56 protein-coding genes and 2 tRNA genes (1 of these 58 running past the window's edge) are annotated in these 57,671 nt (G+C 29.8%); 48 read left to right on the top strand and 10 right to left on the bottom strand.

The genetic code is table 11. From position 1 onward, the window contains the following. The 12 genes from T434_RS0104475 to T434_RS0104420 form a co-directional block, all read left to right on the top strand. Window positions 1-719: the 3' portion of a DHH family phosphoesterase gene (locus T434_RS0104475; protein ID WP_026400080.1), read on the top strand. 244 nt of this gene lie to the left of the window's left edge; 719 of the gene's 963 nt are visible here — the last part of the coding sequence; its start codon lies off the left edge, out of view; the stop codon is at window positions 717-719. Continuing rightward, a complete protein-coding gene (locus tag T434_RS0104470) occupies window positions 691-1,641 on the top strand; it encodes a DHH family phosphoesterase (protein ID WP_035358387.1) in 951 nt (316 codons plus the stop codon). The genes T434_RS0104475 and T434_RS0104470 overlap by 29 nt, the downstream gene beginning before the upstream one ends. A gap of 21 nt (window positions 1,642-1,662) precedes the next feature. Beyond that, entirely contained in the window at window positions 1,663-2,241 is a 579-nt protein-coding gene (locus tag T434_RS07700) for an MgtC/SapB family protein (protein ID WP_162150732.1), read from the top strand. Further along, the gene (mnmE, locus tag T434_RS0104460) at window positions 2,231-3,577 is read left to right on the top strand and encodes a tRNA uridine-5-carboxymethylaminomethyl(34) synthesis GTPase MnmE (RefSeq protein ID WP_026400077.1); all 1,347 of its coding nucleotides are present in this window, start codon (window positions 2,231-2,233) and stop codon (window positions 3,575-3,577) included. Before T434_RS07700 ends, mnmE begins: the two co-directional genes overlap by 11 nt. Window positions 3,578-3,635: 58 nt before the next feature. Next, window positions 3,636-5,306 (top strand): DNA polymerase III subunit gamma/tau, encoded by a 1,671-nt coding sequence (dnaX, locus tag T434_RS0104455; RefSeq protein ID WP_026400076.1) that lies wholly within the window; start codon window positions 3,636-3,638, stop codon window positions 5,304-5,306. Between the two features lie 6 nt (window positions 5,307-5,312). After that, window positions 5,313-5,603 carry a YbaB/EbfC family nucleoid-associated protein gene (locus T434_RS0104450; RefSeq protein ID WP_026400075.1) on the top strand — a complete coding sequence of 97 codons (291 nt, stop codon included), beginning with the start codon at window positions 5,313-5,315 and terminating at the stop codon, window positions 5,601-5,603. Continuing rightward, window positions 5,603-6,190, top strand: a complete 588-nt coding sequence (gene recR, locus T434_RS0104445) for a recombination mediator RecR (RefSeq protein ID WP_026400074.1) — start codon at window positions 5,603-5,605, stop codon at window positions 6,188-6,190. The genes T434_RS0104450 and recR overlap by 1 nt, the downstream gene beginning before the upstream one ends. Before the next feature lie 81 nt (window positions 6,191-6,271). Next, window positions 6,272-6,835 (top strand): DNA-directed RNA polymerase subunit delta, encoded by a 564-nt coding sequence (gene rpoE, locus T434_RS0104440; protein ID WP_026400073.1) that lies wholly within the window; start codon window positions 6,272-6,274, stop codon window positions 6,833-6,835. 127 nt (window positions 6,836-6,962) lie between these two features. Then, window positions 6,963-8,561 carry a CTP synthase gene (locus T434_RS0104435; protein WP_156934095.1) on the top strand — a complete coding sequence of 533 codons (1,599 nt, stop codon included), beginning with the start codon at window positions 6,963-6,965 and terminating at the stop codon, window positions 8,559-8,561. Between the two features lie 90 nt (window positions 8,562-8,651). Beyond that, window positions 8,652-9,515: a class II fructose-1,6-bisphosphate aldolase gene (gene fba / locus T434_RS0104430; protein ID WP_026400071.1), complete on the top strand. Its 864-nt coding sequence runs from the start codon at window positions 8,652-8,654 to the stop codon at window positions 9,513-9,515. 31 nt (window positions 9,516-9,546) lie between these two features. Next, window positions 9,547-10,098: a hypothetical protein gene (locus T434_RS0104425; protein ID WP_026400070.1), complete on the top strand. Its 552-nt coding sequence runs from the start codon at window positions 9,547-9,549 to the stop codon at window positions 10,096-10,098. Window positions 10,099-10,143: 45 nt separating this feature from the next. After that, complete coding sequence (locus T434_RS0104420) at window positions 10,144-10,620, top strand: hypothetical protein (RefSeq protein WP_026400069.1); 477 nt, start codon at window positions 10,144-10,146, stop codon at window positions 10,618-10,620. Between the two features lie 11 nt (window positions 10,621-10,631). On the opposite strand, the gene T434_RS07515 is transcribed toward T434_RS0104420, so the two are convergent. The 6 genes from T434_RS07515 to tilS are packed head-to-tail and all read right to left on the bottom strand — an operon-like array spanning window position 10,632 to window position 17,566. After that, window positions 10,632-12,026 carry an InlB B-repeat-containing protein gene (locus T434_RS07515; RefSeq protein WP_051614410.1) on the bottom strand — a complete coding sequence of 465 codons (1,395 nt, stop codon included), beginning with the start codon at window positions 12,024-12,026 and terminating at the stop codon, window positions 10,632-10,634. A 27-nt stretch (window positions 12,027-12,053) separates the two neighbouring features. Continuing rightward, window positions 12,054-13,538, bottom strand: a complete 1,485-nt coding sequence (gene lysS / locus T434_RS0104410) for a lysine--tRNA ligase (protein WP_026400068.1) — start codon at window positions 13,536-13,538, stop codon at window positions 12,054-12,056. Window positions 13,539-13,592: 54 nt separating this feature from the next. Further along, window positions 13,593-13,841: an RNA-binding S4 domain-containing protein gene (locus tag T434_RS07695; RefSeq protein WP_162150731.1), complete on the bottom strand. Its 249-nt coding sequence runs from the start codon at window positions 13,839-13,841 to the stop codon at window positions 13,593-13,595. After that, a complete protein-coding gene (ftsH, locus tag T434_RS0104405; protein ID WP_210997118.1) occupies window positions 13,831-15,792 on the bottom strand; it encodes an ATP-dependent zinc metalloprotease FtsH in 1,962 nt (653 codons plus the stop codon). The genes T434_RS07695 and ftsH overlap by 11 nt, the downstream gene beginning before the upstream one ends. A 15-nt stretch (window positions 15,793-15,807) precedes the next feature. Continuing rightward, window positions 15,808-16,347 carry a hypoxanthine phosphoribosyltransferase gene (hpt, locus tag T434_RS0104400; RefSeq protein ID WP_026400066.1) on the bottom strand — a complete coding sequence of 180 codons (540 nt, stop codon included), beginning with the start codon at window positions 16,345-16,347 and terminating at the stop codon, window positions 15,808-15,810. Beyond that, window positions 16,337-17,566 (bottom strand): tRNA lysidine(34) synthetase TilS, encoded by a 1,230-nt coding sequence (tilS, locus tag T434_RS0104395; protein ID WP_162150730.1) that lies wholly within the window; start codon window positions 17,564-17,566, stop codon window positions 16,337-16,339. The genes hpt and tilS overlap by 11 nt, the downstream gene beginning before the upstream one ends. A 62-nt stretch (window positions 17,567-17,628) precedes the next feature. On the opposite strand from tilS, the gene T434_RS0104390 reads away from it, so the two are divergent. After that, window positions 17,629-18,189 carry a Maf family protein gene (locus tag T434_RS0104390; protein ID WP_035358384.1) on the top strand — a complete coding sequence of 187 codons (561 nt, stop codon included), beginning with the start codon at window positions 17,629-17,631 and terminating at the stop codon, window positions 18,187-18,189. A gap of 13 nt (window positions 18,190-18,202) precedes the next feature. Here T434_RS0104390 and hslO read toward each other — a convergent pair whose 3' ends face one another. Next, window positions 18,203-19,090 (bottom strand): Hsp33 family molecular chaperone HslO, encoded by an 888-nt coding sequence (gene hslO / locus T434_RS0104385; protein ID WP_026400063.1) that lies wholly within the window; start codon window positions 19,088-19,090, stop codon window positions 18,203-18,205. 60 nt (window positions 19,091-19,150) lie between these two features. Here hslO and dusB point away from each other — a divergent pair, with 60 nt between their 5' ends. After that, entirely contained in the window at window positions 19,151-20,131 is a 981-nt protein-coding gene (gene dusB / locus T434_RS0104380) for a tRNA dihydrouridine synthase DusB (RefSeq protein WP_026400062.1), read from the top strand. Between the two features lie 28 nt (window positions 20,132-20,159). On the opposite strand, the gene hflX is transcribed toward dusB, so the two are convergent. Next, window positions 20,160-21,407, bottom strand: a complete 1,248-nt coding sequence (gene hflX / locus T434_RS06990; RefSeq protein WP_035358382.1) for a GTPase HflX — start codon at window positions 21,405-21,407, stop codon at window positions 20,160-20,162. Between the two features lie 135 nt (window positions 21,408-21,542). Here hflX and T434_RS0104370 point away from each other — a divergent pair, with 135 nt between their 5' ends. The 32 genes from T434_RS0104370 (at window position 21,543) to T434_RS0104220 (ending at window position 53,266) form a co-directional block, all read left to right on the top strand. Further along, complete coding sequence (locus T434_RS0104370) at window positions 21,543-22,295, top strand: diadenylate cyclase (protein WP_245588322.1); 753 nt, start codon at window positions 21,543-21,545, stop codon at window positions 22,293-22,295. A 13-nt stretch (window positions 22,296-22,308) separates the two neighbouring features. Then, on the top strand, window positions 22,309-22,488 hold the full coding sequence (locus T434_RS0104365) for a hypothetical protein (RefSeq protein WP_026400060.1): 180 nt from the start codon (window positions 22,309-22,311) through the stop codon (window positions 22,486-22,488). Between the two features lie 16 nt (window positions 22,489-22,504). Further along, the gene (locus T434_RS0104360) at window positions 22,505-24,088 is read left to right on the top strand and encodes a diguanylate cyclase domain-containing protein (RefSeq protein ID WP_026400059.1); all 1,584 of its coding nucleotides are present in this window, start codon (window positions 22,505-22,507) and stop codon (window positions 24,086-24,088) included. Next, window positions 24,088-24,603 (top strand): 5-formyltetrahydrofolate cyclo-ligase, encoded by a 516-nt coding sequence (locus T434_RS0104355; RefSeq protein ID WP_026400058.1) that lies wholly within the window; start codon window positions 24,088-24,090, stop codon window positions 24,601-24,603. Before T434_RS0104360 ends, T434_RS0104355 begins: the two co-directional genes overlap by 1 nt. A gap of 9 nt (window positions 24,604-24,612) precedes the next feature. Next, window positions 24,613-24,891 (top strand): YutD-like domain-containing protein, encoded by a 279-nt coding sequence (locus tag T434_RS06985; RefSeq protein WP_084301087.1) that lies wholly within the window; start codon window positions 24,613-24,615, stop codon window positions 24,889-24,891. A gap of 32 nt (window positions 24,892-24,923) precedes the next feature. Beyond that, a complete protein-coding gene (locus T434_RS0104345) occupies window positions 24,924-25,157 on the top strand; it encodes a NifU family protein (RefSeq protein ID WP_026400057.1) in 234 nt (77 codons plus the stop codon). Then, the gene (locus T434_RS0104340; protein ID WP_162150729.1) at window positions 25,158-25,622 is read left to right on the top strand and encodes a divergent PAP2 family protein; all 465 of its coding nucleotides are present in this window, start codon (window positions 25,158-25,160) and stop codon (window positions 25,620-25,622) included. After that, on the top strand, window positions 25,619-26,452 hold the full coding sequence (locus T434_RS0104335; protein WP_026400055.1) for a DegV family protein: 834 nt from the start codon (window positions 25,619-25,621) through the stop codon (window positions 26,450-26,452). The genes T434_RS0104340 and T434_RS0104335 overlap by 4 nt, the downstream gene beginning before the upstream one ends. A 27-nt stretch (window positions 26,453-26,479) precedes the next feature. Beyond that, window positions 26,480-27,085 carry a hypothetical protein gene (locus T434_RS0104330; protein ID WP_026400054.1) on the top strand — a complete coding sequence of 202 codons (606 nt, stop codon included), beginning with the start codon at window positions 26,480-26,482 and terminating at the stop codon, window positions 27,083-27,085. Between the two features lie 134 nt (window positions 27,086-27,219). Beyond that, window positions 27,220-27,576: a S1 RNA-binding domain-containing protein gene (locus tag T434_RS0104325; protein WP_035358379.1), complete on the top strand. Its 357-nt coding sequence runs from the start codon at window positions 27,220-27,222 to the stop codon at window positions 27,574-27,576. Next, entirely contained in the window at window positions 27,554-28,828 is a 1,275-nt protein-coding gene (locus T434_RS0104320; protein ID WP_162150728.1) for a glucose-6-phosphate isomerase, read from the top strand. The genes T434_RS0104325 and T434_RS0104320 overlap by 23 nt, the downstream gene beginning before the upstream one ends. After that, window positions 28,825-29,271, top strand: a complete 447-nt coding sequence (tsaE, locus tag T434_RS06980) for a tRNA (adenosine(37)-N6)-threonylcarbamoyltransferase complex ATPase subunit type 1 TsaE (protein WP_162150727.1) — start codon at window positions 28,825-28,827, stop codon at window positions 29,269-29,271. The genes T434_RS0104320 and tsaE overlap by 4 nt, the downstream gene beginning before the upstream one ends. Continuing rightward, entirely contained in the window at window positions 29,268-29,855 is a 588-nt protein-coding gene (gene tsaB, locus T434_RS07510) for a tRNA (adenosine(37)-N6)-threonylcarbamoyltransferase complex dimerization subunit type 1 TsaB (RefSeq protein WP_051614407.1), read from the top strand. The genes tsaE and tsaB overlap by 4 nt, the downstream gene beginning before the upstream one ends. Continuing rightward, window positions 29,836-30,264, top strand: a complete 429-nt coding sequence (gene rimI / locus T434_RS07505; RefSeq protein ID WP_051614405.1) for a ribosomal protein S18-alanine N-acetyltransferase — start codon at window positions 29,836-29,838, stop codon at window positions 30,262-30,264. Before tsaB ends, rimI begins: the two co-directional genes overlap by 20 nt. Before the next feature lies 1 nt (window position 30,265). Continuing rightward, window positions 30,266-31,273, top strand: coding sequence for a tRNA (adenosine(37)-N6)-threonylcarbamoyltransferase complex transferase subunit TsaD (gene tsaD / locus T434_RS0104300; RefSeq protein WP_026400051.1), 1,008 nt, complete (start codon window positions 30,266-30,268; stop codon window positions 31,271-31,273). A gap of 56 nt (window positions 31,274-31,329) precedes the next feature. Continuing rightward, window positions 31,330-32,985 (top strand): hypothetical protein, encoded by a 1,656-nt coding sequence (locus tag T434_RS0104295; RefSeq protein WP_026400050.1) that lies wholly within the window; start codon window positions 31,330-31,332, stop codon window positions 32,983-32,985. Between the two features lie 103 nt (window positions 32,986-33,088). Further along, window positions 33,089-34,888: a glycosyltransferase gene (locus T434_RS07500; protein WP_051614403.1), complete on the top strand. Its 1,800-nt coding sequence runs from the start codon at window positions 33,089-33,091 to the stop codon at window positions 34,886-34,888. An 11-nt stretch (window positions 34,889-34,899) separates the two neighbouring features. Next, window positions 34,900-36,525, top strand: a complete 1,626-nt coding sequence (locus T434_RS0104285; protein WP_026400049.1) for a glutamine--tRNA ligase/YqeY domain fusion protein — start codon at window positions 34,900-34,902, stop codon at window positions 36,523-36,525. Window positions 36,526-36,533: 8 nt separating this feature from the next. Then, a complete protein-coding gene (locus tag T434_RS0104280) occupies window positions 36,534-38,615 on the top strand; it encodes an ATP-dependent helicase (protein ID WP_026400048.1) in 2,082 nt (693 codons plus the stop codon). Between the two features lie 44 nt (window positions 38,616-38,659). After that, window positions 38,660-39,826: an ATP-dependent helicase gene (locus T434_RS0104275; RefSeq protein WP_026400047.1), complete on the top strand. Its 1,167-nt coding sequence runs from the start codon at window positions 38,660-38,662 to the stop codon at window positions 39,824-39,826. A gap of 78 nt (window positions 39,827-39,904) precedes the next feature. Continuing rightward, window positions 39,905-41,884, top strand: a complete 1,980-nt coding sequence (gene ligA, locus T434_RS0104270) for an NAD-dependent DNA ligase LigA (protein WP_162150726.1) — start codon at window positions 39,905-39,907, stop codon at window positions 41,882-41,884. Further along, on the top strand, window positions 41,877-44,690 hold the full coding sequence (gene uvrA / locus T434_RS0104265) for an excinuclease ABC subunit UvrA (RefSeq protein ID WP_026400045.1): 2,814 nt from the start codon (window positions 41,877-41,879) through the stop codon (window positions 44,688-44,690). Before ligA ends, uvrA begins: the two co-directional genes overlap by 8 nt. A 13-nt stretch (window positions 44,691-44,703) precedes the next feature. Next, window positions 44,704-45,201, top strand: a complete 498-nt coding sequence (locus T434_RS0104260; protein ID WP_026400044.1) for a hypothetical protein — start codon at window positions 44,704-44,706, stop codon at window positions 45,199-45,201. A gap of 2 nt (window positions 45,202-45,203) precedes the next feature. Beyond that, on the top strand, window positions 45,204-46,154 hold the full coding sequence (gene hprK, locus T434_RS0104255) for an HPr(Ser) kinase/phosphatase (protein WP_035358375.1): 951 nt from the start codon (window positions 45,204-45,206) through the stop codon (window positions 46,152-46,154). After that, window positions 46,144-47,796 (top strand): prolipoprotein diacylglyceryl transferase, encoded by a 1,653-nt coding sequence (lgt, locus tag T434_RS07495; protein ID WP_162150725.1) that lies wholly within the window; start codon window positions 46,144-46,146, stop codon window positions 47,794-47,796. The genes hprK and lgt overlap by 11 nt, the downstream gene beginning before the upstream one ends. A gap of 11 nt (window positions 47,797-47,807) precedes the next feature. After that, a complete protein-coding gene (gene trxB, locus T434_RS07925) occupies window positions 47,808-48,707 on the top strand; it encodes a thioredoxin-disulfide reductase (protein WP_035358393.1) in 900 nt (299 codons plus the stop codon). 9 nt (window positions 48,708-48,716) lie between these two features. After that, window positions 48,717-49,643 carry a DNA-binding protein WhiA gene (gene whiA, locus T434_RS07920; protein ID WP_162150724.1) on the top strand — a complete coding sequence of 309 codons (927 nt, stop codon included), beginning with the start codon at window positions 48,717-48,719 and terminating at the stop codon, window positions 49,641-49,643. Continuing rightward, on the top strand, window positions 49,640-49,990 hold the full coding sequence (acpS, locus tag T434_RS0104240) for a holo-ACP synthase (RefSeq protein ID WP_035358373.1): 351 nt from the start codon (window positions 49,640-49,642) through the stop codon (window positions 49,988-49,990). Before whiA ends, acpS begins: the two co-directional genes overlap by 4 nt. Window positions 49,991-50,072: 82 nt before the next feature. After that, a complete protein-coding gene (locus tag T434_RS0104235) occupies window positions 50,073-50,804 on the top strand; it encodes a hypothetical protein (protein ID WP_026400041.1) in 732 nt (243 codons plus the stop codon). Between the two features lie 50 nt (window positions 50,805-50,854). After that, complete coding sequence (locus T434_RS0104230; protein WP_162150723.1) at window positions 50,855-53,035, top strand: Tex family protein; 2,181 nt, start codon at window positions 50,855-50,857, stop codon at window positions 53,033-53,035. Window positions 53,036-53,095: 60 nt separating this feature from the next. Then, window positions 53,096-53,186, top strand: a tRNA-Ser gene (locus T434_RS0104225). A gap of 4 nt (window positions 53,187-53,190) precedes the next feature. Further along, window positions 53,191-53,266, top strand: a tRNA-Glu gene (locus tag T434_RS0104220). Window positions 53,267-53,888: 622 nt separating this feature from the next. On the opposite strand, the gene T434_RS06950 is transcribed toward T434_RS0104220, so the two are convergent. Then, a complete protein-coding gene (locus T434_RS06950) occupies window positions 53,889-54,410 on the bottom strand; it encodes an IS110 family transposase (protein ID WP_026400039.1) in 522 nt (173 codons plus the stop codon). Window positions 54,411-54,691: 281 nt separating this feature from the next. Here T434_RS06950 and T434_RS0104210 point away from each other — a divergent pair, with 281 nt between their 5' ends. Both T434_RS0104210 and T434_RS0104205 read left to right on the top strand, forming a co-directional pair. After that, complete coding sequence (locus T434_RS0104210) at window positions 54,692-55,513, top strand: hypothetical protein (RefSeq protein ID WP_026400038.1); 822 nt, start codon at window positions 54,692-54,694, stop codon at window positions 55,511-55,513. A gap of 158 nt (window positions 55,514-55,671) precedes the next feature. Next, a complete protein-coding gene (locus tag T434_RS0104205) occupies window positions 55,672-55,926 on the top strand; it encodes a hypothetical protein (protein ID WP_026400037.1) in 255 nt (84 codons plus the stop codon). A 300-nt stretch (window positions 55,927-56,226) separates the two neighbouring features. On the opposite strand, the gene T434_RS06945 is transcribed toward T434_RS0104205, so the two are convergent. After that, window positions 56,227-57,519, bottom strand: coding sequence for an ISL3 family transposase (locus T434_RS06945; protein WP_051614399.1), 1,293 nt, complete (start codon window positions 57,517-57,519; stop codon window positions 56,227-56,229). Window positions 57,520-57,671: the final 152 nt, after the last annotated feature.

Below are 57,671 nucleotides of genomic sequence, written 5' to 3'. Positions count from 1 at the left end.
TGGATTATTTAGTGTCTGATGAAAGATATAAGTTAGCTGAATCACTTATTATCTTTGATCACCATTTAAACGAAACAAACTTAACACCTAATCTTTTTTATCATCAAACAAATCGTATTTCTTGTAGTGAGATGGTTGCAGAGTTTGCTATTAAGAATGGACTAAAGATTAATTTAAATGCTGCAAAATACATGTTTGCAGGTATTATTGGTGATTCAGGAAGATTTCAATATATTAATCACGAGACAGGACCTCATGCGTTATATATTTCAAGTGAACTGATGAAACATCCAATTGATATTAAAGAGTTGTATAATTTTCTTTATTTAGAACCACTTGAAAGAAGATTAGTTAAGAATAAATTTGCTGATTTTAATTTAAGTCCAAATAATGTTGCTTATCGTTTTAACACAAATGAAATGATTAAAGCTTCTGGATTAGAGTTTGCATCTGTTTCAAGAGGTATGGTTAATGGTATGGCAGGTATCAAAGAAGTACCAATTTGGGCAAATTTTTCTGAAAACGATGAAGGTAAAGTTATTGCTGAATTAAGAAGCCGTGACATACCAATTGTAGATATCGCTAAAAAATATGGCGGTGGTGGACACTTACTTGCATGTGGTGCAACACTTAAAAGTTTTGATGAAGCGAAAAAAATGATAGAGGATTTGGATGAAAGGATCGTTGAACATGGAAAAAATACTAAAGACAATTTATAAAAAAATTAAGCAATATAACAAAATTATCATTTATGGGCATAAAAGACCTGATGGAGATTGTTATGGTGCTCAATTTGGTTTAAAAAATATTATTCAAAATGCATTTCCTGAAAAAGAAGTATATGTAACAGGAGAAATCTCTGAATTTGTATCATTTGTTGGTAGACCTGATATTGTTGTACCAACTGATGAAAAAGACGATAGTTTCTATCAAGATGCATTAAGTATTGTTGTAGATACTGCAACTCAAGATAGAGTATCAAATCAAAAATATACATTAGGATTAGAAGTTATAAAAATTGATCATCATATTCCTGTTGACCAATATGGTGATTATCAATGGGTTGATACAAATTTCCCATCATGTGCACAAATGATTGCATATTTTTCTCGTCAATTTAAAAAATTTAAGGTAACAAAACCAGGAGCAGTTGCTATGTACACAGGTATCTTAACCGATACTGGTCGTTTCAAATATCGCGGTGTTACTGAATTGACACATCAAATTGCGGGATTTTTATTAACTCGTGGTGCTGATGTTGAAGAAATTGATCAACACTTATCTATTGAAACACTTGATATGATTCGTTTTAAAGGGTATATTTACCAAAACCTTAAAACAACCGATAAAGGCTTTGTATATTTCATTATTAATGAAGCATTAAGAAATGAATTCAATTTATCATATGAAGAAGCAAGTTCTACAGTAAACCTTTTAGGTGGTATCCAAGGTTTTCCTGTTTGGGCATTAATTATTGAAGATAAAAACGATATTCGTGTTCGCCTTCGTTCAAATGGTCCTGATATTGATGGCGTTGCAAATAAATTCCAAGGCGGAGGACATAAAAAAGCCGCTGGTGCAACACTTAAAAATTGGGATGAGTTAAATGATTTAATTGAAGAAGTACATAAATTAATTTAAAAATATAGAGGGGGATGAGCTATGATTTTAATTGAAATACCTGATAATCATAATTTAATAGAATCTATTTTAAACTGGGATGAATGGTTATATATGATTATTATTCCAGGAATTATAACATTTTTAATTACATTTATTGTTGGTTTAGAACGTCAAAATGTTGGTAAAGCTGCAGGTATTTCGGCACATGTTTTAGTTGGTCTATCAAGTATGATGATTGCAGTTATTCAACGTTTTATGTTTTTCCAACAATTTGGTGTAGGTATTGCAGATCCTGAAGGACAAAGAATTATTGCTCAAGTTGTATCTGGTGTAGGTTTTATTGGTGCTGGTGTTATCATGAAAGACCGCGGAAACGTTATACGAGGTATTACAACTGCAGCAACACTTTGGTTTTCTGCTGTACTTGGTTTAATTTTAGGATCTGGTTATGTATATGAAGGTTTAGCATTTGGACTATTTGTTGTAATATTTATTACACTACGTGATTTAAAACGTGGATTTAATCCATTAAAACCAAGAGTTAAGCAAGTTAGAAAAATTGAAAGTGTAACCAATGAAGAAAATAATAAAGAAAAAGTGAAGAATAATGATTTTTGATACAATTGCTGCAATCGCAACCCCAATAGGTACAGGTGGAATCTCAGTGATTCGAGTATCCGGAAGCGAAGCAATCGAAAAAGTGAATCAAATTTTCAAAGGAAAAAATCTTTTAAAAGCTAAGACACATACCGCTTCATATGGCCATATATTAAATGAAGATGGTTCATATTTAGATGAAGTTGTTGTAACACTTTTTAAAGGACCTAAAAGTTTTACTGCAGAGGATGTTGTTGAAATTTCAACACATGGTGGTATGCTTATTACACAAAAGGTTTTAGAAAGGGTGCTTGATCAAGGTATCCGTTTAGCAGAACCTGGTGAGTTTACAAAACGAGCATATTTAAACGGTCGTATTGATTTGGTCCAAGCAGAAGCTGTAATGGATATCATTCACGCAAGTAACGATAACGCGATTAAGGTTGCAAATAAGGCGTTAAGTAAAACAACTTCAGCCATGGTTGAAGCTCTGAAACAAAAGATTTTAACATTAATTGCTCAAATTGAAGTTAATATTGATTATCCTGAATATGATGATGCAGTTGTGATGAGTAAAGAAATTATTTATCCCGTTGTTATAGAATTAATCGATGAGATGAATGATATTCTTAAACACTCTCAAAAAACACGTATTATCAGAGAAGGTGTTAAAACTGTTATTGTTGGTAGACCTAATGTTGGAAAAAGCTCTTTATTAAATACATTGCTTGATGAAGAACGAGCGATTGTTTCTGACATTGAAGGTACGACACGTGATACGATTGATGCTTTTGTCAATTTAGGTGGTATTACGTTACATTTAATTGATACTGCGGGTATTAGAAAAACTGTTGATAAAATTGAACAAATTGGTGTTGAAAGAAGTTTAAAAGCTTTAGAAGAAGCAGAGTTAGTTTTACTTGTATTAGATTTATCTCAAAACTTAAAAGATGAAGATAAAGAGTTACTCGAAAAAACAAAAGATTATCCAAGAGTAATCATTGGAAATAAAAAAGATTTAGATAAAAAATTAGAAATCCAAACCGAAGTTGAAATTTCAACACTTCAAAAAGAAGGATTCAAAATTTTAGAAAATGCAATATTAAAAACGCTTGATATGCATGAACTTACAGAAAAGGATTTCAATTATTTATCAAACGTAAGACACATTCAAAAATTAAAAGAAGCTAAAAATTCATTAGAAAGTGTGATTGATGCAATTCATCAAGAGATGCCTGTGGATTTATATGCAGTTGATTTAACGAACGCATTTTACAGATTAGGTGATATTGTTGGTGATACACACTATGGTGATTTATTAAATGAGCTATTTTCTAAGTTTTGTCTGGGTAAGTAAAAGGAGATATCACTTTGTGATATAATAGTGTAGGGAATAAAAATTAGGGAGGAAAATTATGAGTTATGTGGCACTTTATCGTACATACCGACCAAAAACTTTTAGTGAAGTTTATGGCCAGAAAGTTATTGTACAAACGCTTCAAAATGCGTTAGAAAACGAAAAGTTTGCTCACGCTTATGTATTTTCTGGCCCTAGAGGAACAGGAAAGACATCAATAGCTAAGATTGTTGCAAAAACGTTAAACTGTCGTAAAGCTCCAATCAAAGAGGCTTGTGGCGAATGTGATATTTGTAAAGGTATAGATCGCGGTGACGTACCAGACATAATTGAAATTGATGCTGCAAGTAATAATGGTGTTGATGAAATTCGTGATTTAAGAGAAAAAGTGAAATATGCGCCAAGTGTTGGTAAATATAAGGTTTATATTATCGATGAAGTGCATATGCTTACACAAGCAGCTTTTAATGCATTGCTTAAAACATTAGAAGAACCACCTAAGTATGTTGTCTTTATATTGGCAACAACAGAAGTACATAAAATTCCTGCAACGATTTTATCGCGTTGCCAAAGATTTGATTTCAAAAATATTGACTTAGAAGATATTAAAAGTAATATTAAACGTATCGCAGAAAAAGAAAATTTAGACATAGATGATCAAGCAATCCACGCAATTGCAACAACTGCAGAAGGCGGTATGCGTGATGCATTAAGTCTTTTAGACCAAACGTTATCATTTGCTAATGGTAAAATCACAGAAGATGACGTTTATAAAATATCAGGTGGTTTATCTAGACGATTTATTATTGATTTATTAAATTTAATTATTGAAAGAAAACCTCAAAAAACATTAGAACTTATTCATGAAGTTTTAAAAGAAGGTAAAGACATACAGCGCATGGTTGCTGATATGATTTATGCTTTAAGAGATATATTATTAGATAAAGTAACTCAAGGTAAAAATTTTGAATCTGTTCAAATTAAAATACCATATATATATGCATATTTAAATATTTTAAATGAACTACAAAATGATTTAAAATATACTACATCAAAACGAGCATATTTAGAATTAGCACTAATTAAAATGATGAATCATGAATCAATTGAAAAAATTGATATGAATCTAAAAATAGAAAATCTTGAGCATAAATTAGAATCTTTAGAAAAAAATATAGTTCAAGGAAAATTCATAGAAACAAAACAACAAGAAAAAGAAGAATTTAAACCGTCTGGTAAGGCGTTAGTTACTGTAAAAGAAGTTGTTGATATTCTAAATAATGGTAATAAAGAGAAAAAAGCTTTACTAAAATCAGGGTGGTCAAATCTTAAAGATTATGATATACCCAACTTAAAAGCTGTTGCAACCTTACTACATGAAGGTAGTTTAGAGGCTACAACAGATACAAAAATGTTATTAGTTTATGATGACATATTAACCGCTAAGACTATGTTAAAAGAAGAAACAAAAGCTAAAGTCTTACAAATTTTGAATCGTAAACAAGAACTTATTAAAGATTATACAGTTGTTCTTAAACCGGACTGGTTATTAATCAAAAGTGAATATATTGAACAACTTAATGGAAATATATCAAAACCAAAATTAAAAGAACGAGATCTTCATTTATATGAAACAAAAGAAGAGGAAACCGTTGTTAACGAAGAAGATCCGTTAGTTTCATTTGCAGAAGAATACTTTGGAAAAAATATTGTAAAAGTAGAGGAGTAATGACGTATGAATCCAAATATGTTAAATAAAATTAAAAAGATGCAACAACAAATTCAAGCAGCTCAAGAAGAGTTAGAAGCAACAGAATTTATTGGTAAAGCATCAGGTGTTACAGTAATTGTACAAGGCACTCGCCAAGTTATTGATGTTAAAATCGATCCGGCTTTATTAGATGAAATTGAATTATTACAAGATTCAATTTTATTAGCGGTTAATGATGCATTAGCTCAAATCGATAAAAAACAAGAAGAAACCATGGGACAATTCTCAGCCGGTTTAGGTGGATTTGGTTTCTAATGTACCCAAAAATCATTTTAGATTTAATTGAAAATCTAAAGAAGCTACCGGGTATTGGTGAAAAAACTGCAGAACGACTAGCATTAAACTTAACATCTTGGGATAATGATGATTTAATGTTATTTGGTAGTAACCTTTTGAGTCTAAAACAACAAATAAAATATTGTAAAAACTGTGGATTATTAACAGATAAAGATACATGTGATATTTGTCAAAACAAACAACGCAATCAAGAATTATTGATGATTGTTGAAGATTCAAAAGATGTATATGCAATTGAAAAAACCAATACATATCAGGGACTATATCATATCCTAGGTGGACTTATTGATTTTTCAAGAGGGATAGAACCTAAAGATTTAAATATTGATACATTAGAAAATAGACTCAATATGGTACATGAGATAGTTATTGCAACTAATGGTACTGTTGAAGGTGAATTAACAGCTCAATATTTAAAATCTATATTAAAAGATAAAAATATATCAATTACCCGTCTTGCATATGGACTTCCGGTTGGTACAGAATTAAAGTATGCTGACCAATTAACCTTAATTAAGGCAGTGGAAAATAGACAAAAGTATTAAAAAACACATTTAATGCATAAAAGTGTTGCATTTAAAGATACTTTCGTATACAATAAAGACGGTTTTTTAGGAGGGTATAAAATGACTGGTGTAAATTTAAATGATAAGTCCTTACTAGACATTGCTGAAGATATACTTCGCGAAAGCAATGGTCCAGTCTCCATTTACGATTTAATCGAGAAAACTGCAATTATCAAAGGGTTAGATCCTCAAAATGCTGAAGATATGACAAATATCTATATGGACATCACTTTAAGCGGAAGATTCGTTTATATTGGTGAAGATAAATGGGCACTCAAAGAGGGTAATTTAGAATATTGGGATAAAGATGGATTTGAGTTTTATACCCAAGAAGGTGAAGACGGATTTGATGATGTAGAAGAAGATTTCTCAGACTTTAGCTTTGATGATATTGAAGATCTTGATGAAGAATTAGAAGACGAAGAATTAGAAGATGAAGAATTAGAAGATCTAGATGAAGAAGAAATCGAAGAAAAAGCTTATGTAGATGTTGGCTTAGATCTAGATTCAACTGATGAAGATGATGATGTTGATAATATCGATCTTGATCTTGATGACGATGATTATGATGAAGACGATTACAACGCAATCATGGATGATTACGAAGATATGTATGATGCATAAGAGGGTTTTTCCCTCTTTTTCTCATTTTGTTGAAAGTATATAATACATTTGATAAAATAAAAGAGGGCACACCTAAAAGTCTCCTTGCAAAGGGAGACTTTATTATTTAATGAAAAGGAGTTTTTATATGGCAACAAAGTTTATTTTTGTTACTGGTGGTGTTGTATCTAGTTTAGGTAAAGGTATCTCAGCATCAGCCATAGGAACAATTTTAAAAAGTCGAGGACTTAAAGTATTTATTCAAAAATTCGACCCATATATCAATGTTGATCCAGGGACAATGAGTCCATTTCAACACGGAGAAGTTTTTGTCACTGATGATGGTGCAGAAACTGACCTTGATTTAGGGCACTATGAAAGATTTATTGACATTAATCTTTCTAAGGATTCATCTATAACAACAGGTAAAATTTATCAAAGTGTGCTCAATAAAGAACGTCGTGGTGAATATAAAGGAAGAACTGTTCAAGTCATTCCACATATTACAGATGAAATTAAACAAAAGTTAGTTGATGCTGCAAAAAGTTCGAAAGCGGATGTCATCATTACTGAAATTGGTGGAACTGTTGGTGATATTGAGTCACTTCCATATTTAGAAGCGATTCGTCAAGCACGTCGTGATTTTGGATATAACAATACACTTTATATTCATAATACATTAGTTCCATATATGCGTGCATCAACTGAAATTAAAACAAAACCAACTCAACACTCTGTTAAAGAGTTAAGAAGTTTAGGTATTCAACCCGATCTCATCATATTAAGAAGTGAGGTTAAAATTACAGATGAAGTTAAAGAGAAAATCGCTTTGTTTTGCGATGTTCCAAAAGAAGGAGTCTTTGAATCCATCGATGTGGACATTTTATATCGAGCAATTTTAAATTTAAGAGATCAGAAAATTGATGATTATATTCTTAAACACTTCGGTATTGAAAACTTAAAAGAAGCAGACGTTACTGATTGGGAAAAATTAGTAAATAAAATTGCTAATCTTAAAAATAAAATTAAAATTGGTTTAGTTGGTAAATATGTTTCTCTACACGATGCTTATTTATCTGTTGCAGAAGCTTTAAGACACGCAGGATACTATCATGAAGTTAAAATTGATATTGAATGGATTAATGCTGAAAAAGTAACCATAGAAAATCAAGATAAATTATTTAAAGATTTAGATGGTATTATTGTCCCGGGTGGTTTTGGCGAAAGAGCGACCCAAGGAAAAATGCTTGCTATAAAATATGCAAGAGAACATAATGTTCCATTTTTAGGTATATGTTATGGTATGCAATTAGCATTAATTGAATATGGTAAAAATGTATTAGGTTTAGATGCTGATAGCGAAGAAATTAATCCTAATGCTAAAGATTTAGTCATTAAGTTACACCAAACAGAATCAAACCTTGGTGGGACATTAAGATTAGGATTAAGTCCACTTAAAATTCATAAAAAATCAAAAGCTTATGAAGCTTACAATGAGGAAATTATTAAAGAACGTCATCGTCATCGTTATGCATTTAATTTAGAATATTTAGATATATTTAATAAGAGTGAATTAATGATTTCTGGTATAAACGAAAAAGAAGGATTAGTGGAAATTATTGAACATAGAAATCATCCTTGGTTTGTGGCGGTTCAATATCATCCTGAATTTTTATCAAGACCATTAAGAGCACACCCATTATTTAGAGATTTTATTGGTGCATCTATTAAAAATCACAAAATATAAACAAATACATCGATTTATTTGTATAAAAATCAAAATAGATATATAATATCTATTGGCTGAATTCATTAAAAAAAGTGAGGAGAAAAAAATATGTTAGTTTCTGCTAAAGAAATGTTACAAAAAGCAAGAGCTGAAGGTTATGCTGTTGCACAAATCAATATTAATAACCTTGAATGGATTAAAGCAGTTTTATCAACTGTTCAAGAATTAAAATCACCAGTAATTTTAGGGGTATCTGAAGGTGCTGCTAAATACATGGGTGGTTATGAAAACGTTATGGCTATGGTTTCTACTTTAGACAAAGCTATGAACATTACTGTTCCAGTTGCTGTTCATTTAGACCATGGTACATATGAAGGTGCATTCCGTGCTATCCGTGCTGGATTCACATCAGTTATGTTTGATGGTTCACACTTCCCATTCGATGAAAACTTAAAGAAAACTAAGGAAGTTGTTGCAGTAGCACACGCATGTGGCGTATCAGTTGAAGCTGAAGTAGGTTCAATTGGTGGAGAAGAAGATGGTGTTGTAGGTTTAGGTGAAGTTGCAGATCCTGAACAATGCCGCATCATTGCCGAAACTGGTGTAGATCTATTTGCTGCAGGTATTGGTAATATCCATGGTAAATATCCAGCAAACTGGCCAGGATTAAGATTTGATGTATTAAAAACTGTTGCTGAAGTTACAAACGGAATTCCTCTAGTATTACATGGTGGTACTGGTATTCCTGCTGACCAAATTAAGAAAGCTATTTCTTTAGGTATTGCAAAAATTAACGTAAATACTGAATTACAATTAGCATTTGCTGCAGCTACTAGAAAATACATCGAAGAAGGTAAAGACTTACAAAGCAAAGGTTATGACCCAAGAAAACTTCTTGAACCAGGCTATAAAGCTATGAAAGAAGTTATTAAAGAAAAATTAGAAATGTTTGGATCAGTTAATAAAGCTTAATTATTCCAAACTCGAAAGCGAGGGAAGTTTAATGATAGATGAACTTATCTACCACGAATATGCTGGTTGGAAACTTGAATATAACGAATTACTTGAAAATCTAAAGGCATTAAATTCACCCCTCTACTCACGTGTTGAAACAATTTTAAATGTGTTGGATTTTCTATATGATAAATTAATTGATGATCCGGCATATTCTGAAGAAGAAGACCAAATCTTTGAAACAGGATTTCAATACGTATATGATCAAATTAAACAAATTGACACACTTTTAAAGGATATCTATAAAGGAGATGTCAAAGCACTTAATGATAATTCAAAAGAAATTAATTTATTATTAAATACAGTTGATTTTGAAAATGAATTATTAAGTGCTGAGAATGTGGACCCAAAAAGTTTACAATTCTTTTTAGATTTTGAACAAGAAATATTAGCTAAATTATCTTCTGGCGAACCGATTGAAGATTCGTATTATGAAAAGTTGGATATTGAAAGCCAATTAATATTTAAAAAACACAAATTAGACTTTTATCCACTTGAAACAATCTTTTTAGAAATCGCAGATGAATTAGGTATTATATAATAGGAATGAAGCAATTCATTCCTTTTTTTAAATTAGAGGTGAACTATGAACTATAAAGAAGTTTTAAAACAAAGATTAAAATCAGAATTAAGATATATGTTTCTTTTATTATCGGTTTCTTTAGTAACGATAGGGTTTTTAATTTTTGATATGATTATGAATAAAGAAGATATAGGTATGATGATTTTTGAAATAGTTGTTATACTATTTGCAGCCTTAATTTTGGCATATTCGGTTTACTTTATAACTTTCCTCATATTTGATTTGAAAGCCTTTAAAAAGGATAAAATCAACGAAATAACAGCGAAATTTATTAAGTATGACAAACGCTCACAAGTTAAAAACGGTGTTAATATTTATACATACAGTGGACAAGTATTTAAAGATATAAATACTGGAATTGAATATTCAATTGATGTAAAAAATACAGAACCAAACAAGACATATATTATTCTTTATGGAAAATATTCAAAACTTGGTATTCCAATTCAAGAGATAAAAAACAAAAAAAGCGAGAAATAATCTCGCTTTTTTTATGCAACGTATGTTTGAACTGTATTTGTAAAGATATATGGTGATTCATAAGTAAATGATACATAGTTACTTGGATATCCAAAGACAGTATAAACTAAATCTGGATAATCAATGAATGGGTTTCTATTTTGTTGAATCTTATAGATTTCATTATTTCTATGTCTTTCAAAATCATTCACTGGATCTTGATAATGCCAACGTAAGAACATATCTAAATTACCAACAGCATTTAAACTTAAGTTTTGTCGAATAGACATGTATAGTACAATTCTTGCAACGTCTCCAACGTGTTCTGAACCTGGATAGAAGGCATTATTTTTTAATTGCCATTGTGTACCGGTTCCATCAGTATAAGGATAGTTACTACGTTTACTATTTGTTGATACGTTAGCGGCACGGAGATTGTGTAAATCATCTTTAACAGAACCAAGTTTAGATTCAGGCCATACGTGTTCACGGTTACCATAAGCACCATTACCATCATAAATTAAATAATAGGTGCCGTTATAGTAGTCAACCTTTTTAACTTGTGCAGTTGTACCAGTTGATTTACCTGTATAACGAATTAAATCTTTAACTGCATTGACTAACGCATTACCTGATAATCCACTTAATGATGCATAGTAACCAGTAAATTCACCCGGATTTATTCCGCCTCCACCACTTATGTATGTCCATTTACCATAAAGAGCTGTATTTTGAGTTATTATTGTTGAAGCATTAAATGGTTTAGTTAAAGCACTATCAGTAAACCAACCATCAAATTCATATCCTTCTCTATCAGTATCCGGTAAATCTAAAGCTTCAGGGTAAGTTACACGAACTGTTGCATAAATTGCATTACCATTATAGAAAGTTACGATATAATCATTTGCTTCCCATTTACCATAAAGAATTGTATCTTCTAAGATTTCATAATTATTTGGATCAACACCAATTGTTAATTCTTCATCAATAAACCAACCTTTAAATTGATAGTGTTGTTTAGTTGTAGAAGGAAGATAATCTTTTAAGGTATCACCTTTTAAAACAGCAGTTTCTAATAAAGTAGAGTTATTTTCATCTTTAAATGTAACTTTATACTCTATTGTTGTTTGGATAGGTTGGAATTTAGCATATAGTGTTAATGCTTCAGGAACAACTTTATCCCCAGAAAATTCTTCTAAATTTGCATACCAACCTATAAATATATAATCATCTAAAGAAGGATCTTCAGGATAAATCATTGGTTGGCCAATTTCAACTTCAAATGTTTTATATGTTGTAGTTTCATCGAGCATAAATGTAAGTTGAAATTTAAGTGTAACGGGATCATCAATATCATCTTTGACCTGACATGAAACAATCGTAAAGATTAATATTAATGAAAGTATACTAAATACTTTTTTTAACATTTTATAATTCCCCTATTGGATAAATTTTTAATATTTGTTACGAGCATGTGGAAATAGTATAACATCTCTGATGTTTGTTGTATTTGTTAAAAGCATAACTAATCTATCTATGCCAACACCAATACCACCAGCAGGAGGCATACCATATTCTAAAGCTTCAACGAAATCGATATCCATTTCATTAGCTTCTTCATTACCTTTTTCTTTTTGACGTAATTGATCTAAGAAACGTTCTTTTTGATCAATTGGGTCGTTTAATTCAGTAAAGGCATTTCCATATTCAGAACCCATGATAAATATTTCAAATCTATCTGTAAATCGTGGGTCTTTATCATTTTTCTTAGCAAGTGGTGAAATTTCTAATGGGTGACCATAAACAATGGTAGGTTGAACCAATGTATCTTCAACATATTTTTCAAAGAATGCTTCAATAATATGACCTAATGTATAATGTTTTTCAATTTCAACTTGATGTTCTTTTGCAAGTTTTTGAGCTTCTTCAAGTGTGTAATGTTGGAAGAAGTCAACACCAGAAGCTTCTTTAATTAAATCAACCATATGAGCACGTTTGAAGTTATTTAAGTCGATATCAACGCCATTAAAATGAACAAGTGTTGTACCTAAAACTTCATTTGCAACATATTTAAATAAATTTTCTGCTAAATCCATCATGTCATAGACATCACCATATGCCATGTATGCTTCAACAGTTGTGAATTCAGGGTTATGACGAGAGTCGATACCTTCGTTTCTAAATAAACGACCAATTTCATAAACCCTTTCAAGACCCCCGACTAATAATCGTTTTAATGGTAATTCGGTTGCAATACGAAGGTAAAAGTCCATATCTAATGCATTATGATGAGTAATAAATGGACGAGCGGCAGCCCCACCTAAAATTGGTTGTAGTACTGGTGTTTCAACTTCGATAAATCCTTGATTGTCTAAGAATCTTTGGATGGCACGAATAATACGTGGTCTAGTTTTTGCAACTCTTCTAGAATCTTCATTAACAATTAAGTCAACATAACGACGACGACGTGTTTCTTCAACATCTTGAAGACCATGGAATTTATCTGGAAGTGGAGTTAATGATTTGGTTAAATGTGTATATTTAGTCGCTTTAATAGTTAATTCATTTGTATTTGTTCTAAATAAATAACCTTCAATACCAACAATATCACCAAGGTCAGCTTTCTTAAATAAACTAAATTCAAATTCACCAACTTGGTCTAATCTAACATAAACTTGAATACGACCATCACGATCTTGGATATGCATGAAGCCAGCTTTACCTTGTTCACGCTTTAACATGATACGTCCAGCGACGGATACATGGACATGTAATGCTTCTAATTCCTCTTTAGTTTTATCACCATAAGTGCTATGAATTGTTAAAGCATCATGTGTACGATTGTATTTATGACCAAAAGGGTCAATGCCTAATTTTCTAAGTTCTTCAGCTTTTTCTCTACGTATACGTTGTTGTTCATTTAAATCTTCAGGAAACATGATAACTTCCTCCTCTTTCTTAATCATTATAATATAAAATACTATAAAAAACGATCATAAAGATCGTTTTTCTTCAGATATTAATTCATACATCAAAGTATCTTTGCTAGGTATAAGTGATATTACTTTAATTTGAATAACTTTTAAACCTAAGTGAAGTTCGATAAGATCACCAATATTAACATGTTTGCTAGGTTTTGCAAGTTGACCGTTTATGTATATACGGTTTAAATCTGCAACCTCTTTAGCAACCGTACGTCTTTTAATTATTCGAGATACTTTTAAGAATTTATCAATTCTCAATGTTTTGATCCTTTGTTTCTGTTTCTAAATTTTCTAATTTTTCTTTATGATTGTTTTCTTTTTCACGATTATCCCACCAGCTTAATTTACCAGTTGAGACGATTTCTTCAATATCAGTTTTTGTTAATGTTTCGACAGCCATTAAATATTTAGCGATATTGTCAAGTAAATCTTTATTTTCTAAAATAACACGTTTAGCTTCTTCATAGCATTCAGTGATAATTTTACGAACTTCTTTATCAATTTCTAATGCAACAGCATCAGAGAAATTCTTTTCTTTCAAGTAGTCACGACCTAAGAATACTGAACCTTGATTGGATTCGTATTGAATAGGACCTAAATCACTCATACCATATTCAGTAACCATAGAACGAGCAATCTTAGTTGCTTGTTGGAAGTCACCATATGCACCTGTTGATACATCATCAAACATGATTTCTTCAGCAACGCGTCCACCTAATGAACTTGTAATAGAAGCTAGTAACTCTTTCTTTGAACGAGTGAATTTTTCTTCAACTGGCATATGTAAGGCATAACCACCATATTGACCACGAGGAATAATTGTAACTTTTTGAACAATTGTAGCATGTTGAACTTTAACACCAATGACAGCATGCCCAGCCTCGTGATATGCAATCATTTCTTTTTCTTTTGGTGTATATTTACGACTCTTCTTAGCAGGACCCATTGTTACACGGTCAGCAGCTTCATCAATATCTTGAGAAGTAATAACAGTTCTTCCTTCACGAGCAGCAAGTAATGCGGCTTCGTTTAATAAGTTTTCAATATCGGCACCAGTGAATCCTGGAATACGTGCAGCAATCTCACTTAGTTTAATTGATGGATCTAACTTTTTAGTTCTAGCATGAACTTTAAGAATTGCTTCACGAGATTTTTGGTCAGGAACTTGCATTGTAATTTGTCTATCAAAACGACCGGGTCTTAATAATGCTGGGTCTAAAACGTCAGGACGGTTTGTAGCAGCAATAATGATAATACCTAAGTTTGGATTGAATCCATCCATTTCAACTAATAATTGGTTAAGTGTTTGTTCACGTTCATCGTTACCGCCACCTAAACCAGCACCTCTTTGACGACCAACAGCATCGATTTCATCGATGAAAATAATACATGGGGCATTTTCTTTAGCGACTCTAAATAAATCACGAACACGAGAAGCACCAACCCCAACATAAAGTTCAACAAAGTCAGAACCAGAAATAGAGAAGAACGGAACATCAGCTTCACCTGCAACAGCTTTTGCAAGTAAAGTTTTACCAGTACCAGGAGAACCAACTAATAAAACACCTTTTGGAACTCTAGCGCCCATTTCAGCATATTTCTTAGGATTTTTTAAGAAATCAATAAGTTCAGTCATTTCAGCTTTTTCTTCATCGGCACCTGCTACATCAGCAAACTTAACAGTTTTACCACGAGATAATCTTGCACGGTTTTTGGTGAAGTCTTGTGCACGATTGTTTTGTGAAGCCATACTTCTATAAAGTATAACAACAAACACAATTGGAACTGCAACTAATAAGATTGTTGAAATAATACTCCATATGTCGACAGTAACGTGTGGAATAAATTGTAAATTAATTGGTGTATCTACATGATTTGAATTATAAACACTAACAGCGTCATAAATTAAATCAAGTCGATCACCATAAATATATAATTCATAACCTGTATAACCACTAGGGGTTTTACCTTCAGCATAACGTCCTGTTATTTTCCATAAGTTAAAGTTGTCACCACCGACATACTCAACTTGAATGGATGTTACATCACCATTTTCAACTAAAATGATTAATTCATCTTCAGTAATTGTTTTAGGCCCTGGTTGCATCTCCATGAAGAAGAAGTATAAACCAATTGCACCAAGTATGATTAAGAAAATGACGAGATAATCAGTACGGAATGGAGATTTTTTTGGATTTTTTTGTGTCATATGTTCTAACCCTTCCTATTTTTCATAAATTGTTGGCTTTAAAATACCAACGTATGGTAAGTTTCTATATAATTCTTGATAATCTAATCCAAAACCAACAACAAATACTTTTGGTATGGTTTTTCCAATATAATCAGGTTTTAAATCTACTTTTCTACCTAAAGGTTTATCAAGCATGGTTGCAATTTTAACACTTTTTGCGCCACGATGATAAAGCAATTGAATCACAGTAGATAAGGTTAATCCTGTATCAACGATATCTTCAATAATTAAAATATCACGATCCTTTACAGGAATTTCTAAATCATATGTAATTTTCAAATCACCACTTGATCGAATACCGCCTTTATAACTTGAAACAGCCATATATGCAATTTCAACGTGTGTGTCAATTCGATTTAGTAGTGCACTCATAAATGGAATACAACCTTTGAGTAATCCGATAACTAAGGGCTTTTTATCTTTATAATCTTTAGTAATTTCTGCACCCATTTGTCTCGTGATTGTTGCAATTTCGTCTTCGCTTAATAAAATTTCTTTAATGTCATTGTGCATACTTAGACTCCTTTATGGATATATAGAGTTTTTCTTGATTTCCTAAAGTCTCATTTTTATATAATCCAGGTATCCAAAGAATGGTATCGTTTTGATCAGTAACTATCCATAACTGATTTCGTTGATGTAAAGGAATCTTTTTATCAATAAGATAACTTTTAAGTTTTTTCTTACCAAAGGTAAAATGTAATACATCACCTGGTTTACGGTGTCTTATTTGTAATGGAAAATCTAATTTATTATAACATATCTCAACACTATTCATGGAATCGCTTACCTTTTTGTGTGAAATATTGAGAATAGGCAATTTTGGTTTACTTTCTTGCTTATTTTCAACAATATATATGTCATCATAAGTTTTTCTTAAAATATAGCGATTAGAAAGTTTAATATCAATATTTGGTTTATGATCATTTAATAATGATTTATGAATGAAATCAAGTTTTTTTTGAGATAATTCAACATGAATACTTTCAAGAAGATAAGCAATAATATCAAACTGAATAGCTTTATGTAAATTTTTAAATGAATGAAGTGAAAAAACAGAAGAATCATTTAGAAATTTTTTAGTTTCTAGACGTATATAATCAAAAGCTTGAGATACTTGATTTGAATAGTCTAAAAACTTTTGAAGATGATAACCTTCACGCTTAATTAATGGTAAAACTTCTAAACGAATTCTATTTCTAAAATAATCTTTTTTAAAATTAGAAGAATCATTTAAATATGGGATATTATGTTGATTTGCATAATTGATAAGGTCGTTTTTTTCATAATGAATTAAAGGTCTTAAGATAATATAATTATCAACATATGTTATTTCTTTGAATCCTGCATATCCATAAAGGTTTGAACCTCGAGCCAACTTCATTAAAATAGTTTCTGCGAGGTCGTCTAAATGATGTGCTGTGACAATATAAGGTGTGTTATATTGATCTGCGATTTCTTTTAAATGATGATATCTTTCGTTTCTTGCTTTCTCCTGAAAATTACCATTTTTTATAGATAATTTGATATAATGATACGGTATATTAAAATTCTTAATATAATTTTGGATGAGTTCATTATCTTTATAACTGTCAACTCTTACTTGATGATCAAAGTGAACAACAACAATATTATATTTTTTTAGCATAAGGTGCATTAAAACCATGGAGTCAACGCCACCACTAACTGACACAATATATCGTTGTTTCTTATCAAGGTTTAAAGAAATCAAGATAAAACCTCCAAATTATATATACTATATAATATTATATCACTAAAGAAGGGTATTTAAAGATGTTAATTTTAGGTTCGACGTCACCAAGAAGAAAAGAATTATTAGAGAGTGCTGGTATTGATTTTTTAACTATCAAACCAAACTTTGATGAAGATTCAATTGATAAAAGTGCATATGATCCAAAAGAGTATGTTTCAGAAATGGCGAAACAAAAAGCCCTATCAATTTATGAAAATTATAAGGATCATGTTATATTAACAGCAGATACAATTGTAGTTATCGACAATGAAATTTTAGGAAAGCCAAAAGATGAAGAAGATGCTTATCGCATGTTAAAAAAATTATCAAATCGAACACATGAAGTGCATACCGCAGTATCAATTGTTTATAAAGGAAAAATTGAAAACTTTATATCAACTTCTTATGTCATATTTAATGACATTACTGATGAAGAAATTTATGCATATATTTCAACTAAAGAACCAATGGATAAAGCAGGGGCATATGCAATTCAAAGTGTTGTTAATGACTTTATTAAAGGGTTTAAGGGTGATTTCCATACGATTATGGGTTTACCACTAAAAGAAGTTATTGAAAGATTAAAAAAATATCCACTATAGAAAAAGAGAAATCTTATTCATTGATTTCTCTTTTTTCTTTAAGCATTTTTTTTAATTCATTTTCATCAAATGTATATTCTTTTTTACAAAAATTACACGTGATATGAGCTTTTTTATCTTCATTTAGTATTTCTTCTAATGACTGAATATTTAACGTCATTAGAGATTTTCTAAATTTATCTTTATTACAAGTACATTCATATTTAATTTCATGTTTTTCTAAAATATTTTCTGTACCATCAGCTAAATAACTTAACATTTTTTCAGGTGTTTGAAGTTTGAGTAACAAATCCGTAACAGAAGGTGTATTCTGTATTATTTTTTCTACTTTTTCGATAGTTTCTTGACTTGCATTTGGTAATACTTGAACAATAAATCCACCACTTACTTTAACGCTTGAATCTCGATCGACTAAAACGCCTAATCCAACAGCAGATGGTGTTTGTTCACTTACGGCATAATAGTAAGTGAAATCATCACCGATTTCACCAGATTGAAGTGGGCTCGATGATGTAAAATAATTGCCTTTCCAATCACGGGTTACATAAATAAATCCTCTACCTACTGCAGCACCTACATTAAGTTTTCCTTTTTTAGGACCGTCTTCATATTTAATGTAAACATATGGATTTAACATAAATCCACGAACAATTCCATTGATAGCTTCAACGGTCATTGATCCAATAGGTCCATCACCTTCGATTTTTAAAGTCAATCGTTCACCATCTTTATACATTAAACTCATCATTGCGCTTTGAGTTAAAAAACGACCAAAAGCAGCAGTAGCTGTAGGATGTGATTGATGAATTTTTTGAGCCTCATTTACAAGATGTGTTGATACTGATGTATATATTCTTATTTCTTTATTGTATGCTAAACCAATAACACTATAATCTTTCATTGTGCACCTCTACATTATTATAATTGAATTTTGTGATAAAATACTCAAAGGTGAATATAAATGAGTTTTAAATTAGGAAATTACGAAATAAAAAATAAATTAATCTTAGCACCAATGGCTGGAGTTTCCAATTCTCCATTTCGCTTATTAGCAAGAGAATACGGTGCTGGCGTTGTTTATGCAGAAATGGTATCTGATAAAGGTATCTTTCATCAAAATAAAAAGACACTAGAATTATTATACATGACAGAAGAAGAAAAACCATGTGCACAACAGATCTTTGGTAGTGATTTAGAAACCATGGTTGAAGCAGCAATGTTTATTGATAAAAATTCAAATTGTGACTTTATTGATATTAATATGGGATGCCCTGTACCAAAAGTTGCAATTTCTGCACAAGCTGGTGCGGCCTTAATGAAAGATCCACAAAAAATATATGATATCGTCAAAGCAATCAGCGAAAAAGTGTCTAAACCAGTCACAGTAAAAATTCGTTCTGGTTGGGATGATAAATCAATTAATGCTGTTGAAGTAGCAAAAATGGCAGAAAAAGCAGGTGCTAAAGCTATTACAATACATGCTAGAACACGCGCACAAGGTTATAGTGGAGAACCTGATTTAGATATTATCAAAGCGGTTAAAGAAGCAGTATCTATTCCTGTATTTGGTAATGGAAATGTTGTTGATGGTCCGAGTGCTAAAAGAATGTTAGAATACACAGGATGTGATGCTGTAGTTATTGGACGTGCAGCATTAGGTAACCCATGGATATTTAGAGAAATTAATGCATATTTAAATAATGAACCAATTCCAGAAAGAAAAGTTACTGAAGTAAGAGACTTAATGATTCGTCACTTTTTAGATTTAGTACGCATCAAGGGGGAACATATTGCATGTTTAGAAATGCGTAGTCATGGTCCTTGGTATTTAAAAGGATTAACTAATGCAAGTGAAGTTAGAAAAGAACTATCACGTATTGAAACAAAAGAAGCATTTCTAATGCACGTTAATAAGTATTTTGATGAAATGATAAAAAAATAAACAAATACTCTCAAAATTGAGAGTATTTTTATTTAAAATATTTTTCTATTCTACGAACAATTGCTTGTGGAATTAATGCTCTTAATTCTAAACCATTTTCAACATAATTCATATCAAGAACAGTAATATCGTTTTTAATTTCATCAAATATACGCATATCTTGGAAAGGAATTATAAATTTATAGATTCTTGAATCTTTATAAATATTTGAAAAAATTGATTGAATAAGTTCTTCCATACCTTCACCCGTTTTACTTGATACATATAAGTAATCATCTTTAAGGATTGGTGGATATAATCTTAAATCGCGTTTGGTTACAACCAATACTCTTGGTGTATCTAAAATACCTAGATTTTTTAAGATTTGTTGAGTTAATTGAATTTCTAATTCTGTAGGATTTAATCCATCAATAACATGTAATATAAGTTGAGCAGATTGAATGTCTGATAAGGTAGATTCAAAAGAATTAATTAATTCAGGTGGAAGTTTGGAAATAAAACCTACGGTATCAATTAAGATAAAAGGTGGATAGTTGTTTATTTTAATGCGTTTTGCTTTTGTATCTAATGTAGCAAACAACATATTTTCTTCAAAGACTAATGTTTTATCTTGGGCATAATGTTCACTAAAATAGTTCATTAAAGAGCTTTTTCCTGCATTCGTATATCCTACTAATGCAACCACGGGTATTTCATTTTCAATACGTTGTTTACGATTGATTTCTAACGTCTTTTTGATTTCTTTTAATTCAGCCTTAATTTGAGAGATTTCCTCATGTATTTTACGTCTATCAAGTTCTAACTTTGTTTCACCGGGCCCTTTTGCATTGAAAGAACCACCACCTTGACGTGATAATGATTTACTCATTCCAATTAATCTAGGTAGTAAATATAATTTTTGAGCTAATGAAACCTCTAGCATTGCTTGACGTGTTTTTGCACGTTCTGCAAAAATTTGTAAAATTAAAAATGAACGGTCAATAATTTGAGTTTCTAAAACAGACTCTAAATTTCTAATTTGAGCAGGAGATAGTGTATCATCAAATATAACAACATCAATATTTAATATTTCAACAGATCGCTTAATTTCGTTAACTTTTCCTGAACCAATATAAAAACGAGGATCAATTCGATCACTTGATTGTATAACGGTATCAACAACTTTAATGCGGTTTGCATGTGCCAATCCTTTAAGTTCTTCAATTGAAATCTTTGTAAGATTTAAATCTGTTTTATAGTTCAATGCAACTAAAATTGCACGTGTTGTTTCATTCATAAAATTTTTATCCTTTTTAGAATCTATATGTGATTATATCATAGTTATTAAATTATATTTATGCTATGATAAATATCATGATATAATTTAAGTAAACTTAAAAATAGTATTTAATTAACATAAGGTGGTGGCGCTATGCCAAATTGGGCACAAGGATTATCATTTTGGATGTTACTTGATTTTTATTTAATATTCATTTTGGTACTACTCATTTTAAGATTTGTTTTACATAACAAACGCATGTTTTCTATGTTTATTTTTTACTTATTCCTTTTAGCTATTTTATGGCTTTCAAGTACACTTGAGTTACCAATATCTAAAGATATATATATGATGGCACCATGGGTATTTTTATTTTTCATGATTATTATTGGTGCTCCTGATATTCGTTTAACATTAGAATCATTATGGAAAGAAACAGCGAAGTCAAGTGCTGTAATGATGGGTAGTGATCGTACAAAAAATGAAATCATTAAAGCGGTGACATTACTTTCTAAAAATAAAATTGGTGGATTAATTACTATTGAAAAGTTTAATACACTTGACCAATATTCAGAACGAGCTATTATGCTTAATGCCGATGTTAGTCATGAGTTATTAATTAATATTTTTACACCAAATACGCCACTTCATGATGGTGCAGTTATTGTTCGTGGCGATAAAATTTTGTGTGCAGGTGCTTATTATGTATTAACTTCTAACGAAAACTTTGAAAAAACAACAGGATCAAGACACCGTGCAGCATTAGGTATTTCTGAAATCACAGACTCTTTAACAGTTATTGTATCTGAAGAAACAGGTAGTATTAGTATCGCAATTAACGGCGTTATGACAAAAATGAAAGATGAAAATGCTTTAAATGAGTATTTATCATTATTCATGAAATAAGGAGGATCAATCAATGAATATATTTAAAGAAATCATTACACTTTTGATTGAACCTGTACGTTTCTTTGGTTCTAGAAATTTTTCAGGCAAAATAGTTGGTATCTTTGATAGACATAAATGGTTAGTTTATGTTTTAGCTTTCGTTATCGCATTAACATTTGTAGTAATTAAATATATTGTTCCATATTTATAAAAATGAGGTTCAAACTATGCAAGATGTTTCTCAACACCCAATATTTGGTATCATTATTGCAATATTCATCATTGTATTAGTTATTACTGAAAGTATACTTAAGGAAAAGGTGTTAAAAAATAGATTAACTTTTTCCTTTTTAAATCTTTCGGTTTTTGTTGTATGCTTATTTTTATATGAAACATATATTTTAGTTAATGAAAATTACTTGTTATATTACATTATTTATACATATCTAAATTATGCAGTATTCTTATTAACCCTCTATCAAACGTTTAGATTAGCATTAGTTAATGGTAGTCAATATCAACTCATCATTAAAGGTATTAAAAATTCAAAATGGAATGTTTACTTTGTTATTGATCAAAGAGAACGTATTAAAGATATGAGTTCATCGCTTTTAAGAGAACTTAACTTAGATAAAGATGATGTTATTGGTAAAAAAATGTTTTCAGTTTTTCAATCAAAAATTCGTTTTACAAAAATGAATAATGAAGATGCGAATGATAGAACAGTTGAAAAATTTTTTATTGAATATAAAAAAGAAGTAAGTTCAAACGATCATAGAGAATTAGAATTACAATTTAATAATTTTAGAGGCGATGCAGTTATTCTTCATTTAAATATTCAACCAATCTTTGTATTAGGAAGATATAAAGGATTTATGGTTGTCGGTGAAAAACGCAGTGAAGAAGAATTAATGGCTATTGAAAAAGAGTTGAAAACAACTGACAATGAACTTGAATCAATTAGACATAAATTTATTGCAACACTTGAATTAACAGATGAAGGATTATTTTATATTGATCTCGATCAAAAAGAAATTTGGGTTAATGATGTTTTATTAGAAGCATTACATCTTCCAAGTCAAACGATGAATTTAAGTGACTTTAGAGAATTAATGGATAAAGATGATTTAAAAAAATATCTTCAAACCATTTCTGGTTTAACTCAAACAAAAGATACATATAAAACAAGTTATAGATTATTAGTTGATGGTCAATATATTTGGGTTAAAGAAAAGGGTAAAAGATTATTTGAAGATAAATCATCATCAGTAATTATGGGGCTCATTTCACCAATGCAACAACGACACTTTAGAAAAACAAATATTGATGTTTTAGATAATATTAAAGATGAAAACTATTTAATTCCTGATATTCAAACACTAATCAAAAGTAAAAGACCTTTCCAATTAGCTATTTTCTCATTAAAAAATATTCCACAAATTAATGAAGAACACGGTAGAAGTGTCGGAAACATGGTTATGGCACAATATGTAGCTAAAATGAAAGAATCATTTATTTCAGAAAGTTCAGATATTTATCGTTTATCAGGATTAGATTTTGCATTTACGATAACTGATCAAAGAAAAATGAGTATTTTACATTCAGGTATTAAATCTGATGAAGATTATTTAAATATGAATCTTCAATATGGTTCATTATCTGTAGATTTAGAAGTTAAAATTGGTATTGCACAAATGTATGATGATGCAATCAATGCAGAAGATTTATACCAAAATGCAATGCTAGCATTAAAAACTGCAAACCATCCTAAATATAAAGGGCAAGGTTGTTACTTTAAGGATATTAAGTAATGGACAAAGCAGATATTCGTAAATTAATTATCGAAAAAAGAAAAAATAATTATGGAAGATTAAAAAAGGCAGAAACAAAAATTATAGAAGCTTTATCAAAAGATTTAGAATTTTTAAATTCAACATATATTGGTATATATTATCCAATGTATATTGAGATAAATTTGTTAAATCTTATAAATTTATATCCAGATAAAGTATTTGGATTTCCGAAAATTATTGGTCATGATATGATATTTGTGTCATATGATAAAACCAAAGGTTTTAATATAGGACCTTATCAAATTCATGAGCCGATAAGTGATTTAGATGTTTCACACAAAATTGAATATTACTTAGTACCTTCACTTGCAAGTTACAAAAACTATCGTCTAGGTTTTGGTAAAGGGTATTATGATAGATACTTTAATAAGTATAACCAAGGTATTAAAGTAGGTGTTCATTTAGAAGATGAAATTATTGAGTTTACACTAAGTGATTTAGATATTCCATTAGATAAATTTTTAATGGGATAGGAGGACCTTATGATTATTGAAACAGAGTTTGGACAATTTGAAATTATTAAAAATTACCGTGACGCATTTGATATACAAAAGTTTATTGAAAAATATGTTGATGTAGCTTTTGATCGATATACTTATATTGTTGGTGATATATCAGGAGATATTTTAAGACTTAAAGGATTTTCTCAAGATCCGAAAAGTCCTAATGGATATAAAAAAATTCCTGACTATATTAATGAATCATGTGCAGTTAATTGTCCGTTTTTCGTTTTAAAACGAGTTAAAAAAGAAAATGTTTAGTATAATGATATGAAAAGAAGGGAAGTGTTAAGATGGAAGATACTAACACTAAAGACCAAGTATTAAAAATTATTAATAAAGTTCGTCCATATATTTTAAGAGATGGTGGAGATATCGAATTAGTCAATATTGAAGATGGTATTGTTTATGTCAAGATGGGTGGAGCATGTGATGGTTGTGCAGCGATTGATATTACACTTAAACAAGGAATTGAATCAATGATGTTAGAAAACGTTCCTGGCATCATCGCGGTGGTTACAGTTTAAATGATTCAATCAGCTCATGCAGTTATTATAATTACACTTTCTGCAATGCTTATTGCACAAGTATTAAAATTCATGATTCATGCACTCATCTACAAAAAATTTGATCAATCAGTGCTTATTTCTACTGGTGGTATGCCATCTAGTCATAGTGCATTAGTTACTTCACTTGTCACTTCAATTGGATTATTTGAATATCATGATAATCAAACAGTTGGTTATCCGTTTGCGATTGCACTTGTTTTAGCATTAGTTGTGTTACACGATTCAATGGGTATTCGATATGAAGCAAGTAAACACGCTCGCGAATTAAATCAAATCAAATTAAGATTAAATTTAATTGAAAATATTGATGTAGAAGAAAAGAAGCTTAAAGAAGCATTGGGTCACAAACCAAAAGAAGTACTAGCAGGCATTATTTTAGGTGTAGTTATTGCTTTAATTGGATATTTGATTGTCACACTATGAGAAAATTCGGTTTAATAACAGACAGTTTAAATCAAGGTAATTATAAAAAGTATATTTTTAAAGATGCGAGTATCGTATCTTTATCTTTTTTAGGAGGTTCAAGAGAAATTCATCGTTTAGATGAATCTAATCTTGACCTTTTTGATATGTTTAAAAATGAATCTTTTGACTTAATGAAGCCAAATTCAGACCAATTTATAAAAGCCTTTAAGAAGCAAAAAGCATTAGGATATGAATATGTTATTTATTTAGCATCAAGTATTGGAAATGCGAAAATGGAACAGTTCGCAAGATTAGCTCAAACAATTATTAATGATTCAAATTTTATTGTTATACCAACACATACATTTGGTCCTGGAATTGATTTTATTGTTGAATTGTTACATTATTATCAGTCTCAAGATTTATCAATTCAACAACTCATTAAAAAGGTTGAAGAATCTATAACTGAAAGTTTGTTTTTAATACAATCAAAAAATATCATTGTCAAAAGTAATCAAAATAAATTAATGAATATGTTATTAAAATTAATACCTTATCAATATGTTATATCCTTTAATGATGAATATAAGTTTAAATTTAAGGCAATGAAAAAAGATCATATTTTAAATTTTATATTAAATCAAATTGAACTTAAAATAAAAGAAGGTTATGAACCATATATTAAGATTGCATATTGCACATCAGTTGAAGAAGCTAAACTTTTACATCATTTTATTTATCAAAAATATCCAAATTTAAATATCCAAATTTATGGTGAATTACCATTTGTCGTTGCGAAAAAATTGGGTATTAATGGTATGGGTATATTTATAGGTGTATTAACGTAAAAATTTAAATAAACGGTAGGTATATTTATGAAATTATTGTTTTACTTAAGCAATTTAATAGCAATTTTTATAAGTGCAATTATCTTTATTTTATTTCCATTTGATTTTTATCATTGGGCTACTTATTTTGGATTACTTATTTTATTTTTTCTGTTACTTATCTTATACAAAGTGAAATTGAAAAAAGAACCTATCAAACCAATAATTTTAAATAAATTGTTTTTAGTTAATTACTTGTCAATTACACTTTATAGTATGCTTTTTTACATAAGTTTGTGGACTTTACTACCTTTTATAGCACCATTTGGTAATATCAATATTTTATATTTACTATTTGCAGCGATTGAAGCGTTTGGATTAAATTATGCAATTACATGGATTACAAAACGAGCAACAAAAATTCAATCAAATATATCTAAAAAGCAATTTATTTTTGAACTTGTATTAGTTATTTATAATTTAAGTGGATTATTGATATCACCGTTATTAATACCAATTATCGGTTCATATCAATCAAACTTTTTATTAGAATATCATTTAACATATTTATTTGTATTTTGTGTTCCACTATTTATTATTATTGGATTTTATCAATTGATATTAGATTACCGCGAACAAGACTTAAAAGAATAATTTTAAATAAATAGCCTAAATTTCATGTGAAAATTTAGGTTTTTTTATTGCTGGAAAGGTTTTTATAAAATGTATACCTTTATATGAAATGTGATAAGTGTTATAATAAATTGAACAAAATGAGGGTGAAAAATATGGAAGTTAATGATCGTATTCAGTGTAAAGTCACCGGTGTACAACCGTATGGTGTATTTGTGACTTGTGAAAATGATTATCAAGGATTAATTCACATATCAGAAATATCTGATAAGTATGTTGCTGCAGTGGATAAGTTGTTTACTCTGGGTGATTTAATCTATGTTTCAGTGTTAGAAATAGATGAAAATGAGAAAAAACTTAAACTAAGTTATAAAAAGGCACATTTAATTCACCCAAAAGTATTTAAAAGATTAGATATTAAAATAGGATTTAGAAGTTTGGAAAACAAATTAAAAGATTGGATATCAGAAAAGAAAGAGGAAATGGAACATGGCACTAAAGATTTCAACTAAAGATGCTAACATTTTTTTAAATGAAAAAGTTACTCATTTACAATCAAAAGTAAATGAAATTCATGAAATGATAAAAAATAAGTCAGGTAAAGGAAATGATTTCTTAGGATGGCTTGATTTACCAGTTTCTTATGACAAAGAAGAACTAGATCGTATCTATAAATTAAAAGAACAATTTAAAGATTTAGATTGTTTAGTTGTAGTAGGTATTGGTGGTTCATATCTAGGTGCTAAAGCCGGATTAGAGTTTTTACAAACACCATTTAAAAAATCTAAACCAGAAATTATTTTTGCCGGACAAAATTTATCAAGTAATTATTTAAAAAATTTACTGAAATATTTAAATAAAAAGAATTATGCAATTAATGTTATTTCAAAATCAGGTACAACAACAGAACCTGCTATAGCATTCCGCCTATTAAAACAACATATTGAAAATAAATACGGTTTAGAAGAAGCAAGAAAACGTATTTTTGCAACAACAGACAAAGCACGTGGGGCTTTATATCAATTAGCTTTAAATGAAGGCTATGAAAAGTTTGTTATTCCTGATGATGTCGGAGGACGTTTTTCTGTGTTAACAGCAGTTGGTTTATTACCATTTGTGTTTAAAGGTGTTGATGTTAAAGGTATGTTAGAAGGCGCTAAAGATGCATACTTAGATGCTCAAACACCAGATTTAAAGAAAAATAAAGCATATCTTTATGCTGTTACACGCTATCTACTTTATAAAGAAGGTAAACAAGTTGAATATCTTGTTAACTATGAACCACGTTTAGCATTCTTTGCAGAATGGTGGAAACAATTGTATGGTGAATCTGAAGGAAAAGAACATAAAGGTTTATTAGTATCAAGTGCATCATTTACAACTGATCTTCATTCTCTTGGTCAGCAAATTCAAGATGGTTTAAGAATTATTTTTGAAACAGTTATCCAAGTTAAGAAAAATGATAAATTATTAATTCCTTATGATGAAAAAGATTTGGATAAATTAAATTATTTATACAATAAAGAAGTATCTTATGTGAATGAACAAGCATTAATTGGAACAAAGATGGCCCATGTTGATGGTGGTGTTCCAAATATTTTAATTACAATTGACAAACTTGATGCATATCATTTTGGTTATTTAGTATACTTTTTTGAAATCGCATGCGCAATGTCAGCGTATTTATTAGATGTGAATCCGTTTGATCAACCTGGTGTTGAAGCTTATAAGAAAAATATGTTTAAGTTGTTGGGGAAAAAATGAAAACATTTATAACAAGTAATAAAGAAGAAACTATTCTTCTTGGTGAAAAATTAATTAAAGCTTTAAAAGAAGACCAAAATGTTATTTTACTAAAAGGTGATTTATCAAGTGGGAAAACAACATTTACAAAAGGTATAGGTAAAGCATTAGGTATTACGAAAGTGATTAATTCACCAACATTTACAATTTTAAAAACATATGAAGGTTATAAAACACTTCACCACTTGGATTTATATCGATTAAATGATATTGGCCAAGACTTTGATTTAGAAGAATACATTAATGATTCAAATGCTGTAACGGTCATTGAATGGCCAAATCAAGTTGAAGCATTAATTCCAAATCAATATATTTTAGTTGAATTAACTTATTTAGATGAAAATAAAAGAGAAATTAAAATTAGTTCTCATAATACTGATCAAAGTTGGGAAGAAAAACTATGAAATTTTTAACAATTGATACATCAACAAACCTTTTGTTGATTGTATTACATGATGAAAAAAATATAATTGAAATCAATTCAAGAGTTGGAAAATCAGATCATCAAGCATATATAGTTCCAATGATTGAAGAAACACTTAAGAAAAATCAAGTTGAACTTGAAGCATTAAGCGGTGTTATTGTTGGTATCGGACCAGGATCATATACTGGATTAAGAGTTGGATTAATGACAGCGAAGATGTTATGTTATGCTAAAAAAATACCACTTTATACAGTTAGTAGCTTAATGTTATTAACATCTGGATATGATGAAAAAATTCTTGCATGGCATGATGCAAGAAATAATGATGGTTTTTCTGGATTCTATGAAAAAGGTATTCTAATTGATGAAGAAAAAGTCCGTAATTTAGATAACTTAACGGAAGAAGAAAAACTAATGATGGTTTATGTTAATCCCGACAGTTTTAAACTTAATATAGAACGTGTTTTTAAAAATAAAATTCATGTAGAAAATTACATGGGATTAGTTCCCAATTATTTAAGAAAAACAGAGGCTGAGGTTAAACTTGATCATAAAAGCGAGTAAAGAATATATAAAAAAGATTATTGAAATCGAATTAGACGCCTTGGGACATACCTTAGGAGAATCTTTTTTTGAACTTGAAATGGATAATCCATTTTCACATATTTATTTATACGAAAAAGATAATGAATTCGTTGGTTATATCAGCTTAAGAATTGTTGATGAAAAAGCAGAATTATTAAATTTTGGTGTAAAAAAGTTATACCAAAATCAAGGTATCGGACAAAAAATATTTTCTTTTGTCTTAGAAGATTTAAAAAAAGAAAAAGTCAAAACATTAATTTTAGAAGTGCGCAGTAAAAATCATACAGCAATTCATTTTTATCAAAAGTTTGGTGGAAAGAAAATTCACGAACTAAAAAATTATTATGGCGATGATGATGCACACATCTACTTACTGGAGGTTAAGTAAGATGATAATTTTATCAGTTGAAACATCATGTGATGAAACAAGTGTTGCAGTAACAAAAGATGGTAAAGAAGTGCTATCAAATGCAGTTTACTCACAAATAGATATACACAAAAAATATGGTGGAGTTGTTCCAGAAATAGCTTCAAGAGCACATATTCAGTCTATGCTTTACATGTTTGAAGAAGCTATACATAATGCGAATATAAAAGTAAGCGATATTGATTTAGTCGCTGTGACTCAAGGACCGGGATTAATTGGATCATTATTAGTTGGTATTAATGCAGCTACAACATTCGCATATGCAAATAACTTACCATTAATGGGTGTAAACCACTTAACAGGACATATCTATGCAGCTCAAATCGAGGGAGATATTAAATATCCTGCATTAGCATTATTAGTTAGTGGTGGACATACAGAATTACTTTACTTAAAAGACAATATGAATATTGAAATACTAGGAACAACTTTAGATGATGCTGTTGGAGAAGCTTATGATAAAGTAGCACGTATCTTAGGACTATCTTATCCAGGTGGACCTGTTGTGGATAAATTAGCACATCAAGGGAAACCAATTTATCAACTCCCAATACCTTTATTAAAAAATGATCCATATAATTTTTCATTTTCTGGATTAAAAAGCGCAGTACTTAATTTAGTACATAATATGCGTCAAAGAAATGAATCATTTAATGTTGAAGATGTTTGTGCAAGTTTCCAAGAAGTTGTTACAGAAGTTTTAGTTCAAAAAACTAAAAATGCAATTGAAACATTAGGTGTTAAGCAATTAATAGTTGCAGGTGGTGTTGCAGCAAATAAAGGATTAAGAGAAAAAATGTATGAAAAAATTAAGGATATTGAAATCTTAATACCTCATATTCGCTATTGTACAGACCAAGCTGCTATGATTGGAATTGCAGCATATTATCAAAATTTAGTAAAACCAGCAACAAAAGATTATTATATTGTTGGTAAATCTTCACTTGATTTTGATCATTTTAAGCGTTAATAATAGATATCCCCTCAAAATACCTATATAATGTAGGTGGAAGAGGGGGTTTTTTTATGTTTAAATTGTTTAAATGGATTTTTAGAATTATTGGTATTTTAGTATTAATTATGACAATACTACCAATTATTGGTCTTATTTTCATGTATAAAGATTATCAACCACCCTATGATGATTTTGAATCATATGATGAACTTTCTTTCAACGATATTTTAAATGACCGATTAGATAAGTTTTTAAGCGGTGAAACAAATTCTATTGATTTTACATTAACTAATGCAGAAGTTAATTCAGCATTAAAAGATTTATATGCAACATCAAATCCTTTGTTTGGTTCAAGTGATCCAAATGTTTCTGAAACTGATAAAAAATATGCATATAAACTAGGCGACTATGGTGGATTTAAGGGTGTTACTGTTTATTTTATCAATGATGGATTAACTGTCGAAGCAGGAGTTGAAGCGGGTTTTTCAGGTATATATTATAAGACTACGATATTTTTAGAATTAAAATTAAAAACCGAACAAGTCATGTATAATGATTTGACACAATCCAAATATTCATTAGAAATTAAAAATATGAGTTTAGGTAATTTACCTGTTTTATGGATGTATGATTTATCAAATTGGGTATATGGATTAGTATTTAAAGAAGATTTAAATACAACAATTAAAAATTTAGTATCGGGCTTTGGTAATTACGATTTAAATACAAAAACAATTTGGATATATTCAGAAGATATTATTAAACTTTTAGGTGAAGATAACCAAAATAAAGTTTTACTTGAAACTTTATTCGGATTTATTGATGAAGCACAATTAATTGACTTTGAATTAGGGAGCAATCAAGGTGGAATTAGTTTCAAATTAAATGAATTAAAATCAACAAAAAATCAATATACAATTTTAAATTCTATTCAAAACGATCAAGATTTAAAAAATTTGTTTACTGGGCAATTATCTAGTGTTTTGCTAAGTGCTTTAGTACCGGGAAGTAAATTAAACTTCATGATGCATGAATTATCTTTAAACGAATTAATCGATTATTATCTTCGTGATTCGATGATTATTGAACAAGAACTTAAAATAGGTGATGTAACTTATAAATTAAAAGCTCAACCAATTTTTGCAGAATTAAATGATGATAAAGTATATTTAACGATTATATTAAATTTTTATAATGAAGCAGAACCAACTAATATTTTTAAAACACACTTTACATTAGAAACTACCCCTTCAATTAGGAATAACGATTTAGTGTTCACCGTTTTAAATATTTTAGTAGGGGATTCAAAATCATTAGGTGCTAACCGAATTGAATCAGTATTAAACTTACTGGGTGAAACTGATTATATTGAGAGTAATGAAATTGTCATAAAAGATTTCTTAGAAGAATTTACAACCCAACATGTCACAGTTGAATCTGTAGAAGTTGAAAATAAATATTTAGTCTTTGAAATTACGCCTGATCAAGAGACAACAAGTTTATTACAAGATTTACAAAATGAAATTCAAAATGCTTTAGAAGATGTATTTACTAATCCTCAATATAGTAATCTTGAATCAACCTATCAAGATTTCATCAATAATCAAGCAACACTCAATGATTTAATTGATACAATGAATGATTTATCTCCAAATGTTCAACAACAATTGTTTGAAGATTTACAAAATCTTTTAGGTGATTATAGTGATTTAATACCGAATTTATAAAATTTAAAAGATGTCTAGGAAAAACCTAGACATTTTTTTGGTTTTAAGGAGAGTTATATCATGTAATATGATATAATACGTAAAGAAGGAGAGATGTCAGCCTATGGTAATTTTGTTCGTTATTGATAACATCCATCAATTATCAAATGGAACAACAATTACGACTAAACGCTATATAGAGGCATTAAGAAAACGCGGACACGAAGTTCGTATTCTTTCAATCGGATCTAACGATATTGAGGGGCTTTATCCATTACCTGTACGTTATATTCCGATTGTGTCAGAAGTTGCAGCTAAACAAGATGTTTCTTTTTCTAAACCAGATCGACAGATGATTGAAAAAGCGTTAGTTGGTGTAGATGTTGTTCATTTAGTGACACCTTGGAAAACAAGTCGAGTTGTAAGAAAAATAGCAAGTCAAAAAAACATTCCTACAACCGCCTCATTTCATATTCAACCCGAAAATATTACATTTGGAGCAGGATTAAATCATTTTGGATTTATTAATAAATTGATTTATCGACGTTTTAGAAGATTTTATGAAAAAATCTCTTATACACATGCTCCAAGTAATTTTATTGCACAAGAACTTAAAAACAATCACTACCCAACAACTATAAAAGTTATCTCAAATGGTGTATCAGATGTTTTCTTTGATATTAAAAACCAAGAAAGAAAAGATAAATTTACAATTGTTTCAACAGGTAGATATGCTAAAGAGAAGCGACAGATTGTATTACTTAAAGCTGTTGCAAGTTCAAAATATAAAGATCAAATTAAAATTGTTTTACCTGGACAAGGTCCATATGAAAAGCGTTTAAGAAAATACGCAGAAGAACATAATTTAGATGTTGAATTTGGATTTAAAAAACAAGATGAATTAATCAAAACATTAAGTGAAGCATCACTTTATGTACATGCTGCATATATTGAAATCGAAGCAATTGCATGTTTAGAAGCAATTGCTGCAGGATTAGTTCCTGTTATTGCAAATAGTAAGAAAAGTGCAACACCACAGTTCGCATTAACAGAAAAAAATTTATTTAAACCAAACGATGAAAATAGTTTAAGAGAAAGAATTGAATTTTTCATTGAAAATCCTTTAGAAAAAGAAAAATTAAGAATTCAATATCAAAGTTTTTCAAATAAGTATCGATTAGATTACTCAATTAATTTATTTGAAGAAATGCTTAGACTATCTATTCAGGATCAAAGAGCTTATAATTTATCAAAATCTGTTAAAGGAAAAGTATTTAATCAAAGATTAAATTCAGGTCCATTTAAGAAAACAATTTCAGCAATGACATATTATTTATTTGCTTTACCACTTTTATTCTTATATTTCAAATTTATATTAAACGTTAAGTTTGTAGATAGAAAATATATAAGGGGTATTAAGGGTGGAGCAGTATTAGTATCCAATCATGTTCACACATTAGATAGTGTGATGAATTCATTTGCGGCTTTTCCAAGGCGACCGGTAATGACTGCAATGAAAGCTAATTTTGATCTTCCTATTGCAGGTATTTTTGTAAATCTTTTAGGAGCAGTTCCAATTCCAGATAATTTACTTGAAACACAAATATTTTTTAAACATATGAGTGAGAAGGCCAAAAGAGGTCGACTCATTCACATTTATCCTGAAGGTGAATTAATTACTAAGGATAAAAACTTAAGAACATTTAAGCGTGGAGCATTTCAATTAGCTGTGCAATCAAGTGTTCCAATTGTCCCAATTCATATTTCATTTATTGAATATAAATTCTTCATATGGCAAAGAGAAAAAATTGTTTGCCGTGTTGGTATGCCTATCTATCCTGATTTAACCATACCTTCTGATGAAGCGCTCAATAAATTAATGGAACAAACGACAAATATAATGAATGAATTAACTTTAAATTAGAAGGTGATGTTATGAAAGATCAATCAAATTTTATTAAAACAATTATGGAAGAAGATTTAAAATCAGGTAAACACGATACAATTATTACACGCTTTCCACCAGAACCAAACGGGTTTTTACATATAGGACATGCTAGAGCTATCATTATTAACTTTGAATTAGCTAAAGTATTTGGTGGTTATACAAACTTACGTTTTGATGATACAAACCCAGAAACTGAAGATGAAATGTATGTTAAAGCGATTAAACGCGATGTGGAATGGCTTGGATATACCCCTCATGGAATTTATTTTGCAAGTAACTATTTTGATGAAATGTTTGAAAGAGCAGTGCTTTTAATTAAAAAAGGTTTAGCATATGTTGATGATCAAACAGCAGAAGAAATTCAAAAAACACGTGGTGATATTTTAACACCTGGTATTGAATCACCTTATCGAAATCGAAGTGTTGAAGAAAACTTAAAACTTTTCTATGAAATGCGTGATGGAAAGTATAAAGAAGGTGAAAAAGTACTACGTGCTAAAATCGATATGGCATCTCCAAATATGAATATGAGAGACCCAGTACTTTATCGTATTAGCTTTGCAGTACATCATAATACAAAAGATAAATATAAAATTTATCCAATGTATGACTTTGCACATCCAATTGAGGATGCTATTGAAGGTATTACACACTCATTATGTAGTTTAGAGTTTGAAGACCATAGACCTTTATATGATTGGGTTGTAAGAGAAACAGAAATGCCTAAAGTACCACGTCAAATTGAATTTGGTCGTTTAGGTTTAAAGAATACAGTCATGTCCAAACGTTTCTTAAAACAACTTGTTACTGAAAACTTAGTTGATGGTTGGGATGATCCAAGATTACCAACAATTGGTGGATTAAGAAGAAAAGGTTATACAAAAGAAGCGATTCGCAGCTTTATTCTTGCAACTGGATTATCTAAAGTAAATAGTGAAGTTGAAGTGGATATGTTAGAAGCTTTTGTACGTGATGACTTACAAGCTAAAGCTAAAAGAGCTTTTGCAGTCATAAACCCATTAAAAGTAACAATTACTAACTATCCAGAAGATAAAATTGAATATGTTGATGTACCATATCATCCAGATTTTGATTATGGATCAAGAAAGATAGCATTCGGAAGAAACATATATATTGAAAAAGAAGACTTTAGTGAAGTGAAACCAGATAATAAGTACAAGAGATTATCATTAGGTAATGAAGTACGTTTATTCCACACATATTTCATTAAAGCGTATGATGTTATTAAAGATGAAAATGGAGAAATTATTGAGGTTTTAGCAACTTACGATCCAGAAACAAAATCAGGATCAGGCTTTAATTCAAGAAAGCCAGACGGTACAATTCATTTCGTTGAAGCAAGTCAAGCTATTAAAGCACAATTTAATTTCTATGGTCCATTATTAGTTGGTGATGATTCTAAAGATTTAATTGAAAGATTTAATCGTGATTCATTACATATTAAATATGGTTTTGTTGAAAATGCACTTAAAGATGTCCAATTATATGACAAGTTCCAATTTGTAAGAAACGGATACTTTAATACAGATCATTCAAAAGAAGATTTATTAGTATTTAACGAAACCGTTGCATTAAAGAGTAGTTATAAGTAGGAGATTTCATGAAAGAGTGGCTCAATAAACTTAATGAGCAACAAAGAAAAGCGGTAATGCATATTGATGGACCGCTTTTTGTTGTTGCAGGTGCGGGAACAGGTAAGACAAGAACACTTACAACACGTGTGGCGTATTTAATTAAAGAAATCGGTATTGCACCGGAAAGTATTTTAGCAGTCACTTTTACCAATAAAGCAGCAAGAGAAATGAAAGAACGCATTATCGATATGGCGGGTCCTCACAGTGTGTCTGTGTGGATTTATACTTTCCATGCTTTAGGCGTTCAAATTTTAAGACAACATATTGATAAACTCAATATGGGTTATACAAACCGATTTAATATTGCAGATGAAGATGATGCAAAAGGTATTGTTAGAGATGCAATTAAAGAATTAAATTTAGATCCTAAACAATATAAAGTGAATTATATTCGTAATAAAATTTCGTATTATAAGTACTTTAAAAAAGAAGTTTTTGATGATCAAAATGAAATGAATATTTATCAAATTTATGATCGTATAATGGTTGAAAATAATCTTTTAGATTTTGATGATCTTCAAGTATTACTTTATAAATTATTAAATGAGCATGAAGGTGTTAGAAATTATTATCGACAAAAATTCCAATATATTTTAATTGATGAATTTCAAGACACTGATTTTTTACAATATCAAATCATTAAACTTCTTGTTGGTGAACATAAAAATATTTTCGTTGTAGGTGATCCTGACCAAAGTATTTATGGGTTTAGAGGAGCAGATTATGAAAATGCTAATCGTTTTAAAAGAGACTTTGGTAATGAGCATGTATTAAATATTAATTATCGTTCAACAAAAAAAATCTTAGACCACGCCAATAGATTAATTAAATTTAATCAAAATCGTCCATTTGAAAAAGAGTTAGTTTGTGACCTTGGGGATGGATTTGATCCACAAATTTGGAGTGCATCAACTGATATACAAGAAGCAAATATGATTGCAAATGAAATTGAACGATTAAAAAAAGAATTAGGCTATTCATACAATGAAATTGCAATACTTTATAGAAATAATGCACTTTCAAGATTACTAGAAGATACTTTAATGAAATACAATATACCATATACAATATACGGTGGGTTATCTTTCTATCAAAGAAAAGAAATTAAAGATATCTTAGCTTATATTCGTGTTATTTTAGATCCAAGTTTAGATTTTTATTTAAAACGCATCATTAATGTTCCTAAACGTGCGATTGGCCCAACATCTGTTAAAAAGTTAGAAGATAAGGCTAAAGAATTAGGTGTATCTATGTTTGATGCAATTGATTATTTAGATGTATCAAGTAAAACACTACAAGCATTTAATGAATTTAAAAACTTAATTTTAAGATTAAGAGAACGATTATATGATATGAATGATTTAGGTGAAGTTGTATCATATGTTGCCTATCAAACAGAATATATTAAAATGCTTGAAGATGAAAAAGATGATATATCTAAAGAACGCATTGAAAATATTAATGAATTAAAGAGTGTATTTGTTCAAGGAGATGTATTTTATGAAGGTACATTCATTGAAAAACTTACTCAAATTCTTGACCAAATCGCCTTATATACAGATTTAGACCAGAAATTACCTGAACAAGGTGTTATTTTATCAACATTCCACCAAGTTAAAGGATTAGAATTTAAAGTTGTTTTTATGGCAGTTATGGAAGAAGATATATTTCCTTCACCTCTTTCAATATTTGAATCAGGAAGTTTAGATGAAGAAAGACGAATTGCATATGTTGGTGTCACGCGTGCTAAAGAACGTTTATATTTAACATATGCTAATCAACGTTTACTTTATGGTAGTGTGAAATATAGTGAGCCAAGTCGTTTTATTAAAGAAATGATGGAACCTAAAAAGGTTATGGTTTCAAAACGTATAGAACCATCAACACAAAACACAACGTTTCTTAAAGCGGGCGATAAAGTTAACCATCAAGTATTTGGAGAAGGTATTGTTGTTAATGTTGAAGATGATATTGCAACCATAGCATTTAAGATGCCTCATGGTGTTAAGAAAATATTAGAAAATCATCCAAGTTTAAGAAAAATATAATAGATGCTAACAAGCATCTATTTTTTTATATAAAAGGTGATATTATGAAGTTTAATCAACAACAATTAGATGCAATATATTCAAAAAATCAAAATATATTATTAATTGCAGGTGCAGGTAGTGGTAAAACAACTGTAATTATTGAGCGAATTAAATATTTAATAGAATCAGGTGTAAAAAAAGATGAAATTTTATGTATTACTTTTACCAAAAAAGCAGCAGACGAAATGAAATCAAGAATTAAAGAGAAAAATTTATCAATATATACATTTCATGCTTTTTGTTATAAAGAATTAAAAAAGGAAAATAATACAATTCAAATATTTAAATCAAACGATTTATATAGTGAGAAAAATTTATTAAAAATAAGTTTATATAAAAATAGTTTATTTCAAACAAAAAAACCAAAAATATATGATTCATATCAAACATATTTAAAAAATAATCATTTATATGATTTTGATGATTTAATTTTAAATGTATTAAATAAAATTTCTCTCCATCCATATAAATATATATTTATCGATGAGTTTCAAGATACTAATAAATTACAGTTTCAATTACTTTTAAACATGAAACGAAATAATGTTTCGTTTTTTGCTGTAGGAGATCCAGATCAAAGTATTTATGGATTTAGAGGATCATATATTGATATTTTGAATCAATATATAAAAAAATTTAACGCTCAAAAACTTATTTTACAATACAACTATCGTTCGGATTTATATATATTAACTGCAGCAAATAACCTTATTAAACACAATAAAAATCGGTTCAAAAAAGATTTACTCACAACAAACCCTAAAGAAAAAGAAGTTTTAATTTTTATTGGTTCAAAAGATGAACAAATAAACTATATTATTCACTTAATCAGAAACAATCAAAATAAAAAATATACGATACTTTATAGAAATAACTATCAAATATTAGAACTAAAAGCTGCTTTGGAATACTTTTTTATCAATAGAGTATCTTTTTATACGTTTCACGAATCAAAGGGGCTAGAATTTGATAATGTAATTATTTATGAAGCGGATATATTACCTTATTTAAAAGATGAAACATTTTTTAATATTGAAGAAGAAAGAAGATTGTTTTTTGTAGGGATAACGAGAGCTAAAGTCGAGCTTTATATAACAGCATCAAAAATGACACCCTTTTTAAAATCTTTAAAGGTAAAACGTGTTACAATGAAAGATATATTTTATTAAAATATAAAATTATAAAAAAGTATAACATGCTAGTGTGATACATACGGTAGCGTGGTATAATAAAAAGTGGTGATATAAATGGACGCAAAAGCAAGAATTATTGAATTAAGACAAATTATAGAAGAAGCTAACGTTAGATACCATACAATGGATAATCCAATGATGACAGATTATGAATATGACAAACTCATGAAGGAATTAATTGAGCTAGAAAAAGCATATCCAATGTATGATGATCCAAATTCACCAAGTAAAAAAGTTGGTGGGGAAATCTTACAACAATTTGAAAAACATCAACATACAGTACCTATGATGTCATTATCCAATGTATTTAGCATTGATGAAATGAACGGATTTTATGAAAAGATGATAAAAGAAAACAGTAATTTAAGTTTTGTAACAGAACTTAAGATTGATGGTTTAGCTGTTTCTTTAATTTATAAAGAAGGGAAACTCATTAAAGCTGCAACACGTGGTAATGGTTTAGTTGGTGAAGATATTACACAAAATGTTAAAACAATTAAAGATATTCCACATCAATTAAAAAAACCAATCGATATTGAAGTTCGTGGTGAGATTTATATGTCTCATCAAGCATTCAAAAAAGCAAACGAAGAACGTTTAAAAGAAAACCAGGAACTATTTAAAAATCCTAGAAATGCAGCAGCAGGAACAATTCGACAATTAGATAGTAAGGTCGTTGCAAAACGTGGATTATCAATGTTTGTTTATACGATTGTAAAAGGCATAAATTTTGTTAAAACACAATTTGAAGCATTGAATTTCTTAAAAGAGTTAGGATTGCCAGTAAACCCTTACTATAGACATGTAAAAGATTTTAACGGGCTTAAAGAAGCCGTTTTATATTATGATGAGTTAAGAAAAACATTACATTATGACACCGATGGGGCAGTCATAAAGGTAAATGAATTCGATCAATATGAAAAAATTGGTTATACTGCCAAATCACCAAAATTCCAAATCGCATATAAATTTGAAGCTGAAAAAGAAGAATCAAAAATATTAGATATTACCTTCCAAGTTGGAAGAACTGGTGTTATTACACCTGTTGCAGAATTAGAACCTGTACTAATTAGTGGTTCATTAGTCAGTCGTGCAACACTTCATAATGAGGATTATATTAAAAATAAAGATATCCGTATTGGGGATTATGTTTGGGTTCATAAAGCAGGTGAAATCATACCTGAAGTAATTGAAGTAAATCTTCAAAAACGAAATAATCAAGAACCATTTAAAATGATTGAGCATTGTCCGGTTTGTCAGAGTAGATTAGAAAGAAAAGAAGATGAAGCAGATTATTATTGTATGAATCCGGATTGTAGTGGAAAAAACGTATTTAAACTTGTTCACTTTGCAAGTAGAGTAGCTATGGATATAGATACTTTAGGTGAGAAAGTTGTTGAATTATTACATGAACAAACATTCTTACAACAAATTTCAGATATATACAAATTAAAAGACCATTATGACTCCTTAATCGAATTAGATGGCTTTGGAAAAAAGAGTGTAGATAAGCTATTAGAAGCCATAGAAAATTCCAAAAAACAACCACTTGACCGACTATTATTTGGACTAGGGATTAAGCATGTGGGTGCTAAAGTATCTAAAATATTAGTCAATCATTTTCCATCAATGGATGCACTTATGCATGCAAGTTATGAGGACTTAATAAATATTCCAGACATTGGACCTGAAATAGCAAACTCAGTTGTTCAATATTTTAAAGATGAATCCAACATCAAATTAATTAATGAATTAAAATTATTAGGTTTAAATATGAATTTTGAAAAAATTCAAGTTAAAGAACATCCGTTTAATGGTAAAGGGTTTGTCTTAACAGGTACACTTCAAAACTTTAAACGCGATGAAGCTAAAAAACTTATTGAATCATTGGGTGGTAATGTATTAAGTTCAGTATCGGCGAAAACAGACATTTTATTAGCAGGTGAAGATGCTGGTTCTAAACTTAAAAAAGCCACAGAACTAGGTATTAGAATTATGTCTGAAGACGAATTTATGGAGCTTATCAATGAATGATTTTATTTCTATTAAAGGTGCAAGAGAAAATAATTTAAAAAATATAAATATTGATATACCTAAAAATAAGTTTGTTGTTATGACTGGTGTTTCAGGTAGCGGTAAGTCGAGTTTAGCATTTGATACAATATATCAAGAAGGTCAAAGACGCTACATGGAAAGTTTATCAAGTTATGCAAGACAATTTTTAGGTAACTATGAAAAACCTGATGTGGACTCTATAGAAGGTTTAAGTCCATCAATTTCTATTGATCAACGCACAACATCAAATAACCCTCGTTCAACAGTTGGAACTGTTACAGAAATTTATGATTTTTTTAGACTTTTATATGCAAGAATTGGTATTCCTTATTGTCCAGGGTCAGATGTCCCTGTTACAAAACAAACTATTGATGAAATGACTGATCGTGTTATGTCTTTTCAAGAAGGTGATAAGATTGTTATTGTTGCACCTGTTATTGAGCGACAAAAAGGAACACATAAAGATAAACTACAAGGATTTATCAAAGAGGGGTACTCAAGAGTTTATGTTGATGGTGAAATTAAACTAATTGAAGAATTAGATGAACTAGATAAAAATAAGTTTCATACGATTGGATTAGTGATTGATAGAGTTATTTTAAGAAGCGATGTACGTAATCGTATTTATAGTGCATTAGAACTTGCAAGTAAATTAGCTCATGGCAAAACAAAAGTTATTGTTAATGAAAAAGATGTTTTAAACTTTAGTGAACAATACTATTGTGAAGGCATTGATTTTAGTATTCCTGAATTAGAACCTAGATTATTTTCATTTAATACACCAATTGGTGCCTGTCCACATTGCAATGGATTAGGTGTTAAATTAGAAGTTTCTAAGGCGTTAGTTGTAAATCCTGAAAAAGGTATATTAGATGGTGGTATTATCCCATATAAAAATAATGATGAAGGAAATCTATCAAGTCAGGAAATTGAACAAATATGTAAACACTTTGATATAGATCCGTATATTCCTATAAGAGAATTACCTGAAGAAAAATTAAATATCATCCTTTATGGTTCAGATGAAGAAATTCATTTTAAATTAAAATCAAATTCAGGTAGAGTACATGAAAAGGTAAGCCGTTTTGAAGGGATTATAAACAGTTTAAATCGTCGTTATATAGAGACAACATCTGATTGGATTCGTCAATGGATAGAATCATTCATGACTGAAACGGTATGTCCAAAATGTCATGGATATCGTTTAAATGAAGCAGCGTTATCTGTAAAAATTAATAAAATGAATATTAGTGAGATGATGGATCATCCAATTGATGATTTAATTCAGGTAATTAAAAACTTAAACTTAAACGAAAACGAACAAAAAATTGCTAATCTTGCATTGTTAGAAATTGAAAATAGATTAACGTTTTTGAGAGATGTGGGATTAGGGTATTTAAATTTATCACGTAGTGCAAGTACATTATCTGGTGGTGAGGCACAACGTATTCGACTTGCAACTCAAATTGGTTCTAAATTATCAGGGGTATTATATGTCTTAGATGAGCCATCTATTGGTTTACATCAAAAAGATAATCAAAAACTTATCGATTCTTTAAAGAAAATGCGTGATTTAGGTAATACATTAATTGTTGTTGAACACGATCACGATACAATGTTACAGTCGGATTATTTAGTAGATATCGGACCAGGTGCTGGTAAGTTTGGTGGCAAAGTTGTTGCAGCTGGAACACCAGAAGAAGTCATGAACAATCCAAAAAGTTTAACAGGAAAATATTTAAAAGGTGAATTAGAAATTGAAACACCAAAGGTTAGACGAAAAGGTAATGGTAAAGACATAACGGTTATTGGTGCGAAAGAGAATAATCTTAAAAATATTACGGTATCATTCCCACTTGGAAAACTTACATTAGTAACCGGGGTATCCGGTAGTGGCAAATCAACATTAGTAAATGAAATTTTATTAAAAGGATTACGTCAAAAAATTTATCGATCAAAAGATTTAGCAGGCAAACACGATCTTATTCAAGATAATGGTTATATTGATAAAATTATCGATATTTCACAATCACCAATTGGATACAATCCAAGAAGCAACCCTGCGACATATACCGGTGTATTTGATCAAATTCGTGATGTTTTCGCTATGACGAACGAAGCAAAAGCAAGAGGTTATGCAAAAGGTAGATTTTCATTTAACGTCCGTGGTGGAAGATGTGAAGCATGTAGTGGGGACGGTGTTAAAAAAATAACTATGCACTTTTTACCAGATGTGTATGTTCCATGTGAAGTATGTGGTGGTACACGATATAATAAAGATACTTTACAAATTAAGTATAAAGGTAAAAATATTGCAGAAGTTTTAGATATGACGATCGATGAAGCTGTTGAATTTTTCAGCAATCATCCAAAAATTTACAATCAATTAAAAACTATTCAAGATGTTGGTTTAGGATATATTAAATTAGGTCAAAGTGCACCCACATTATCCGGTGGAGAAGCACAACGTGTAAAACTAGCATCTGAATTACATAAACGTATAACACCAACAACGTTATATATATTAGATGAACCAACAACTGGTCTTCATACGGACGATGTCAAGAAGTTAGTTAAAATATTACATCGTATTGTTGATGAGGGTGCAACGATGGTTGTTATTGAACATAATTTAGATGTTATTAAAAACGCTGATTATATTATCGACTTAGGCCCTGAAGGTGGAAATGGTGGTGGACAAGTCGTTGCAACCGGTACACCTGAAGAAGTTGCTATGGTTAAAGAAAGTTATACAGGAAATTATTTAAAACAAATACTTAAATAAAGGGGGTAAGACGATGAACGACAATCAAAATGATGATGATAAGTTAAAAGAAGAAATAGAAAAACTTATTAAAGAACAAACATCACCTAAAAATATAAGTTTTCAGATGGGCTTTTTACTACACAAAAGATTTGGTATGCACATTTTATTAACATTAATGACGAATTTATTAGTAGCTGCAATCATAATTGGATTATCTCGTATCACGGTATCTTTTGTTGAAGTGTATTCGTTTGAAGCCTTCTTTATAGCGATAACATTATATACATTTATTGAAATACCAATCAAACTTTTGAGTTTAAAGTATATGTTTAAGTATATTGTTCGTTCATTTGGTTTTATTTTCTTTATTTATAATGTTGCTATTTTCTTTGTTGTAAGTTTAATGGTTAATGATTTTGATTTTTTAATTGATCCATTAAATGTCGTATTTTTTACAATTGCATTTACCGTATTAAGATCAATCTTGAATGTATATATTAGAAAATCAAGATTTATACAAGGAGTATAAAAATGAAAGAAAATCAAAGATCAGTTTCAGTGAAAAAAATTGCTAAGGACCTAGACTTAAAGTTAGTTGGGGGTTTTGGTGGAGAAAATCGATTAGTATATGTTGAAATGCTTGCAAGACCAGGTGTTGAGTTTGCAGGATTTTTAGATTTTTATGATAAAGATCGAATTCTTTTAATTGGATCTAAAGAATCTCATTTTTTAAAATTGTTAGACGAAGAAACACAAAAATCTCGTGTTGAAGCGGTTTTAAGTCAACAACCACCAGCAGTTATTTTTAGTGTAAACGTTGAAATACCGGAATATTTTATTGAACTTGGTAATAAATATGATGTTGCATTATTTAAATCTAACGAACGTACAACACCAATAAACTCTAAACTTTATGCATATTTAAGAAGTGCTTTAGCACCACGTATGACAATCCACGGAACACTTATGGATATTTATGGATTAGGTGTTTTAATTCTTGGTAAAAGCGGAATTGGTAAATCAGAAACAGCTTTAGAATTACTTAAAAGAAATCATATTTTGGTTGCTGATGATCGCGTTGATGTTTATGAAACAGCACCGGGTATTATTATTGGTCAAGCACCAAAAATTTTAGAAAGATATTTAGAAATACGTGGTATTGGTATTGTTGATGTTGTTCAAATGTTAGGTGCTGGTGCATTTAGAGAAAATAAAAAAATTAGATTAGTTATCGAACTTGAACATTGGAACGATAAGAAAAATTACGATCGTTTAGGTATTGATACTGAAACATATAAGATTTTTGATACAGATATTCCTAAAATTACAATTCCAATTCTACCAGGTAGAAATACAGCTACCTTAGTAGAATCTGCAGCGATGAATCAAAAACTAAAATATTTAGGATATAACGCAGCAGAAGCATTAGTAAAAAGTGTGGCTCTAAAAGCACAAAATAAAGGTGATAATGATGAAGAATAGTTACAAAAAGTACGAAAAATACATAATTGGTTTAGGCATGATACTTTTCTTCATGCTACTTGTATTCTTAGCAACATATAATCAATTTGATCGAGCTAAAGCTGCTGGCACATGGCGTGCAACTTATCTTGCAGTTAACTTTGGTGATGGTAATGGTATTGCTTGGTATGCAATATTTATTATGACCGGTGTTATATATGCTGTCATATTAGGTTATTTAGAATTTAAACGAGCAAAAATAAACCCAGATATTTTATGGGATGGATTGTTATATACATTACCACTAGCAATAATAGGTGCAAGATTATGGTATGTTTTCGCAGATATTTTAAAGAGCATGTCTTTAGGACAACTTCAGAATAATGCATTCATTCGTGATCCATTATTAATTTTTGGGATTACAAATCAAGGATTACAACTTCAAGGATTAGCAATACATGGAGCAATTGTTGTTACTGTCGTATTCTTAATTTTCTTTACAAGATGGAAAAAGATTAGTTATTGGTATGTATTAGATGTTGTTGGACCTGGATTTATGATTGGTCAAGCAATTGGTCGATGGGGAAACTTTATTAATCGAGAACTTTATGGACCTGTGATGAATTTTTATCAATGGATGCCCAACTTTATTCGTGAAAGAATGGATTTTGCATTAGGAGACACAATGGTCAATACAAGCCAACCTCCTGTGTATCATCATCCGGTTTTCTTATATGAATCATCTTGGAATTTAATTGGTTTAATTGTTATTATTTCATTAAGACATAAAAGAATTTTTAAAGTTGGCGATATCATTTCATTTTATTTAGTTTGGTATGGTATTGGCCGTATACCTGTTGAACTATTAAGAATTTCAGAATCTGGACTTAGTGGTGAACCATTAGCTGTAGGAGGATTATCTATTTCAATTCTTACATCTATTGGTTTAATATTAACAGGTGTTGCAATATTCTTATTAAGAAGATTTTATTTTAAATCTAAAGATGGTTACTACACCGATTATGGTAAAGAAGCAATTTTATTTGATTTAGATGGAACATTACTTGATACAAAAGAATTTATTTTTGAAATAGTTGTTGAAACATTTAAAAAATATAAACCAGAAGTTAAACTAACTGAAAAAGATTTATTAGGCTTCTTTGGTCCAACACTAGAAGAAAGTTTTTCTAAATATGAAGAAAATAAAGAAAAACGCGATGAAATGATTCGTTATTTTAGAAAAATTAATGATAAAAAACATCATCAACAAGGACCAAAGGCATTTCCACATGCAAAAGAAACATTAATAGAATTAAAAAAACGTGGATATGTATTAGGTGTTGTATCATCTAAACGAAGTGAATTTGTAAAACTTGGATTAAATCAAAATGAATTGTTAGAATATTTTGATGTTATTATTGGTATGGAAGAAGTCAATCAACATAAACCACATCCAGAACCAATTTTAGCTGCAATTGATGTATTAGGCATAAGTAAAAATAATACAACTTATATTGGCGATCATCCTAATGATATATTAGCTGCCAAAAATGCAGGTGTTGAATCAATTGGTGTTGCATGGTCTAGTCATTATGAAGATTTGTTAGGTCAAAAACCTGATGCAGTGATTGAAACTTTAGACAACTTATTACACTTATTTTGAGGGATAAAAAAATGTATGATTTATTAATTATTGGTTCAGGTCCTGCTGGTATGACTGCAGCTATATATGGTAAAAGAGCCGAATTGAATGTTGCAATATTTGAAAAAGGTGCACCAGGTGGTCAAGTATTAAATACAGCCTTCGTTGATAATTATCCTGGGTTTAAGCATGCATCTGGATATGAACTTGCATCTAGTATGTTTGAGCATGTTTTAAGTTTAGGTGTTGAAACTAAATTTGAAGAAGTTATTGATGTTAAAGATTTTGGTGAGTATAAAGAAGTTATAACAACAACAAATTCTTATCAAGCAAAATCACTTTTAATTGCATCAGGTACTGTACCTAGAAAACTTAGAGTTAAAGGCGAAGAAAACTTTATATATCGTGGTATTTCTTGGTGCGCAATATGTGATGGAGCACTATATAAAGATAAAGATGTGCTAGTTGTTGGTGGTGGAAACTCTGCTGTTGAAGAAACTATTTATTTATCAAGTATTGCAAGAAAAATAACAATTGTTCAAAATTTAGATCATTTAACAGCGGAAAAATCATTAGTTCAAAAACTAAAAACAATTTCTAATGTTGAAGTTTTATATGAAGCAAATGTTTTAGAATTTAAAGGAAATGAATCATTAGAAAGTGTTATTGTAAAACATAGAAATGAAGAAAAAGAAATTAAGATTGATGGTGTCTTTGAATATATAGGATTAATCCCTGTAACTCACTTTTTAAAGAACTTACCAATTTTAAATAATCAAGGTTATATTCAAACAAATGAATTTTTAGAAACAAAAATCCCAGGTATTTTTGCAGCGGGCGATGTTATTGAAAAACACGTAAGACAAATCGTTACTGCAACAAATGATGGTGCGATAGCCGTACAAAGCGTTTTAAAGTATATCAATAAATGAGGTGTTTTCTTGAGTTTTGCTAAAAGAGTTAAAGAAGAGTTGGTTCAAATTCAACCATCTAAAGAAGAAGCTTTAGCAGAATTTTCTGCAATGATTGAATTAGGAACTGAACTTGCAATAAGTGAACGTGTAAAAACATTATGGTTTAAATCAAACAACCCTACGGTTGCTAGACGTTTTTTAGGTTTACTTAAAGGTTTATATAAAGTTGAAAATACATTACTTACAAAAAAACAAGGTAACTTTAAAAAAGGATATCAAATTCAATTAGGGGTTCAAGAAGCAATTTCTGATATTATGGTTGAACATTCTTTGTTTGGTGAAAACGATAAAGTTGATTTATTAATTCAAAATGAAGAAACGATAAAAGCTTATTTACGTGGAGCTTTTTTAACAACCGGATCTGTTAATGATCCCAAAACAAGTGAATACCATTTAGAAATTTACTCAGAAAACAAAGACTCAATTTTAAGAATACAACGACTTATGAATGAGTTTGGATTGAATGCTAAGATTACAAAGCGTCGTAATGGTTTAATTTGTTATTTAAAAGATGTTACATCTATCGAAGATTTCTTAAGAGTTATAGGTGCTTCAGATACTGTATTTGAATATGAAGATATTAGAATTAAAAGAGATTTTAATAACTCCATTAATCGCGTATTAAATTGTGAAATTGCCAACGAAAAGAAAACAATTCAAGCTGCAAATATTCAAATGAAATATATAGATTACATTGAAAAAAGCAGAGTTAAAGTGGATTATAAAATTTTACAAGCAATGGAAATAAGAAAAGAAAATCCCGATGCATCACTCAATGAATTGGTAGAATATTTTGAAGAAAAATATAAAGAAAAAATTACAAAATCAGGATTGAGCCATCGATTTAGTAAACTTAAAGAAATTGCTGAAGAAATAATGAGGGATAGCCAATGATAAAAGCTGTTGGTGCTGATTTAGTTGAATTAGCGAAAATTAAAAAAATAGGAATTGAAAGATTTGCTAAAAAAGTATTAAGTGATGCTGAATTAAAAGAGTTTAACTTAATTTCGAATGAAGCTAGAAAATTAACGTATTTAGGTGGACGTTTTGCAAGTAAAGAAGCACTTTTTAAGTGTTTTAAGTCTGGAGATAAAACAGCTAACTTCAAAGATTTTACAATTTTAAATGATGCAAATGGTGCACCTTATGTCATATCTAAGTTTTTAAATGATATGAAATGTCATATCACAATAACTCACACAGAATCGCTTGCGATGGCATTTGTTATATTAGAAATATAAGATAATATATGATAATATTGTAAAAGATAAGTTATTTCGTTATAATAGAAATGGTATATTTTTAAAAAGGGAAGTGTAAATAATGGCTCGAGTCAATAAAAACAATAACCAAATCAACAAAACTCCAAAAGAAAAAACAACAACTGTTTTAACTGGAGTTAAGGAAGAGTCCGAAAAAGGTGAATTATTTTTTAAAGTCGTATTAATGGTTATGATTGCAGCTATTTTAGTTGTTTTCATTTACTTCATTGTTGATACAATTTTAAAATCTGATGACAAAGGATTCGAACCTAAATTTCATGCAAATAACTATGTCACTGTTACTAATGTAGAACAAGTGAAAAGCGGTCAATCTAATGAAACGATTTCACATGTTGGTTTAAGACATGCTTTAGATAATTTTGACTACGTTTATATTTTATTCATTGCTGAAAAAGACACATCAATTTTAAGCGAAACAATTCTTAACTATCAAAAAGAAGTTTTAGGTATTGTTGATGAATTATATGATCTTAAAAAAGATGATGAAAATTTACTTAGAGAAGTAAAAATTAAAGACGATAATAAAGAAGAGTATACCTACATGGCTTTAGGTGATATGGCATTCTTCTTTGTGGATATTAGTGATCAAGCGAATGCTAGCTGGAGTAATGTAATTGAAGCTGGAAAAGATGCTGCAAGCGCTAAAAATGTTCCTGTATTGTTAGAAGTATATCGTTCTGAAGATTTAGCATGGTTTGGTCCATGGGACGCTGTAGATGCAAATCCAAAAACAGCAACGAAATTAACAAACGTATTAAATAGTTTAAAGTAAAAAATTAAGGGAAATCTAGGTTTCCCTTATTTATTCTTAAGGAGTGTACTATGAACGAAGAATTAATTAAAGAGGTTGCCAAATCACTCAACCTACCCGTTAGTAAAGTCAACGTCGTGTTAGAGTTATTAAAAGAAGGGGCAACAATTCCATTTATCGCACGTTATCGTAAAGAATTAACTGGTGGTATGGATGAAGAACAAATATTCCAAATTCAACAAGTTTTTGATTACCAAGAAAATCTTCAAAAACGTAAAGACGATGTTATGCGTTTAATTGATGAAAAGGGTATGCTTACAGAAGAGTTAAAGCAAGAAATTCTAAAAGCAACCAAATTAGTTGAAGTAGAAGATTTATATCGTCCATTTAAAGAAAAACGTAAAACAAAGGCTACTGAAGCGATTGCTAAGGGATTAGAACCGTTAGCTGATATCATTTATAGTTTTACAAATCTTGATATTGAAGAAGAAGCTAAGAAATATCTAAATAATCAAGTGTCAACTAAAGAAGAAGCTATTGAAGGTGCTTTATATATCATTGCAGAAAAAATTTCTGATGATGCAAATTATCGTAAGTATTTAAGAGATTATTTGTTTAAACATGGAATTTTAAAAACGAACGCTAAAAAAGATGTTGAAAGTTTAGATCCTAAAAAGGTATATGAAATTTATTATGATTTCGAACAACCAATTCATAAGATAAAACCATATCAAGTATTAGCGATTAACCGTGCCGAAGATGAAAAAGTAATTACAGTTAAATTAGAAGGCACAAAAGAAGCTATGGAAACTTACCTTAAAAAGGAAGTTATTAAAAAAGATTCAAATAGCACACCTTACTTAGAAAAAGCAATCGAAGATGCACTTAAACGTTTAATTTTACCTTCTATTGAACGTGAAATTCGTTCAGAACTTAAAGATGTTGCAGAAAACCAAGCAATTGAAGTATTTTCAGATAACCTTCAAAAGCTACTCTTGCAACCACCACTAAAAGGAAAAGTTATTTTAGGTATTGACCCTGCATTTAGAACGGGTTGTAAGTTATGTGTTGTTAATGAACAAGGCATGGTCTTAGCTAAAGATGTGATTTATCCGCACGAAAAAGCTAAAGGTGAAACAGCTGATGAAAAATTAGTCTTTGAATCACACTTAAAGTTAAAAGTATTATACAAAAAATATAAATTTGAATTAATAGCAATCGGTAACGGTACGGCATCAAGAGAAACCGAAAAATTTGTTGCAGAATTCATTAAACATGAGAATTTAGATATTAAGTATGTTATTGTTTCAGAAGCTGGAGCATCTGTTTATTCAGCATCAGAAATTGCAAGAGAAGAATTTCCAGATTATTCTGTTGAGGAACGTAGTGCAGCAAGTATTGCAAGACGTCTTCAAGACCCACTAGCAGAATTGGTTAAAATAGATCCTAAATCAATTGGTGTTGGACAATATCAACATGATGTGACACCTAAAAAATTAGATGAAACATTAAATTTCGTTGTTACACAAGTTGTTAACCAAGTTGGTGTAAATGCAAACACTGCATCTAAATCATTATTAGGATATGTTTCAGGTTTAAATAAGAAAACTGCCGAAAGTTTAATTGAATTTCGTAATAAAATTGGTGGATTTAAAAATAGAAAAGATTTATTAAGTGTTCCACGCTTAGGACCTAAAGCTTATGAACAAGCTATTGGATTCTTAAGAATTCCTGAAAGTGATGAAGTATTAGATATGACTTCAATTCACCCTGAAAGTTATGAAGTTGCAAAAACACTTATGAAAAAATTAAATATTCAACCCGAAGATATTGGTAAACCAACAATAAAACTTTTAACAGAATCATTAGATAGGGTAGCACTTGCGAAAGAAGTAAATACTGATAAATATACATTAGATATGATTTTAGAAGCTTTTGAATCACCACTTCGTGACCCACGTGATGATTATCCACAACCAATCTTAAAATCTGATGTATTAACACTCGATGATTTAATAATAGGTATGGAATTAGAAGGTGTTGTAAGAAACGTAACAGATTTTGGTGCGTTTGTTGACATCGGACTTAAGAATGATGGATTAGTTCACATCTCTAAATTATCAAAAAGTTTTGTTAAACATCCAAAGGATGTTGTAAGTGTTGGTAACATTGTCAAAGTTTGGGTTATCAATATTGATAAAGAAAAAGAAAAAGTAGGATTATCTATGATAAATCCTTCAAATAATAATTGACAATATTTATAAAATAAGTTAATATATTAAGGCGTGAAGAATTTTTATCACGCTTTACATGGAGCGATACTCAAGAGGCCGAAGAGGGCGCACTGCTAATGCGTTAGACGGGTAAAACCGTGCGAGGGTTCAAATCCCTCTCGCTCCGCCATGATGGCCCGTTGGAGAAACGGTTAACTCACATGCCTTTCACGCATGCATTCACGGGTTCGAATCCCGTACGGGTCACCATAACTAGCCGAATAGTCATTCTCAAATAAGAGAATGGCTTTTTTTCTTTTTCAGGCTGAGAAGTTGACAATTATTCAACTAGAAATTTGGGTTATTGAAACTGATATGTACCCGTCTAATATTGTATTTTAGTTATCTTTTTAGTCATTTAGGGTCTACACTCTGTTTCCATAAAATACATATACAAATAAGCAGAATTATTATGCAATAAAGAATATTCATATTTAGTTTGAAAAATGTAGTAAAAATATGAACATATGAGTAGATAAGTTTTGGCTTAACTACAGTTTTTGCCGTGGTACGCGTGGTAAATTATCCTCGATATTACCCATTTAATTTCTATGTTTAAATTTTAACTAGAAAAAGGTATAATATTCATAATAGGTAAATCCATATACGTACTATATAAGAATTTTAAGGCATTTAAAAGTGTTATTTGCTTTTTAAAGAGTCAACCTAAGGTAGTGTCAAGAATTATGTGTAAATGAATCTAGTTGAATATTAGCCAACTATTAGATGGATGTCAAGTATTTAACAAATAATACTTGAAATGATAAAAAGACATGCTAAAAACAGATGTCTATGGAACACCTTATTTTAGATCTTTGATAATTAAATACGGTTAATGAGAAACAGTATATACACTATTGTTCTTTAAAATGGAACGAATAACTCTAAGGAGCTTCTTAGTAACGTGGCCAATAATTGTTAGGTAATGCTTTCCTTCAGATTTTTTCTTCTCATAGTAAGCGTTAAAAACGGGGTCATGAATAACCGCTACCTTAGCAGCTTGAAAGATAGCCCATCTTAATATAGATGATCCACGCTTTGATATCTTAAAACTGCCTTCATAATTACCGGATTGATAAACAGATGGATCAAGACCTGCAAATGCTAATAAGGCATCTTCTGATTTGAAACGATTGATAGCACCAATTTGGGTGCCAACACCGGGAATACTTAAAAGGGTGGTTTTAGATTCAGTGATATGGTGTTCTAACAATTGATTAATTTGGTCAAGGAGTTTTTTATAGCCTTGACGTGTATTATCGATTGTAAAGTGTTTATTAAATACTTCACCTAATGCATTCATAATGAAGATGTCATGTTTATTTGAGGCGACATCAATACCTACTAGAATCATAAGATCCCTGCCTTTCTTTGATGAACACGAAGCTTAGAGCTGCAGACTTTAATGAATGTAACCTAATTAGAAATAACCAGTCATAAAATGCTGTATCCAACTCATAACCATATTTAATTAAAGTCACAGCTATATCCTTTTTTAACCAGTCGTAAACGCTGTAAGGAAGAAAGAAAACTAGTCTGTGATATCATCATAAGTTTATTATAGTGGACAATCACTTATAAATAAAAAAATAACATGTAAATTGTCTTACATGTATATATTAGGAGAATAATGCTATGATAGAAACTATTTTTAATAACTATGAGAATAACGCAGCACTAACAAGAATAATCGAAAAAGGTTTTTTTAAAAACAAGATTTATTATGGATTAAAAATCGACAATATTGAAATGTTGCCGAATGAATATGATGCAATTTGCAAACTCGAAGATGATGGGACGAGAAGATTCGTTAAAAATGGAAAGGCCGGGATTTTTAACAGAAACTTTGAAGTGGTTTTTGACTCAGACTACAAGTGGATCAGCTCAAAGGAGCCCGATGGATCAAGAAGGTTCGTAGACAAAAAGGGAAACTGCGGAATCATGAACAAAGATTATAAGGTAATTTATACACCTAGACATAGGTTGCTTTGGATTGGAAAAAAAGAATTAGACGACAATAGAATTGTAGTTTATGCAAAAAGACCATTATACATTAGAGATTTTATCCCAATGTCTATGATGTCATTCGCTATTTTTCATCAAAATAGAGTTGCTAAAAAGAGGAATAATATATCTTTCAAAAAATATAAAGAGTCTAAGGAATATTATAGTAAAGTTAACCAAGGCGAGATTGTACCATATTTTAATCTTTGGGATCAATGTGAAGGATTAGAAGAAAATGAACAAGATTTCTATGATACACTTAGTGAAATGGTTCTTAAAACAGACGAAAAAATATTCTACGGGTTAATTAATAATCATTTTGACGAAAAACTTGAACACAAATATAATTTAATTTCAAAAATTAACGAGGATAACAAAAGAATATGTACACTTAAGAAAAAGAACTATATTTACGATGCAATAAGCGGTATTATCAATGAACTAATAGATTAGTATTGATTGTATCGATATTTCCTGTATACATAATATAAAAAGATAGAATTAATTTTTTGCATTTTTCTTGGATCACTGCATGATTTAAGTTTATAATTAAAAATTTATTACCAAAAAGGTAATCAAAATGTTCTACTTAAGGTGGGGGATATGATAATATGGAAATAGATTATAAAAACAAAAAAGTTAAAACACTATGTAGTGACATAAGGCAAGCGAGAGCTAAGTTAGGGCACAGAGAAGCAACAGAATTATTTTCACTCATTAATCTAATTGAATCAGCTAAAAATCTCAATTTTGCTAAATTAATAAATATACATCCCGGTATTGTTGTTGGAAGAATGCAATATGATAAACACATACCATATAGTTCATTCAATAATTTGAAAGAGACCTATAGGATAGAAATTTAGTATTTGTGATAATAATTGCTAACTAATATTGGATAGACAGTTTAAAACCTAAGATGTATAAAGCTTCGATGGTCACCAAACCTATGCGTGAAATATAGATATCCATATCAGTCTAGTCTGATAAACACTGAAAAAAATGTGAACCCCTACGGGTCACCATCATATGAAATTAAGGCCCTTTAAAATAGTTGGCGTAAAATCCAAATAGGGCTTTCCAAAAGTTGGTGTAAAAAACACCTTTCAATTAGTTGGTGTACACCCAAAAGGCGCTATTTTAGCGCCTTTTTTTGTCGTCGTAACCTAGTTTTTAATTGGGATATCTTGATTGATTGCGTATAATGCTTTTTTTCTAAATCTTCTAAAATCTCTAATACCGTTGGCCGTTTTAGTGATGGTCTTTATTTTAGAATTTGTAGACTCAATCGGACCATTAGATACACGTCGTCCGTTGATGCGTATAAATGAATTCCTTATTTCTTGTTGCCACTTATCAATGGTTTTACCAAATGCTCTGTAGACATCTATTTTTGAGTTTTTAAATACTTGTATGAGTACTTGTAGTTCATCTTCACAGGTTTCATAATCAGCTGTCAAATTAAAAGTTCGATAGCGTTCTTTTAACCGATATGCTTCGGTTAATTCATCGTTAATAGATAATAAGTCTCTTAGAATTTCAGATTTATGCCAATATGCATTTAACTTGTGGATCTTGATTTTACCATCATATATGTCTTCATAATTCTTTACGAAAAAATAATGGAATTTTTTAAGCATGTAATAATACATATCATTATGCTCTAACTTGCTTTTTTGTAGGTAGTACTTGTTTTGAACACGAATTCTAATCGCTTTAATGGCTTCGTTTAAATTCCTTACAATGTGAAATGAATCGATTGCTATGAGTGCTTTGGGAAAACATTTAGAAACCACTTGTTTATAACTATCCCACATATCCATAATGAATACTTTGACTTGATCACGTTCTTTAATAGGAATTCTATAAAAATATTCAAGTAAATAATTTTTATGTCTGGTTGCTATTAAGTCAATCAACTTAGATGCTTCAAAATCAAATAGAACACAGGCGTATTTATACTTATTCATTTTGTTGGTAAACACTTCATCAATACTGATGATCTCAGGTAGTGGTCTTCGCCTTACTTCAATATGACGATCGAAGATATTGATGACACTTTGAATTGAAACATTAAAAACTTTAGCAGCGTCAGTAAAGGTATGATTTGTTTCTTTTAAATAGTCTAGAATGGATAGTTTGGTTTTTAAACTAATACGTTCGTAAGCTTGATTAAATGGATTTGTTTCATAGATTGTTTTATTACATGTTTTACACCGATAACGCCTTGCATAATAAGCGATTTTTACTTGATGTTCTAATGAAACACTATGGATTAATTTTTTTAACCTAAAACCATGAAAATACATCGGATATGTTTGACAGAGTGGACAACTTATATTATCTTTTAGTAACTTTAGATGAAGTGTAAGTACTTCACCATCTATTGTGGTATCAAGTGATTCTATTTTTGAATTTATGTTTTCTAATTTATATAGTTTTGTGATATTATCATACATGAAGAACTCCTTTGTTTTTTTAGTTACGACTAACTATATTATAAAAAGGTGTTCTTCATTTTTTATATATTTATTTCGGCCTTTAAAAAAGATGGTGTACTACCACCACCTAATTGAAAGGTGTTTTTTTACACCAACTATTTTAAATACCT

Origin of the sequence: Acholeplasma equifetale ATCC 29724, from assembly GCF_000687735.1 — a bacterium.
In the GTDB taxonomy this organism is placed as follows: Bacteria; Bacillota_I; Bacilli_A; order Acholeplasmatales; family Acholeplasmataceae; genus Acholeplasma; species Acholeplasma equifetale.
This window is presented reverse-complemented; position numbering and strand designations above follow the sequence as displayed.

Bases quoted from the DNA above. Each gene is read 5' to 3' on its own strand.
- T434_RS0104470 (WP_035358387.1), top strand. From the start codon at position 691: ATGGAAAAAATACTAAAGACAATTTATAAAAAAATTAAGCAATATAAC.
- T434_RS07700 (WP_162150732.1), top strand. From the start codon at position 1,663: ATGATTTTAATTGAAATACCTGATAATCATAATTTAATAGAATCTATT.
- mnmE (WP_026400077.1), top strand. From the start codon at position 2,231: ATGATTTTTGATACAATTGCTGCAATCGCAACCCCAATAGGTACAGGT.
- dnaX (WP_026400076.1), top strand. From the start codon at position 3,636: ATGAGTTATGTGGCACTTTATCGTACATACCGACCAAAAACTTTTAGT.
- T434_RS0104450 (WP_026400075.1), top strand. From the start codon at position 5,313: ATGAATCCAAATATGTTAAATAAAATTAAAAAGATGCAACAACAAATT.
- recR (WP_026400074.1), top strand. From the start codon at position 5,603: ATGTACCCAAAAATCATTTTAGATTTAATTGAAAATCTAAAGAAGCTA.
- rpoE (WP_026400073.1), top strand. From the start codon at position 6,272: ATGACTGGTGTAAATTTAAATGATAAGTCCTTACTAGACATTGCTGAA.
- T434_RS0104435 (WP_156934095.1), top strand. From the start codon at position 6,963: ATGGCAACAAAGTTTATTTTTGTTACTGGTGGTGTTGTATCTAGTTTA.
- fba (WP_026400071.1), top strand. From the start codon at position 8,652: ATGTTAGTTTCTGCTAAAGAAATGTTACAAAAAGCAAGAGCTGAAGGT.
- T434_RS0104425 (WP_026400070.1), top strand. From the start codon at position 9,547: ATGATAGATGAACTTATCTACCACGAATATGCTGGTTGGAAACTTGAA.
- T434_RS0104420 (WP_026400069.1), top strand. From the start codon at position 10,144: ATGAACTATAAAGAAGTTTTAAAACAAAGATTAAAATCAGAATTAAGA.
- T434_RS07515 (WP_051614410.1), bottom strand. From the start codon at position 12,026: ATGTTAAAAAAAGTATTTAGTATACTTTCATTAATATTAATCTTTACG.
- lysS (WP_026400068.1), bottom strand. From the start codon at position 13,538: ATGTTTCCTGAAGATTTAAATGAACAACAACGTATACGTAGAGAAAAA.
- ftsH (WP_210997118.1), bottom strand. From the start codon at position 15,792: ATGACACAAAAAAATCCAAAAAAATCTCCATTCCGTACTGATTATCTC.
- hpt (WP_026400066.1), bottom strand. From the start codon at position 16,347: ATGCACAATGACATTAAAGAAATTTTATTAAGCGAAGACGAAATTGCA.
- T434_RS0104390 (WP_035358384.1), top strand. From the start codon at position 17,629: ATGTTAATTTTAGGTTCGACGTCACCAAGAAGAAAAGAATTATTAGAG.
- hslO (WP_026400063.1), bottom strand. From the start codon at position 19,090: ATGAAAGATTATAGTGTTATTGGTTTAGCATACAATAAAGAAATAAGA.
- dusB (WP_026400062.1), top strand. From the start codon at position 19,151: ATGAGTTTTAAATTAGGAAATTACGAAATAAAAAATAAATTAATCTTA.
- hflX (WP_035358382.1), bottom strand. From the start codon at position 21,407: ATGAATGAAACAACACGTGCAATTTTAGTTGCATTGAACTATAAAACA.
- T434_RS0104370 (WP_245588322.1), top strand. From the start codon at position 21,543: ATGCCAAATTGGGCACAAGGATTATCATTTTGGATGTTACTTGATTTT.
- T434_RS0104365 (WP_026400060.1), top strand. From the start codon at position 22,309: ATGAATATATTTAAAGAAATCATTACACTTTTGATTGAACCTGTACGT.
- T434_RS0104360 (WP_026400059.1), top strand. From the start codon at position 22,505: ATGCAAGATGTTTCTCAACACCCAATATTTGGTATCATTATTGCAATA.
- T434_RS0104355 (WP_026400058.1), top strand. From the start codon at position 24,088: ATGGACAAAGCAGATATTCGTAAATTAATTATCGAAAAAAGAAAAAAT.
- T434_RS06985 (WP_084301087.1), top strand. From the start codon at position 24,613: ATGATTATTGAAACAGAGTTTGGACAATTTGAAATTATTAAAAATTAC.
- T434_RS0104345 (WP_026400057.1), top strand. From the start codon at position 24,924: ATGGAAGATACTAACACTAAAGACCAAGTATTAAAAATTATTAATAAA.
- T434_RS0104340 (WP_162150729.1), top strand. From the start codon at position 25,158: ATGATTCAATCAGCTCATGCAGTTATTATAATTACACTTTCTGCAATG.
- T434_RS0104335 (WP_026400055.1), top strand. From the start codon at position 25,619: ATGAGAAAATTCGGTTTAATAACAGACAGTTTAAATCAAGGTAATTAT.
- T434_RS0104330 (WP_026400054.1), top strand. From the start codon at position 26,480: ATGAAATTATTGTTTTACTTAAGCAATTTAATAGCAATTTTTATAAGT.
- T434_RS0104325 (WP_035358379.1), top strand. From the start codon at position 27,220: ATGGAAGTTAATGATCGTATTCAGTGTAAAGTCACCGGTGTACAACCG.
- T434_RS0104320 (WP_162150728.1), top strand. From the start codon at position 27,554: ATGGCACTAAAGATTTCAACTAAAGATGCTAACATTTTTTTAAATGAA.
- tsaE (WP_162150727.1), top strand. From the start codon at position 28,825: ATGAAAACATTTATAACAAGTAATAAAGAAGAAACTATTCTTCTTGGT.
- tsaB (WP_051614407.1), top strand. From the start codon at position 29,268: ATGAAATTTTTAACAATTGATACATCAACAAACCTTTTGTTGATTGTA.
- tsaD (WP_026400051.1), top strand. From the start codon at position 30,266: ATGATAATTTTATCAGTTGAAACATCATGTGATGAAACAAGTGTTGCA.
- T434_RS0104295 (WP_026400050.1), top strand. From the start codon at position 31,330: ATGTTTAAATTGTTTAAATGGATTTTTAGAATTATTGGTATTTTAGTA.
- T434_RS07500 (WP_051614403.1), top strand. From the start codon at position 33,089: ATGGTAATTTTGTTCGTTATTGATAACATCCATCAATTATCAAATGGA.
- T434_RS0104285 (WP_026400049.1), top strand. From the start codon at position 34,900: ATGAAAGATCAATCAAATTTTATTAAAACAATTATGGAAGAAGATTTA.
- T434_RS0104280 (WP_026400048.1), top strand. From the start codon at position 36,534: ATGAAAGAGTGGCTCAATAAACTTAATGAGCAACAAAGAAAAGCGGTA.
- T434_RS0104275 (WP_026400047.1), top strand. From the start codon at position 38,660: ATGAAGTTTAATCAACAACAATTAGATGCAATATATTCAAAAAATCAA.
- ligA (WP_162150726.1), top strand. From the start codon at position 39,905: ATGGACGCAAAAGCAAGAATTATTGAATTAAGACAAATTATAGAAGAA.
- uvrA (WP_026400045.1), top strand. From the start codon at position 41,877: ATGAATGATTTTATTTCTATTAAAGGTGCAAGAGAAAATAATTTAAAA.
- T434_RS0104260 (WP_026400044.1), top strand. From the start codon at position 44,704: ATGAACGACAATCAAAATGATGATGATAAGTTAAAAGAAGAAATAGAA.
- hprK (WP_035358375.1), top strand. From the start codon at position 45,204: ATGAAAGAAAATCAAAGATCAGTTTCAGTGAAAAAAATTGCTAAGGAC.
- lgt (WP_162150725.1), top strand. From the start codon at position 46,144: ATGAAGAATAGTTACAAAAAGTACGAAAAATACATAATTGGTTTAGGC.
- trxB (WP_035358393.1), top strand. From the start codon at position 47,808: ATGTATGATTTATTAATTATTGGTTCAGGTCCTGCTGGTATGACTGCA.
- acpS (WP_035358373.1), top strand. From the start codon at position 49,640: ATGATAAAAGCTGTTGGTGCTGATTTAGTTGAATTAGCGAAAATTAAA.
- T434_RS0104235 (WP_026400041.1), top strand. From the start codon at position 50,073: ATGGCTCGAGTCAATAAAAACAATAACCAAATCAACAAAACTCCAAAA.
- T434_RS0104230 (WP_162150723.1), top strand. From the start codon at position 50,855: ATGAACGAAGAATTAATTAAAGAGGTTGCCAAATCACTCAACCTACCC.
- T434_RS06950 (WP_026400039.1), bottom strand. From the start codon at position 54,410: ATGATTCTAGTAGGTATTGATGTCGCCTCAAATAAACATGACATCTTC.
- T434_RS0104210 (WP_026400038.1), top strand. From the start codon at position 54,692: ATGATAGAAACTATTTTTAATAACTATGAGAATAACGCAGCACTAACA.
- T434_RS0104205 (WP_026400037.1), top strand. From the start codon at position 55,672: ATGGAAATAGATTATAAAAACAAAAAAGTTAAAACACTATGTAGTGAC.
- T434_RS06945 (WP_051614399.1), bottom strand. From the start codon at position 57,519: ATGTATGATAATATCACAAAACTATATAAATTAGAAAACATAAATTCA.